The organism is Daejeonella sp. (assembly GCF_037719425.1).
In the GTDB taxonomy this organism is placed as follows: Bacteria; Bacteroidota; Bacteroidia; order Sphingobacteriales; family Sphingobacteriaceae; genus Daejeonella.
Window position 1 is genome coordinate 1 of the sequence record NZ_JBBJNI010000017.1, and the last position, 40,429, is coordinate 40,429.

General features: G+C 43.1%; 28 protein-coding genes and 1 other RNA gene. 14 read left to right on the forward strand and 15 right to left on the reverse strand.

Going from position 1 to position 40,429, the window contains the following annotated elements:
* A partial coding sequence (locus WKF69_RS03905; RefSeq protein WP_340379625.1) for a KpsF/GutQ family sugar-phosphate isomerase occupies positions 1-929 on the reverse strand: 929 nt, incomplete at its 3' end.
* A 95-nt stretch (positions 930-1,024) separates the two neighbouring features.
* On the opposite strand from WKF69_RS03905, the gene recQ reads away from it, so the two are divergent.
* Positions 1,025-3,211: a DNA helicase RecQ gene (recQ, locus tag WKF69_RS03910; RefSeq protein WP_340379627.1), complete on the forward strand. Its 2,187-nt coding sequence runs from the start codon at positions 1,025-1,027 to the stop codon at positions 3,209-3,211.
* Complete coding sequence (kdsA, locus tag WKF69_RS03915; protein WP_340379629.1) at positions 3,211-4,023, forward strand: 3-deoxy-8-phosphooctulonate synthase; 813 nt, start codon at positions 3,211-3,213, stop codon at positions 4,021-4,023. Before recQ ends, kdsA begins: the two co-directional genes overlap by 1 nt.
* A gap of 157 nt (positions 4,024-4,180) precedes the next feature.
* Here the strand turns inward: kdsA and WKF69_RS03920 are convergent, their stop codons facing one another.
* From WKF69_RS03920 to WKF69_RS03935, 4 genes are all read right to left on the reverse strand, one after another.
* Positions 4,181-5,140 (reverse strand): hypothetical protein, encoded by a 960-nt coding sequence (locus tag WKF69_RS03920; protein WP_340379631.1) that lies wholly within the window; start codon positions 5,138-5,140, stop codon positions 4,181-4,183.
* A gap of 218 nt (positions 5,141-5,358) precedes the next feature.
* Positions 5,359-5,787: a DUF6526 family protein gene (locus tag WKF69_RS03925; protein WP_340379633.1), complete on the reverse strand. Its 429-nt coding sequence runs from the start codon at positions 5,785-5,787 to the stop codon at positions 5,359-5,361.
* A 1-nt stretch (position 5,788) separates the two neighbouring features.
* A complete protein-coding gene (locus tag WKF69_RS03930) occupies positions 5,789-7,699 on the reverse strand; it encodes an OmpA family protein (RefSeq protein WP_340379635.1) in 1,911 nt (636 codons plus the stop codon).
* 337 nt (positions 7,700-8,036) lie between these two features.
* Positions 8,037-8,660, reverse strand: a complete 624-nt coding sequence (locus WKF69_RS03935; RefSeq protein ID WP_340379638.1) for a 7-carboxy-7-deazaguanine synthase QueE — start codon at positions 8,658-8,660, stop codon at positions 8,037-8,039.
* 86 nt (positions 8,661-8,746) lie between these two features.
* Here WKF69_RS03935 and WKF69_RS03940 point away from each other — a divergent pair, with 86 nt between their 5' ends.
* Positions 8,747-9,076 (forward strand): Rieske 2Fe-2S domain-containing protein, encoded by a 330-nt coding sequence (locus tag WKF69_RS03940; protein WP_340379640.1) that lies wholly within the window; start codon positions 8,747-8,749, stop codon positions 9,074-9,076.
* Between the two features lies 1 nt (position 9,077).
* Here the strand turns inward: WKF69_RS03940 and WKF69_RS03945 are convergent, their stop codons facing one another.
* Positions 9,078-9,956, reverse strand: a complete 879-nt coding sequence (locus WKF69_RS03945) for a tetrahydrofolate dehydrogenase/cyclohydrolase catalytic domain-containing protein (protein WP_340379642.1) — start codon at positions 9,954-9,956, stop codon at positions 9,078-9,080.
* Positions 9,957-10,039: 83 nt separating this feature from the next.
* Positions 10,040-11,827: a translation elongation factor 4 gene (gene lepA, locus WKF69_RS03950; protein ID WP_340379644.1), complete on the reverse strand. Its 1,788-nt coding sequence runs from the start codon at positions 11,825-11,827 to the stop codon at positions 10,040-10,042.
* Positions 11,828-12,088: 261 nt separating this feature from the next.
* On the opposite strand from lepA, the gene WKF69_RS03955 reads away from it, so the two are divergent.
* From WKF69_RS03955 to WKF69_RS03965, 3 genes are all read left to right on the forward strand, one after another.
* Complete coding sequence (locus tag WKF69_RS03955; protein WP_340379645.1) at positions 12,089-13,216, forward strand: NAD(P) transhydrogenase subunit alpha; 1,128 nt, start codon at positions 12,089-12,091, stop codon at positions 13,214-13,216.
* Positions 13,217-13,285: 69 nt separating this feature from the next.
* The gene (locus WKF69_RS03960) at positions 13,286-13,594 is read left to right on the forward strand and encodes an NAD(P) transhydrogenase subunit alpha (protein WP_340379646.1); all 309 of its coding nucleotides are present in this window, start codon (positions 13,286-13,288) and stop codon (positions 13,592-13,594) included.
* Positions 13,595-13,688: 94 nt separating this feature from the next.
* Complete coding sequence (locus tag WKF69_RS03965; protein WP_340379647.1) at positions 13,689-15,098, forward strand: NAD(P)(+) transhydrogenase (Re/Si-specific) subunit beta; 1,410 nt, start codon at positions 13,689-13,691, stop codon at positions 15,096-15,098.
* 85 nt (positions 15,099-15,183) lie between these two features.
* On the opposite strand, the gene WKF69_RS03970 is transcribed toward WKF69_RS03965, so the two are convergent.
* The 4 genes from WKF69_RS03970 to smc all read right to left on the reverse strand — a co-directional run bounded on the left by WKF69_RS03970 (position 15,184) and on the right by smc (position 21,831).
* Positions 15,184-16,563 (reverse strand): sigma-54 dependent transcriptional regulator, encoded by a 1,380-nt coding sequence (locus WKF69_RS03970; RefSeq protein WP_340379649.1) that lies wholly within the window; start codon positions 16,561-16,563, stop codon positions 15,184-15,186.
* A gap of 116 nt (positions 16,564-16,679) precedes the next feature.
* Positions 16,680-17,071, reverse strand: an RNA gene (rnpB, locus tag WKF69_RS03975) — RNase P RNA component class A.
* A gap of 198 nt (positions 17,072-17,269) precedes the next feature.
* A complete protein-coding gene (locus tag WKF69_RS03980; protein WP_340379651.1) occupies positions 17,270-18,163 on the reverse strand; it encodes a M28 family peptidase in 894 nt (297 codons plus the stop codon).
* A 116-nt stretch (positions 18,164-18,279) separates the two neighbouring features.
* Positions 18,280-21,831, reverse strand: coding sequence for a chromosome segregation protein SMC (smc, locus tag WKF69_RS03985; protein WP_340379653.1), 3,552 nt, complete (start codon positions 21,829-21,831; stop codon positions 18,280-18,282).
* A gap of 168 nt (positions 21,832-21,999) precedes the next feature.
* On the opposite strand from smc, the gene WKF69_RS03990 reads away from it, so the two are divergent.
* Positions 22,000-22,983, forward strand: a complete 984-nt coding sequence (locus WKF69_RS03990; protein WP_340379655.1) for an aldo/keto reductase — start codon at positions 22,000-22,002, stop codon at positions 22,981-22,983.
* Positions 22,984-23,473: 490 nt separating this feature from the next.
* Here the strand turns inward: WKF69_RS03990 and WKF69_RS03995 are convergent, their stop codons facing one another.
* Both WKF69_RS03995 and lpdA read right to left on the reverse strand, forming a co-directional pair.
* Complete coding sequence (locus tag WKF69_RS03995; protein WP_340379657.1) at positions 23,474-24,319, reverse strand: MBL fold metallo-hydrolase; 846 nt, start codon at positions 24,317-24,319, stop codon at positions 23,474-23,476.
* An 82-nt stretch (positions 24,320-24,401) separates the two neighbouring features.
* Entirely contained in the window at positions 24,402-25,790 is a 1,389-nt protein-coding gene (lpdA, locus tag WKF69_RS04000) for a dihydrolipoyl dehydrogenase (protein WP_340379660.1), read from the reverse strand.
* A 277-nt stretch (positions 25,791-26,067) separates the two neighbouring features.
* Here lpdA and WKF69_RS04005 point away from each other — a divergent pair, with 277 nt between their 5' ends.
* On the forward strand, positions 26,068-29,175 hold the full coding sequence (locus WKF69_RS04005) for a carboxypeptidase regulatory-like domain-containing protein (RefSeq protein WP_340379662.1): 3,108 nt from the start codon (positions 26,068-26,070) through the stop codon (positions 29,173-29,175).
* A gap of 192 nt (positions 29,176-29,367) precedes the next feature.
* The gene (locus tag WKF69_RS04010; RefSeq protein WP_340379663.1) at positions 29,368-31,581 is read left to right on the forward strand and encodes a S46 family peptidase; all 2,214 of its coding nucleotides are present in this window, start codon (positions 29,368-29,370) and stop codon (positions 31,579-31,581) included.
* Positions 31,582-31,772: 191 nt separating this feature from the next.
* Here WKF69_RS04010 and WKF69_RS04015 read toward each other — a convergent pair whose 3' ends face one another.
* Positions 31,773-32,951, reverse strand: coding sequence for an AIR synthase related protein (locus tag WKF69_RS04015; protein WP_340379665.1), 1,179 nt, complete (start codon positions 32,949-32,951; stop codon positions 31,773-31,775).
* 272 nt (positions 32,952-33,223) lie between these two features.
* Positions 33,224-35,398, reverse strand: coding sequence for a glutamine synthetase III (locus tag WKF69_RS04020; RefSeq protein WP_340379667.1), 2,175 nt, complete (start codon positions 35,396-35,398; stop codon positions 33,224-33,226).
* 401 nt (positions 35,399-35,799) lie between these two features.
* Here WKF69_RS04020 and purL point away from each other — a divergent pair, with 401 nt between their 5' ends.
* From purL to WKF69_RS04045, 5 genes are all read left to right on the forward strand, one after another.
* Positions 35,800-38,022 (forward strand): phosphoribosylformylglycinamidine synthase subunit PurL, encoded by a 2,223-nt coding sequence (gene purL, locus WKF69_RS04025; protein ID WP_340379669.1) that lies wholly within the window; start codon positions 35,800-35,802, stop codon positions 38,020-38,022.
* A 1-nt stretch (position 38,023) separates the two neighbouring features.
* The gene (locus WKF69_RS04030) at positions 38,024-38,413 is read left to right on the forward strand and encodes a VOC family protein (RefSeq protein ID WP_340379671.1); all 390 of its coding nucleotides are present in this window, start codon (positions 38,024-38,026) and stop codon (positions 38,411-38,413) included.
* Entirely contained in the window at positions 38,413-39,342 is a 930-nt protein-coding gene (locus WKF69_RS04035) for a methyltransferase (protein ID WP_340379673.1), read from the forward strand. The genes WKF69_RS04030 and WKF69_RS04035 overlap by 1 nt, the downstream gene beginning before the upstream one ends.
* A 9-nt stretch (positions 39,343-39,351) precedes the next feature.
* On the forward strand, positions 39,352-39,846 hold the full coding sequence (locus WKF69_RS04040) for a metallophosphoesterase family protein (RefSeq protein ID WP_340379675.1): 495 nt from the start codon (positions 39,352-39,354) through the stop codon (positions 39,844-39,846).
* 19 nt (positions 39,847-39,865) lie between these two features.
* The coding region (locus tag WKF69_RS04045) for a class 1 fructose-bisphosphatase (protein WP_340379677.1) at positions 39,866-40,429 on the forward strand (564 nt) is incomplete at its 3' end.

Consider the following 40,429-nt stretch of genomic DNA (forward strand, 5'->3'; position numbering starts at 1 on the left):
ATAAAACCTTCATATTTGGTGTTGGTACCAACAAGGATCTGAGTGATGTTATTATGTCTCAAAACGTCCAGCGCATTGACAGCAAGTTCGTCTTTGTCAATAAATTTGGGAGATGTGCTCATAATGTCTTTTGCCCGGAGGCCGTCAATGCTGTTGTTCTTTTCAAGCATTCTCCTGATATCACCATCAGTAATAATGCCAGTAAGCTTTCCATTATCCACAACAGCTACTGCTCCTAACCTGTTTTTAGTAATTTCAATAATGACGTTTTTTACAGATGTATCTGATGAAACCTCCGGCTTTTCGTTCTGGGCAGCCAAATCACCCACTTTTAAATATAATCGTTTGCCAAGAGACCCCCCGGGGTGGTACTTGGCAAAATCTTCTTTAGTAAATTCCCTGCACTCAAGTAAACAGACTGCCAATGCGTCACCCATCGCCAATTGGGCAGTTGTGCTGGTAGTAGGAGCCAGGTTGTTTGGACACGCCTCGACTTCTACTGATGTATCAAGAATCCAGTCTGCCTGGGTAGCTAAGTAAGAATTAGTGTCTCCAACCATCGCAACAAGCTTATTATCAGATTGTTTTAACAAAGGAACCAATACTTTTATTTCAGGAGTGTTGCCACTTTTAGAGATACAAATAACTAGATCATTGGTTTGTATCATCCCGAGATCACCATGTATGGCGTCTGCAGCATGCATAAAAATGGCAGGTGTACCGGTAGAATTAAACGTTGCAACAATCTTTTGTGCAATAATTGCGCTTTTTCCGATGCCAGTAACTATTACACGGGCTTTTAGGTATAAGATTTGATGTACTATCTCCGGAAAATCCTCGTTTAACTGAGCAGAAAGTCGCATAATTCCTTCAGCCTCTATCTGCAGTGTTTTTTTTGCTATTTCTAGTATTTCCTGTGGATTTTTCAACCAGATTTATTTTTTAGTTAAAAAGATAATCTATCGCAAAAATATGTTATTTTGAATATTATTATGACCCATTTTCAATTTTTTCCAGTTAGGCAATGGAAATAAACAAATCGTTATTCGATAATCTACAGAACTTTTTCGGGTTTGATAACTTTAAGGGTGACCAGGAAGCGATTATCACAAGCATACTTCAAAAAAAGGATACATTCGTTATAATGCCTACGGGCGGTGGAAAATCAATTTGTTACCAACTGCCTGCTTTAATGAGCGATGGGACAGCAATTGTGATCTCGCCGCTCATCGCCCTGATGAAAAATCAGGTTGATCAGCTAAGGGCTTTTGGCGGAACTGACAGTATTGCACATTTTCTTAACTCTTCCTTAAATAAATCGGAAATAACAAAGGTAAAGGAAGATGTTACCAGCGGGGCGACGAAATTACTATATGTAGCGCCGGAATCCTTAACCAAGGCCGAAAATATTGACTTCTTACGGGGGATATCCATTTCATTCGTCGCCGTTGATGAGGCCCACTGTATTTCGGAATGGGGGCATGATTTCCGCCCTGAGTACAGGAAAATTCGTCAGGTTATTGATAACATCGGTGAAAATATTCCAATCATCGCTCTTACTGCGACTGCAACCCCGAAAGTTCAGCAGGATATTCAGAAGAACCTGCAGATGAGTAATTCGTCGCTTTTTAAATCATCTTTCAACAGGCCAAACCTTTTTTATGAAGTACGGGCCAAGCGGGATGTTATTAAGGAAATTGTACGATATGCAAAGATGAATTCGGGAAAGTCCGGGATAGTCTATTGCCTTAGCCGAAAGAAGGTTGAGGAAGTTGCTGAAGCACTTAAACTGAATGGTATCAAGGCCCTTCCATACCACGCAGGCCTCGATCCAAAAACCAGAGCTGAAACACAGGATAACTTCCTTATGGAAGATGTTGATGTGATTGTGGCTACAATAGCTTTCGGGATGGGCATTGACAAGCCAGACGTTCGTTATGTTATCCATCATGATATCCCTAAGAGCATGGAAGGCTACTATCAGGAAACGGGCAGGTCGGGACGGGATGGCGGCGAAGGCATTTGCGTAGCTTTTTACTCTCAAAAGGATATTGATAAGCTTACTAAATTCATGAAGGATAAGCCTGTTGCGGAAAGAGAAATAGGAACACAAATATTGAAAGAGGTAATTGATTACGCTGAATCATCAGTTTGCAGACGTAAGCAGATACTTCATTATTTTGGCGAAAACTTTAACGAAGCCGGATGCAGTAACATGTGTGATAATTGCCGGCATCCGAAGAAGTATTTTGATGCTGAGGCACCTTTGTCAAGAGCATTAACTGTTATTCGCGACTTTGGGGAGAAATTTGACGATCAATATATCATTAATTTCATGCTGGGACTTGATAATGCTCAGATCTCGTCATACGAACATGATAAGCTGCCTTTATTCGGGTCGGGTAAAGGCGAAGGAGAAGTCCTCTGGAAGTCGTTAATGCGCCAGGCTGTATTGAATAATTTCGTTCTAAAGGATATTGATAATTACGGGCTGCTAAAGCTTACGAAATCAGGAAGGGCTTTTATTGAAAATCCGCATTCTATAAAATTTATCCTTAATTATCTGATGGAGACAGCTGAGGATGAAGTTGAAGAAGCTCAGTACCAGGGCGGCGCTTTGGACGCTCAGCTATTGCAAATGGTGAAGGACCTTCGTAAGAAGATTGCCAAACAAAAAAGCCTTCCGCCATTTGTAATATTCCAGGATCCCTCACTCGATGAGATGTGTACCCACTATCCGGTTTCATTGGATGAGTTAAAGCAGATCCAGGGGGTAGGTTCAGGTAAAGCCATGAAATTTGGTCAGCCATTTATCGATCTAATAAAGAAATATGTAGACGAGAATGATATTGACCGCCCGATTGATCTTGTTATTAAAAGCGCCGCCAATAAATCGGCGTTGAAAGTTTCTATAATTCAGAATATTGACAGGCAGATCGCTTTAGAAGATATAGCTTCTGCTAAAGGTATTTCATACGATGAGATCCTAAAGGAACTTGAGACGATCGTTAACTCGGGAACAAAGCTGAATCTAAATTATTATATCGACGAAATAATTGAAGAGGACAGGCAAGATGAAGTATTTGATTATTTCCGGGGCTCAGAAGTCGATTCGATCGATAATGCCCTGGCGGAGCTGGGAGATGATGACTACACCCGTGAAGAGGTTCAATTAATGCGTATTAAATTTTTATCGGAGCTAGGAAATTGATGATAAGTAATATTCCCAGGATCAAACATTCACAAACGAATAATTTTTTCCTGATGGCAGGGCCATGTGTAATAGAGGGTGAAGAAATTGCCCTTAGAATAGCAGAACGTATAGTTTCTATCACAGATAAACTTCAAATCCCTTTAATATTCAAAGGGTCTTATCGTAAAGCCAATCGCTCAAGACTGGATTCGTTTACAGGAATTGGAGATGAAACAGCACTAAAGATCCTGGCTAAGGTCGGACGTGAATTCGATATTCCATGTGTTACAGATATCCACGAAAGTGATGAGGCTGCCATGGCTGCAGAATTTGTCGATGTACTACAGATACCTGCCTTTTTATGCCGCCAGACTGATCTTCTTATCGCAGCAGCGAAAACCGGGAAAACAGTGAACGTGAAGAAGGGACAGTTTCTTTCGGCTGGTTCAATGAAGTTCGCGGTAGACAAAATAACTGATTCGGGTAATTCCAATGTAATCCTAACCGATCGCGGTAATACATTTGGCTACCAGGATATCATCGTCGACTATCGCGGTATACCAGAAATGAAAACCTTCGGTGTTCCCGTCGTGATGGACTGTACCCATTCTTTGCAACAGCCGAATCAGGGCAGCGGAGTAACAGGAGGGAAGCCAGCGCTTATCGAAACCATCTCAAAAGCTGCGATTGCGGTAGGCGCAGATGGCCTTTTTATTGAAACACATCCGGATCCAGCCAACGCTAAGTCAGACGGTGCGAATATGCTTAATCTGGACCTCCTTGAGGGATTAATGACTAAGCTTATCCGTGTGAGGGAAGCGATACTGTAGGAAGCGAGCCCTAAGAGCTACCAGCTTCCCACATCCAGAAAATTTTAAAGACCGGGCATGGCCTTCCAATAGTTTTATCCAGATCCTATTGCGGCAGTACACCGCCAACGGCAATTACACCTGAGGCTTTTAAAAATGATCTTCTGTCTGACATATATTAATCTTTACTTTTAAACTCGTATTTGATATTCCACTTAAATTTTTCGCCGGGTAATGCTTTGAGCTTAATATAGGGTTCGGGGCTAAGTGTTGTAGGTACCGACCAGTACATGAAATTTGATAATGCTTTGTCTGATGTAATTCTTACACTTGCCCCGGTCTTGGAATTTGCAACAACAAAATCGTAATCCTCCGCTCTGTCACCCGTAAAGCCCTTTGGATATTCCATAGTGCTTTCGCCTTTTGTGAGCAGTTTGAGATAGTTCATCTGCTTATTCTCAAACTTGATCAGGTTTTTCCCGGCAGACTGGTTATTGATTTCAAATGGCAGAGTGACGGTGAAATCCGGTCCGGTTGGCTGATTGTCTATAACAAAGAAGTTGTGATTAAAAGTACTGGTCTCTATCACATTTTTCCCGATATTCTTGAGACTATGTTCCAGCACAAGTTCTGGCCTATTTTTAACCAACCGTAAGGTCTTCTTATAAATATATGCGTAGCCACTGGCATCACTCAGTTCATGAATAAAGGTCACGCGTTTTTTTTTCTTTTTCACTTTCCACTCTCCACCATTTACTATTTCGAACTGGCTTGAAAAACGATAAGGATTGGCATTTAATCTTTTCAGAGTTCCAATGCCGATCTTTATGAAAGTCTCACCTGGTTTTGCTGCATCGTATCCGATAGGGTCGAAAACTTCAACAGGCCCCTGGATTGCATCATGCACTTTGGGATCATGCTTGACGTACCATTGGCCAAAGAATTCATGATCCTTATATCTCAAGCTCGACACTATGCCTGCCCAATCGAATCGGGTAGCCCGATAAAAGCCGTTGTTTGCATCTGGTAAATAAAGTTTGGCCTCGATAAGTCCGTTAGATATTGAGGCCTCAGGATATTGAGCGAAGATATTGAGAGCAAATAATATCAGCAGGCCCAGGAGGACTATCTTTTTCATCCGTTTATTTATTGTTTTTTCAATTGTGATGAACCTGCCTGACGGTAGGCAGGGCGATCATGATTTGATAATCATATCCCTGCGGGTTTTGGCAAAATCATGATGGTTTCATGATAATAAATTTAATAAAAGACAAGATGCAAAAGCCAACGGACACTCATAAGTGCGTCAATTTCAGGTCTTCAGTGTAATATTTTTGCTAAAAAGGAATTGAAGACTTATACCCTGTGATGATCAGCTTTCCATTTTTGAATGGCCTGCTTAATTTCCTTTGGTTTGAGTTTTTCTTTTAGCGCTCTTATCGTTAGGTCAGGAAATTCCTCATCTGGGGCGAAGCGCAGTGCAATTATCTGACTTATCCTCAATTCCGAAGGCAGTGGTTTTCCTGTCAGAATGTAGTATCTGAAATTTTCTTCCGCACGGATTGAACGATCTTGTGCTCTTAATGGAAATAATCTGACGTAGGCGTACATTATAGCGCTGCAGACAAATAGTAAAACAATAAGACTTGCAGAGTAAAGATTACTGCTGTAAATGGATTCGTAAAGATTAACACCTGAACCGATAAGCCCGGCAAGCAATAGCACCAGTAACACCCCGTGAAATCCGACAACTAAACGGGCATGATTTTGAAAGTTTTGTTCCATATTATTTTTTTATGATTTTAAATTCAGTTCGCCTGTTATTCTTGCGATTTATTTCAGTGGTATTGTCATTAACCGGCATGCTTTCTCCGTAGCCTTTGAAGTTAAGTTTAGATGCAGGGACTTTATTGACTACAAGGTAATCATAAACTGTCTTAGCGCGGCTTTCTGATAATGCCTGATTTGATTTATCATCGCCAACATTGTCGGTATGGCCAGCAATCTCAATAGAGACGGCAGGATTTTCTCTGAGAAAGGTAATCAGCTGCCCCAGTTCAGTCTTTGATTCAGGCAGCAGATCAAATTTATTTGTTTCGAAAAATATGTTGTTCAGCACCACCAATCCACCAATCTCGATCTTTTGAAGCGGCACTTCAATCATATAAGGCTTGATAGCTTCTTTGAGGTCAGGAGTGAAATTCTGCGAATAGAATAGGTAACCTGGTTTCGACACATTAAGTGCGAACGAATTGCCGGGAGTAAGCGTAGCCAGAAATTCACCTGCAACTGCATCAGTAAAATCATCAAAAGCAAAACTGCCGGTTTTTAGATTGATAATCTGGATCTTCGCATCTAAACGCTGTTTGCTAGTTTTATCGAATACGACACCTTTAACATAAGTAACGGGTTTGGGCCGCAGGTTTTCCGGCATCTCAAATGAGTATATATCGAAACCTCCTAAGCCTCCCTGCTTATCAGATGCAAAAAATGCCAGTCGGCCGCTGCTGCTAATACTCAGGCCACTTTCCTCACCAAATGTGTTTATCGGATAGCCCAGATTCTGTGGCTTCTCCCATAAAATTTTCTGTTCGCTGGGATTCTTTTTATGAGTTATGAAAAGGTCTTTATTACCCAAACCAGGCCATCCATTCGAGGAAAAATAAAGGGTTTGATCATCCGGGTGAATGAACGGAGAGTGCTCATCGTAAGGAGTGTTTATTTCAGGTCCCAGGTTTACAGGGACGCTCCATGAGCCTCCAGCCATCAGATCGGACTTCCAGAGATCGTAACCCCCTCTGCCGCCATTCCGGGTGCTCACAAAATATAAAGTTCTTCCATCGGCGCTTATGGAGGGCTGCGACTCCCATCCGGGGGTATTAACCGGAGCACCAATGTTAAAAGGCCGGCTCCATTCGGATCCTTCCCACTTGGAGATATAAATATCACATCGCCCGAGGCCATCAGGACGATTACACCCAGTGAAGAACAAATAATTGCCATCCGGAGAGATGCATTGAGCACCTTCATTAAACTCAAACGTATTGATATTGGCGCTTAATGCTTTCGCCGCCGACCATTTCTCTTGACTTTTAACACTCGCATAGAAGTCCTCATTGTTACTTGACTTTCGGGTAAATATAATTTTACTTTCATCAGCAGTAATAACCGGGAGGTATTCATCCTGAGTCGAATTGATGCCTGATCCCATATTAACAGGTTTGAAGCTAACCGGCTTTTTTATCGCTTCCAGGCTAAAAATACCATCTGCTATATATTTAGCTGTCCTTATTTTGCTCTCATCACTTAATCCCGTGGAGGATGCGTATTTTTTGAAATGAACAAGCGCGTTTGCATAGTCGCCGGTGTTTAATTCACTTTCACCGAGACCGAAATAGGTAAGATGATGGAACGCAGGGTCGATCTCCAGAACCTTTTTATAGTTGATAACTGCATTAGGATAATCACCAAGGCGGCGATAAAGATCGCCCAGCTGCTGATACGCCGCAGTAAACTGATTGTCCTCAGAAACAGCTTTCTTGAGTTCCGTAATCGCCATATTATAGGCTTTATCTCCGATATATTTATTAGCCTGCAGGTAGGATTTTTGAGCAAGCTTGTTTTGGGATGAGGTTACTTTTTGTCCAAAAGACACGATGGAGCAGAAGCATAGTAACAGCAGCAGGATTTTTCTCATTATATAAGTCAGTATGTGAAGTTAGAAAATATACCTTATAGATGATTTTTCTAATTGTCTTATAAACGATAAGATAATGTGTTTTGATATAAAATGTGTTTGATATAAGATAGGATTCTGTCGACTGATCGAGATCTGGATTCGCGGACGAGATTGAAGTTTTTCTTTTTATAATTACAATGGCGTTGCCCGCTTGGGCGGGCCCGGGCTTTTCGTTCCAATCTTTTTTTGGCAGGCCAAAAAAAGCCTGCCTGCCGGACAGGCAGGGATTTTCACATCAATCCCTAACGCACTAAACGCCGTACCATCAACGGACAATCTAGATCAGAAATAGTTATTAAGGAATATTCAGATATTTGTGTGTTTGCAATGAAATCTCCCATTTGGGATTCTGCATTACATAATCAATGATCAGCGGTGTCATCTCAGCAGATTTGGACCACTCAGGCTGTAAGTATAGCTTGCAATTTTCGGAAACATGCTGAGAATGCTCTTCCGCCCAGGCGAAATCACTTTTATTGAAAACGATCACTTTCAATTCGCCTGCAACGAGACTGAAGTCTGGTCTTGGAGATTTGAACTTTTTGGGAGAGAGGCAGATCCAGTCCCAGTTCCCGGAGAGGGGATACGCACCGGACGTTTCAATAAAGGTTTTAATACCTCTTGCCTGAAGCTCTGCAGTAAGATAATCGAGATTGTAGATCAGGGGTTCGCCCCCGGTAACAACAACAGCCTTCCCGGGAAATTTTTCTGCATTCTGAACGATTTGATCTGTGCTTGTAAGCGGATGCAGTTCGGCATCCCAGCTTTCCTTCACATCACACCAATGGCACCCGACATCACATCCGCCAAGACGGATAAAATAAGCAGCCTTACCCGAATGAAAACCTTCACCCTGAATGGTGTAGAACTCTTCCATTAATGGTAATAAGGTGCCGTCAGCTGGTATTTGGTGTGCCATTTTGTAATTTAGGATGCAAATATACTTAGTTTAGCGTATTAGGCTGTGATTAATACGTATTGCGACACAGCAGTGACACATATTATATGAATTGGATTAAACTGTTTCCTGAGAATGTCCTTAAGGGGGAGGATTTTATAAAGCGCATCGATGTTTCCGGAAAAAGACTTTGTGCGGTCAAAGCGCAGGATAAAATATTTGTGATCCAAAATAAGTGTCCGCATGCCGGCGCTGATCTCAGCCTGGGCTGGTGCAGCAATGGAAATATAGTCTGCCCTTATCATCGCCACGAATTTGACCTCACCACCGGCCGCGGAAAGGCTGGGCAGGGCAATTATGTATATACATATCCCACCGAGATACGGGAGGATGGAATATACGTTGGTCTGAAAGAGAGCTGGTGGAAGTTCTGGTGACTTAGTAAATCTCCTTTTTTGCCGAGGCCAGTGTGTTTTTAAGGAGACCCACAATTGTCATCAATCCAACTCCACCCGGTACAGGCGTTATCCACGATGATTTTGGAGCTACATTCTCGAAGTCAACATCCCCGTATAATTTATAACCTGATTTAGTTTCAGTTGATGTTTCGCGGTTCATACCTACGTCAATAACAACCGCACCATCCTTAACCATATCTGCGGTTATGAAATTCTTCTTCCCAATGGCAACGACGAGTATATCGGCGTCGAGGGTAAACTTTTTTATATCCGGGGTCCTGCTGTGGCATATCGTAACAGTGCAGTTCCCAGGGTTTGTATTGCGTGCCATCAGGATGCTCATAGGTGAGCCAACGATATTGCTCCGTCCAACTACAACACAATGTTTACCAGCGGTTTCGATATTATATTCAGCAAGCATTAGTAAAATCCCGTAAGGAGTAGCAGGTAAAAAGGAGGGAAGGTTGCGCTGCATGCGTCCCAGATTTACCGGATGAAATCCGTCAACGTCCTTCTCCGGCGAGATGCGTTCAGTTACCTTATCCGCAGAAATATGTTTTGGCAAAGGAAGCTGAACCAGGATGCCATCTGGTTTAGGATCCAGATTTATTTCTTCGATCTTTTTTAACAGTTCGCCTTCGGTAATGTCACTCTCATAACGGTAAAGCGTGGAGTCAAATCCAACCTTCTCGCAATTCTTTATTTTGCTTGCAACATAGGTTTCGGAACCACCATCATGGCCAACAAGAATGGCAACGAGGTGAGGTTTGCGGCCGGTACTTTGAAGTACTTCAGCGGCTTCCTCCGCGATTTGTGATTTTAGTTTTTCAGAGACAAACTTTCCGTCAAGTAACTGCATTCGTATTTAAATATTAGGTTATCCACATTTAATGGCTTTTCCACATTTATTTTTCGCTAATCGCGAACAGAGATAATCTAGCCTTAATCCAGCTTTAAGACTGCCATAAATGCTGTTTGAGGTATTTCGACGTTGCCTACCTGGCGCATACGCTTTTTACCTTTCTTCTGTTTTTCTAGAAGCTTCCTTTTACGGGAAATGTCTCCCCCGTAACATTTGGCAGTCACATCTTTACGAAGAGCTTTAACGGTTTCACGCGCAATGATCTTAGCGCCGATCGATGCCTGGATAACAATTTCAAATTGCTGACGCGGGATAAGCTCTCTTAGTTTTTCACAGATCTTTTTACCAAAGTTATAGGAGTTAGTCCTGTGAATAAGTGACGACAAGGCATCGACCGGTTCGGCGTTCAGAAGGATATCTAATCGCACGAGATCTGATTGGCGGTATCCAATTTGATGGTAGTCAAAAGACGCATAGCCTTTGGAAATGGTTTTTAACCTGTCATAAAAATCAAATACGATTTCCCCCATCGGCATCTCAAATATAAGCTCGACACGGTCAGAAGTTAAGTACGACTGATTGACGATCGTACCGCGCTTCTGAATACAAAGCGACATGATCGGCCCAACGAACTCTGATTTCGTAATGATATTTGCTTTGATATAAGGTTCCTCGACGTGTTCAAGCTTACTTGGATCGGGCAAGTCAGAAGGGTTGTGTACGTCGATTTCAACACCTTTTGAGGTAAATGCTTTATATGATACGTTGGGAACAGTTGTAATAACTGTCATGTCGAACTCACGCTCTAACCTTTCCTGGATGATCTCCATGTGAAGCATTCCAAGGAACCCGCAACGGAATCCAAAACCTAAGGCGGCGGACGATTCAGGTTCAAATACAATGGAAGCATCATTCAGCTGAAGTTTGTGCATGGCTTCACGGAGTTCTTCATACTCATCGGTGTCAACAGGATAGATCCCCGCAAATACCATGGGTTTTACTTCCTCAAACCCCTTGATTGGCTCGCTGCTTGGCTTTTCTTTATGGGTAATCGTATCTCCGACCTTTACCTCACGGGCTTCTTTTATTCCCGATATTATGTAGCCTACATCCCCGGTTTTAATTACATCTTTCGGTTTCCGGGTTAGTTTTAAAGTGCCCACTTCTTCAGCGATATAGTCTTTCTCAGTGGCTACGAACTTAACTTTATCGCCTTTACGGATCTCACCATTCAATACTTTGTAATATGCGATGATACCGCGGAAAGAATTAAAAACTGAATCGAAGATCAGTGCCTGCAACTCACCATCGGGATTTCCCTTCGGAGACGGAACGCGCTCAACGATAGCTCTCAGAATGTCGTGAACTCCCAGGCCCGTTTTGCCGGATGCTGGTATAATTTCCTCACGTTTACAACCTATCAGTTCAATGATCTGATCTTTAACTTCTTCCGGCATGGCGCCAGGTAAGTCCATCTTATTAAGAATAGGGATGATCTCCAGATCATGATCAAGAGCAAGGTAAAGATTAGAGATGGTTTGAGCCTGGATACCTTGTGAAGCATCAACGATCAGTAGTGCACCTTCACATGCCGCAATCGATCTGGAAACTTCATAAGAAAAATCCACGTGCCCCGGAGTATCTATCAGGTTTAGCACATAGGGCTGTCCGTCCTGGACGTAATCCATTTGGATTGCATGACTTTTTATGGTGATGCCGCGCTCACGTTCAAGGTCCATGTCATCCAGTAATTGAGCCTGAGACTCGCGGTGTGTGATGGTGTTGGTATATTCGAGAAGACGATCAGCTAAAGTGCTTTTACCGTGATCAATATGTGCTATTATGCAAAAATTACGTATGTACTTCATTGAGGCGCAAAGATAGCTTTTTGAGTTGTAAGTTGTACGTTATACGTTGTACGTTTTTGCCCCTATTTTAGAACGTTTGACGGTATAAAGTGATTTCCCGAAGTCAACCCTGTTCCAAATTGAATCAACGATTCTTATCCATCCAGACTTACAACTTAAAACGTACAACGTATAACTCCTTGTGTATTTTTTTCGATGCGCTACCAACCAATACCTCCTTTTTGCTATTTTAGGCAATAACCACTTAACAGCAGAACATTCATGACAATTGGTATTTTGTGCGAGCCTTCACCAGAGACACGCGTTTCTTTACTTCCTGAGCATATTTCTCTTCTTAAAAAATATAAGATTGATGTGCTGGCCCAAACTAATGCAGGTTCCAAAGCTTTTGCTCAGGATTCATCATATGAGCAGGAAGGGGCAGAGATCGCGTCAAGGGAGAATGTTCTTAAATCGTCTGATGTATTACTAACAATTCACCCGTTAACAACCGGCGACCTTAAGAAACTAAAAAGCTCTGTTGTGATTTTGGGGATGTATAGTCCGCTCTCACAAGTTCCAATAATTAAAAGCTGGGCTGAGATGGGCTTAACAACCTTTAGTATGGACATGCTGCCGCGAACGACGCGCGCACAAAGCATGGATGTTCTTAGCTCACAGGCTAATATTGCCGGATACAAAGCGGTGCTTCTTGCGGCGATGACATTGCCTAAATATTTCCCAATGCTCATGACGGCCGCAGGCAGTATCGCCCCGGCAAAGGTGATGATCCTTGGTGCAGGAGTAGCCGGACTTCAGGCGATCGCTACAGCGAAAAGATTGGGTGCGGTGGTTGAAGTGTTCGATACGCGGCTCGCAGTAAAGGAAGAAGTGATGAGCTTAGGCGCTAAATTCATTGAAGTGGAGGGAGCTAAAGACGCTTCCGGTGCTGGCGGATATGCCGTAGAGCAAACCGAGGAATATAAACAAAAACAGAAGCAAAGAATCGCTGAGGTAGCAGCCAAAGCCGATGTGATAATAACTACGGCACAGATTCCCGGGAAAAAAGCTCCGATCCTTTTACCGGATAGCGTACTCGATTCGATGAAAACAGGCTCACTCATCATTGATCTTGCTTCGGTGACGGGAGGCAATACGGAACAAACGAAGGATCAGGAAACTGTGGTTTATAAGAACGTAACGATCATCGGCAATTCGAACCTTCAGGGAACGATGCCTGCCGATGCGAGTAAGCTTTACGGAAAAAACATCCTGAATTTCCTGCAGCTGATCATAGGCAAAGAGGGCGAGCTTAATCTCAACTTTGAAGACGATCTGGTTAAGGGTGCATGTATCACCCATAAAGGTGAGATATGCAACGACCGGATTAACGGAATCTCTGGTAATTAACTAACAATCGTCGCTGTCATTGCGAGCCTGCCTACCGCAGGCAGGCGCAGCGCGGCAAAACAACTAATAATGGAAACAGCACTGGATTGGATCACATTTAATCAGGAAATGATATACATCGTTGTATTGAGTATTTTTCTGGGAATTGAAGTCATTGGCAGAGTGCCAAGTGTATTACATACGCCGTTAATGAGTGGAGCAAACGCCATCCACGGGGTAGTGATAATCGGGGCTATTATAGTGATGGGGAAAGCAGAAGCGGGTAATTATACAGCACTTATTCTGGGATTTCTCGCTGTTATTCTGGGCACCCTGAACGTGGTCGGCGGCTTTGTGGTTACCGACCGGATGCTCGAAATGTTTAAGAAGAAAAAGTGAAAATAGATAATTAACCAATAAACCATCGATGTCATTGCGAGCCTGCCTACCGCAGGCACGCGCAGCGCGGCAAAACAACGAACAACAACAAACTATGGAATTAAATATCCTCACAATCTGTTATCTTATAGGATCCATAACTTTTATCGTCGGATTAAAGATGCTAAGCCATCCCGAAAGTGCACGTAAGGGTAACCTGATTGCTGCTGGCGGTATGCTTATTGCAATATTCGGGACGATTTTTCTGTATGAAGAGCATGGAGTTAAACTCGGGAACTACATCTGGATATTTGCGGCTTTATTGATTGGAACTGTGCTGGGCACAATGGCTGCCAGGAAAGTTAAAATGACAGCCATGCCTGAAATGGTAAGCTTATTTAACGGTATGGGAGGGGCCTGCGCGGCGCTGATATCTATTGTCGAATTTGATCATCTGATGCACCAGGTCAGTGCGGGACAGGCTGCAGATAGAGGTTCACTTCTTATAATTTTTGCCGGACTGATCATTGGTACGGTTTCATTTGCAGGCAGTATGGTCGCCTGGAGTAAGCTAAACGGTAATATCAAAGACTTTTCTTTTACGGGACAGCATATCGTCAACCTTTTAATCTTCGCTGTTATTATAGGCTTATCGGCGTATCTGATAATTTCTGGTGATCCGGCAGCAAGCACTTTATTCTACGTAATATTTGTCTTATCCATTATCTACGGTTTGTTCTTCGTTTTGCCTATCGGCGGAGCTGATATGCCCGTTGTTATCTCATTGCTGAATTCATTTACAGGCGTTGCAGCTGCTTTTGGTGGCTTTTTATACAATAACCCTGTTATGCTTACGGGCGGTATACTGGTAGGTTCCGCAGGTACCATACTTACCATTTTGATGTGCAAAGCCATGAACCGGCCATTGACCAATGTTCTAATAGGTTCATTCGGCGGCGGAGCTTCCGGTGCGGCGGGCAGTAAGGAGCAAGGCGCATACAAAGAGATCAGCATCAGTGATTCGGCGGTTGTAATGAGCTATGCAAAAAAGGTGATGATCGTTCCTGGCTATGGCCTGGCTGTTGCACAAGCGCAGCATGTATGCCATGAACTGGAGAAGCTATTGTTAGAAAAAGGAGTGGAAGTTAGTTATGCTATTCACCCGGTTGCGGGTCGTATGCCCGGACACATGAATGTTCTTCTCGCAGAAGCGGATGTAGATTACGAGAGCCTTTTGGAAATGGAACAGGCGAACCAGGAGTTTCCTTCTACCGATGTTGTTCTGATCCTTGGTGCAAATGACGTAGTGAATCCTGCAGCAAAAACAGACCCTTCATCCCCGATTTATGGAATGCCGGTACTTGATGTAGAGCTATCTAAACTTGTGATAATCAACAAGCGAAGCATGAACCCGGGTTACGCAGGAATTGAAAACGAGCTTTTTTTCCAACCAAAATCTTCAATGCTGTTTGGTGATGCGAAATCGGTGTTGCAGCAGTTGGTTACGGAGATAAAAACTTTATAGTTATACGTTGTACGTAATACGTTTTACGTCTGGTGCGTTATGTTATCCGACTAGCACGTATAACGTAAAACGTATTACGTATAACTCATTCTGCTCGTTTAAGGCTATATTTCTCGATCTTACTGTACAAATGGCTTCTCTGAATATCGATGTCGTCAGCAGTCTTTGATACGTTCCAGTTGTTTTTCTCAAGCTTATACTTGATATAATCTCGCTCAGCGAAGTCTTTATACTCCTGGAAGTTAGTGAACTGATCAAAGTTAGTTGTTGATCCATTTGAAGCACTTTCACTCATCGGAACTGCAGCCGAAGGATTAGCAAATGTTTTAACATCCTTATCCGTGATAGTCTTATCGCTAAGGATGATCAACCGTTCGATCATATTACGAAGCTCTCTGATATTTCCTGTCCATGGCATAGCCTGCAAAGCTTCCATAGCGGCCTCATTGATCTTTTTAACAGGCATTCCATAATCCTGGCAGATCTCGTCACAGAAATTTTGTGCGATCAGAGGTATATCGTCTTTACGTTCAGTCAAATGAGGAACGTGAATGAGAATAACACTTAAGCGATGGTAAAGATCCATACGGAAACTACCAGCCTCTATCTCTTTCTGAAGATCTTTATTAGTTGCAGCTATTACCCGTACATCAACATCGATCTCTTTCTCTCCACCAACACGGGTAACTTTATTTTCCTGAAGTGCGCGCAACACCTTTGCTTGTGCTGAAAGGCTCATATCACCAATCTCATCAAGGAACAAGGTGCCGCCGCTTGCCTGCTCGAATTTACCTATCCGTTGTTTAATTGCTGATGTAAACGAGCCTTTTTCATGACCGAACAATTCACTCTCAATTAGTTCTGAAGGTATGGCGGCACAGTTAACTTCAATCAGCTGGGAGTGGGAGCGATTTGACTTCTCATGCAGCCATCTTGCAACTAATTCCTTACCGCTACCATTGGCACCGGTGATCAGAACCCTTGCATCTGTTGGAGCAACACGTTCAATGGTATCTTTTATGCGGTCTATAGCGGCAGAATTACCCAGCATTTCACGAACCTTACTTGCCTTGCGCTTTAAAACTTTAGTTTCGGTAACAAGGTTCTTGCGCTCAAGGGCATTCCTAACAGTGATAAGTAGGCGATTAAGATCCGGTGGTTTTGAGATGAAATCAAAAGCCCCTTTTTTACTGGCCTCAACAGCAGTCTCAACTGTACCGTGCCCGGATATCATAATAAACGGCAGATCTGGCTGGATAGCAAGTCCTTCTGTGAGAACCTCCATACCGTCCATTTTATTCATTTTAATATCACAGAGGATCAGGTCATATTCATTCTTTTTAATAAGCTCCAGAGCGTCAGGACCATTGTCTACATCTTCAACCAGGTAGTCTTCGTATTCAAGAATTTCCCGCAGTGTATTACGGATTGCCCTCTCATCATCAATTATCAAAATTTTTGCCATATGATTTTTATGATCCTCTTTTAGTCTGCGAACATAACCCGCGAATATAAGGATTGTTTCAACATTAGAACATGTTTGAAAAAAAGTCCTTCCCAAAGGAAGGACTCAAATTCATTAAAAAAAGCAAGCCTGTAAGCCGGGTTCTGTTCCACGCGTAAGCGTGACTTCTATCATTTATCCCGCCACGCAATCACTCACGCAGTCTAACGACCTACCCATTCCGGATATCCCGTAAACGGGATTGTAAGCGGGCCGCCTCACTTCCGGAACCTATTTGGTCTTTCAACTTCTGGGGTTTACCGTAATCCCGGTCACCCGGGAAGACCGTGAGCTCTTACCTCACGTTTTCACCTTTTCCCCCAACCCGAGGGCCGGGGGTAGTTTATTTTCTGTAGCACTTTCCGTCTTCGCCTAAGCGAATCCTTCCTGTTAGGAAGCAGAATGCCCTGTGTTGCCCGGACTTTCCTCTCTTCCGCAAATGCGGAACAGCGATAGAACAGCTTGCCCTGCAAAGATAATTATTAAGTTGAGAGTGGAGAGTTGAAAGTGGAGAGTTTCGGGCTGCCGGCCATTTACGAACAACCAACAACCAACAACGAACAACCAAACTACATCTTTGTCATTGTGAGCGTAGGGTGGCAAAACAACCAAACTACACCTTTGTCATTGCGAGCCCGCTTGCCGGCAGGCATGCGGAGCGTGGCAATTATTTCGCCCATTTCTTATCAATTTTGATAATACTCTTCAGGATAGCCGTTGACGCTCCGTAGTAGAAATCCTGGTTGATGTTTGCAAAAGTGTCGGTTGGCTTGTGATAGTCCTTATGGTCTTCAACGCCGAAATATATGAAGGGAATGTTTTCTTTGGCAAAGGGGCCCTGATCGCTTTGCATGGTCCAGTCTTCTTTGCCGGAGTCCGGCAGATCATGTCCAAAAAGGATCTTTATGCCCGTATTCTTGTCTTCGCCCTCGATAATACTTTTCAAGCCCGGGTTCTTATATGTACCCGATGCGTAGAGTTCGCCCTTGTCATTATGCGCAATCATATCCATATTGATATTCAAAGCAATTTTGTCTTTGGCAACGGTAGGCTCCTTAACAAATGATACCGCTCCCCTCAATCCAGATTCCTCAGCGTCAAAGGCGATGAATAAAAGCGTGTGCCGGGGTTTGTGCTTAGTAAAGTATTCCGCAAAGGCCAGCATCGCGCCCACACCAGAAGCATTGTCATCAGCACCATAATAAATATCGGTTCCGCTGACACCCACATGATCATAGTGTGCCGAAACAACAATTACTTTATCACGCTTGCCTTTTATAAAGCCGATCAGGTTCGTGCCCTGTTTTTCCTCATTCGCACGAGTCTTAAAGTTAAACGGATGCTTAAAACCTTTCGGATATGAGCTCAAGCCTATCTCAGCGAACCTTTTAATAATAAACTCTGCAGCTAATTTATTCCCAGGTGTACCGGTTTTCCTGCCTTCATACTTTCCTGAAGAAAGAGTTTGTATATCGGCCAAAAGCTTAGTCCGGTCGATGATCTGGGAGTAGGCTGTTGCCGTACTAAGAGCGAGAAGGATTAATAAGTACGTTTTTCTCATTTTTTGTTGTGTTTGGATGTCGGAGGTCGGATGTTTGAAGTCTGACCTTTTCTAGTCGGTCAAACTCGATGTCTGACGTCCGACATCAGATATCTGACCTCCGACCTCGAATCTCGTTATGCAACTTCCCGTATATCCACCGCCACAACCCGCGAAACTCCCTGCTCCGCCATGGTCACACCGTAGATAATGTCGGTACTTGCAATGGTCCTTTTGTTATGAGATACGATAATAAACTGTGATTGTCCCGAGAACTCCCGGATTATATTGTTGAATTTATCAATATTGGTATCGTCAAGCGGAGCATCAACCTCGTCGAAAATACAGAACGGTGCTGGTTTTAAAAGGTATAATGAGAACAATAAAGCGGTAGCCGTAAGAGTTTTTTCTCCTCCCGACAATTGATTGATCGAAAGGGGGCGTTTGCCTTTAGGCCTTGCCAGAATATCGATATCAGATTCAAGCGGATTTTCCGGATCAATTAACACCAGATCACAGCTATCTTCCTCGTTGAAAAGCGAACGGAAAACCACTATGAAATGTTCTCTCACCTTTACAAAAGCTTCCATGAACTTTTCCTTTGCCGTATCATCAATTTCCTTGATGGTCTGCAGGAGCGAAACTTTTGCCTCTGCGAGGTCTTTTTTCTGGGTTTGGATAAACGTGTATCGCTCATCCATTTCCTGATATGCCTCCATTGCCATAGGATTGACTGCGCCAAATTCATCAAGCTGACGTTTTACGCGCTCGGTTTTTTCACGCAGGTCCTGTTCGCTATCCGACTGATGCTCCGGAGCGCTTTCTTCATCCAGTAAGTTTGCGATGTCGATAGAAAACTCGACAGCTAATCGCTCTTTAAGCGCATTCAGCTCAAGCTTTATATTAGTCTTCTGATCTTTTATCTCATTTGTGATAACATCTGATTGTTCCTTGTTGCGCCGGAGACAAGCAATATTATTTTCCGACTCGGTGATCATCCCTCTTGAGGCATAATAAGTTTGTTCTGCTTCCTGAACAGCCTTTTCAAACTCTTCTTTCTGAGAATACAAGGCAATCAGGTCATCATCAGAATGATCTGAATGCTGCAGGGTTTCCAGAATGCTTATCTGGGTAGTTTCAAGCTCTGCGTTGTTTGCCGAGATCCGTGTTTCCAGACTGGTTTGCTGGCTTTCACGATATTCCAGGTCTTTGACTATACCTGAGACCTTATTCTGCTGCTGATGAAACTTAATGTTCTCCTGGTTATATGCTGAGGATCTGGTACTGAACTGCTCTGACAGCTCATTGTATTTTTGCTGATCGGCGACAAGCCGTTCCTGCTTGATCTGTCTATTCGTCTTTAATTCAAGAAGCTGAGGTTCTGAAGCTAAAAGCTCATTACTAATGCTGTTGATCTTTAATTCAATATCCTGCTTCCTGTTCTGGCTATTTTCGATAAAGGCGAGATACTGTTCCTGTTTCGTTTTAACAGAAGTAAATTCATTGTTCAGCCGGTTGATATCAAACTGAAGCTGCTGGATCTGTTCATTTTGTGAAGAACCCTTCAGGCTATTTAACCGGAGGGTCTGTTCATCAATTGAATTCTTCAGTTTTGCCATTGTGTTTTCTCCTGTGCTGATCTCCTTAGATAGCTTCTCAAGATTTTTAGCCCGGCCAATACGTTTACCTTCAAATAAACCCACCGAGCCTCCCGACATTCCGGTCCGTGTTTTCGAAAACATGCCCGATTTACTAAGAAGTACAACCTGCTCGGATGGAAGGGGGGACTTAAGCTCTTCTTCCTCGCCTGACTTGATGAGAAAGACGTTGTATAAAAGCATCTCACACAGCGGCCTGTATTTAGCATCAGTATCAATGATATCCATTGCCGGTATCACTTCACTGCTGCTTGAATTTATAGAAGGCCTTTGCGGGATGGATTTAAGGGCATTGAGGATAAAGAAATTAGCCCGGCCACGTGATGCTTCACTCAACAAACGGATAGCCTGGACAGCATCCGTCTGAGTTTCTACTACGTAATGGTTCATCACCGGCTCGAGGTAGTTTTCTATCGCAATTCTATACTCTTCTTTACAGAACAGAATGTCTGAGAAAAGTGGTGCCTGTTTAGTCCAGCCGGCATTTTTCTTCAGAAAGCGAATAGACTCAGGGAAACCTTCCAGATTATCCACCATTGACTTGGTCAGGTTATACTCGTTCTGTTTTGAATCAACTTTCCGGCTTTCCTGGTTCAACAACTCCTTTTCGTGGCTTAGCTGTTCGCTGATGTTCGTTAGTTGCTGCTGAAGCTCTTCCTCTTGTTCTTTTACAAGGGTGAATTCCGATTGCTTGCTGTCAACCTTAATCTGAAGCTCTGTTATTACTTTATTAAATTCACTTAGCTCGCCTTCCTTCGCCTGAGCATCGGCTACATTTCGATTGATTTCCTGATGAAGGGCATCCCGCTGGATATTTAATATGGCGATATCTTTTTCCAGTTTATAAACCTGATTCTGAAGCTCATTATTTTCCCGGCTCAGAATGTCAAGATCGGCTTTAGCTTTCTGCTGTGTTACGCGAAGTTCTTCAACATCAGCATGCTGAGACTTAACAGAGTTTTGAAGCATTTCGAGCGTTTCGGATTCCTGTAAGTGTTCCTCGTTTAACCTTTTTTGATTGTAGAAGACATGATTAAGCTGATTTTTGTCCTTTTCAAGCTCCTCATTCAGGCGTCTCTTTTTATCCTCCAGAAACTTAAGCTGCTCATTTTTTAGCTTCTTGTCGCTTTCATAAGCACGGATCTTTGAGATAAACTCATTTGTAGCCTTTTGCTGAATGGAAAGGTTCTTTTCAAGGTTAAGGCTGTCGAGTTTTTGCTGCTGTAAAAGGGCCTCCAGTTTAGTAATGGCGGCATTGATCCCGCTATTATCAACCAATTGCTGCTGCTCACGGTCTTCAAGCCTGGCTAATCCATCTCTGAATCCAATGATCCGGAATGAGGCGAGAGCAATGCTAAGATTTTTATACTGATCCTTTAGCCGGTAATATCGCTCGGCTTTTTTCGCCTGATTCTCCAGGGTCTTAAGATTATTTTCAATCTCAAACAAAAGGTCATCAACACGACTCAGATCAGATTCTGTATCCTTTAACTTATTGAAGGTTTGCTTTTTCCTGAGTTTATATTTAGAAATACCCGAGGCTTCTTCAAAAAGCTGACGGCGGGAATTATCCTTATTTGTAATGATTTCATCGATCATCTTCAATTCAATGATAGAGTAGGAGTCGGAACCGATGCCGGTATCAAGGAATAGATCAGTAATATCTTTCAGCCTGCACTGTACATCGTTCAAACGGTACTCGCTATCGCCCGAACGATATAATTTCCGTGTGATGGTAACCTTAGAGAAATCAGTAGGAAGAATATTCCTGGTGTTGTCGAATGTCAGTGATACTTCCGCAAGATTCGATGGCTTGCGTGTTTTGGTTCCATTGAAAATGATGTTCTCCATTTTTTCGGAACGGAGCATCCGTGTGCTTTGCTCCCCGAGAACCCATCGGATCGCATCCACAACATTTGATTTCCCGCAGCCATTAGGCCCAACAATAGCAGTAACACCATCATTAAAATTGATAGTGATCTTATCGCCAAAGCTCTTGAAACCTTTGATTTCCAGTTGGGTAAGCTGCATAGTTATGATTTCCGTGCTGTACGGATAGATATAATTTAATGGGCTTAATTTATAAAATTATACAGACCTATGTAAAGTTTTTAACGGATAGGTGAATAAAATTATTTTTCCGGATACAAATACTAATTTTAATGAATTTAGAACCTCAAATCAAATATATACAACACTATGGAATACAGACGTTTAGGTAAATCTGGTTTAAAGGTAAGTGCGCTTTCACTCGGAAGCTGGCTTACATTCGGGAACCAGATCGAAGATAAAGTAGCTGAAGAACTTATGGACCTCGCTTACGATAGCGGCGTGAATTTCTTCGATAATGCAGAAGGCTACGCTGGTGGAAAGTCAGAGTTGGTCATGGGAAAGATACTGAAGAAGAAGAACTGGGACCGCAGTTCATACATTGTGTCAAGCAAGATATATTTTGGCGCCGAAGAGAAGAAGCCAAACATGATCGGCTTGTCAAAAAAGCACATTTTTGAGGGTACTCATAACGCCATGAAACGTTTGCAGGTTGACCATCTGGATCTGCTGTTCTGCCATCGCCCGGACCCTGAGACACCAATCGAAGAAACAGTTTGGGCCATGCATCAACTTGTACAGCAGGGGAAAACCTTGTATTGGGGAACCTCTGAGTGGAGTGCCTCAGAGATTATGGAAGCGCACTATTTCGCAGAAAAGAATCACCTTGTTGCCCCGGTTATGGAACAGCCGCAGTACAGTATGCTGTGGAGGGACAAGCTTGAAAAAGAGTTTCTGATGCTCTTCCGCAACTTTGGAATGGGTACTACGATATGGAGCCCGCTTGCATCTGGTTTATTGTCGGGAAAATACAACAATGCTGATCCAAAGGACACGCGTTTTGGTATGGAGAGCCTTGGGTGGTTGAAAGACAGATGGCTTGTGGAAGAGAATCTCAAAAAGATCAACCAGTTGAAAGAACTCGCGGATAAGCTTAATACATCTATGCCGAAACTTGCTATTGCCTGGTGTTTGAAAAACCCAAATGTGAGTACTGTAATTCTTGGAGCATCGAAAACTGCACAGTTGAAGGAGACTTTGACCTCCCTTGAAGTGGTTCCGTTATTAACGGACAAAATTATGGCAGATATTAATGGTATTGTTGGAACTAAGCCGGAGACGGTTGTTGTTTAGGTGTTGGTTAGTTGCATACGTTTGCAATTAACAATTTATTAAAGTCCGGTAAATTAAAACATGAGGTTCTGGCTTTCGCCAGAATGACATTAAGTTAAGCATATATTACGGTAATTACACGCCAGTATGTAGGTTCCAGCTTTCGCTGGAATGACAAAATTTTTAGGGTATTAGGGAGATTCCAGCCTCCGCTGGAATCGCAGCACGAGATTGTATCATAAAATGACCCCCGGCAGGAGACACAATAAAACATTGAAATGATCTGGTAAAAATCACTCAGATTCCAGCGGAGGCTGGAATCCCCCCATATCCCCCCACTGCGTTGTCATTCCAGCGGACGCTGGAACCTCCGAAAATGTCTGCACAGCCAGTCCAGACCACTGGAACGTACAAATCTTAACTTAATGTCATTCTGGCGAAAGCCAGAACCCACATGCGTATTCATTGTTCATATCCCGTTGGGTACGTTAGCCTAACAACTAACAACTAATTACTTGATTTCCGATAAACGGAACGTATCCTTAACCCTAACACCCTTCTCCGTATTTTCGAGCGTACAGCACTCATTCACAGGATCGTGTTCGAGGTAAAGAATGTATTCCTTTGCAACCGCTTCTTCGAGGAACCTTTTCTTTTCATCCAGGGTCTTCATCGGAAACATATCGTACGCCATAACATAGGGGAGAGGTATGTGGCCGACAGACGGGAGCAAGTCCGCCATGTATAAAATCGTTTTCCCTTTATAACTAATCTGCGGAAGCATCATGGCATCGGTGTGCCCGAATGCAAATCTAATTTTGATATTGTCTGTAAATGGAACACCATCCTCATTGTCTATAAACTTTAATCGACCACTTTCCTGGATCGGAAGAATGTTATCCTTCAGAAAAGAAGCTTTTTCACGTTCATTAGGTATTACAGCCCATTCCCAATGCGCGCGGTTGCTCCAGAATGTGGCATTTTTAAACGCAGGCACCAGGCTACCCTCCGAATTTCTTTCTATAGATCCGCCGCAATGATCAAAATGCAGGTGTGTTAGAAATACATCAGTAATATCATCTTTTTTAAAGCCATGGCTGGACAGTGATTTTTCCAGGGTATCCTCACCATGCAGATAGTAGTGTTTCAAAAACTTCTCATCCTGCTTATCGCCTATGCCATTATCAACAAGGATCAAACGATCGCCATCCTGGATAAGGAGGCACCGCATCGCCCAGGAACACAGATTATTTTCATCAGCAGGATTGGTCCTTTGCCAGATCGACTTTGGTACGACACCGAACATAGCACCGCCGTCGAGTTTAAAATAGCCTGCGTTGACTGTGTATAACTTCATAGAGTTGAAAACTGAAAACTGAAAACTGAAGGCGTGAAGGTTATGGTCCCATTTCAGCTTTCAGTTTTCAACTTTCAGCTATTTATAGATGAATAACCTCCCCATAAGCATCCGCTGCAGCTTCCATAATAGCTTCGCTCATTGTAGGGTGAGGATGTACGGTTTTAACGATATCCATGCCGGTAGTTTCCAGCTTACGAGCTACGACCACTTCAGCGATCATTTCAGTAACATTTGCACCGATCATATGCGCGCCAAGGAATTCACCGTATTTAGCATCAAAGATCACTTTAACGAAACCATCTTTTGCGCCTGCAGCGCTTGCTTTACCCGAAGCTGAGAATGGGAATTTACCCACTTTGACTTCGTAACCAGCTTCTTTTGCAGCTTTCTCGGTGTATCCTACAGAAGCTATTTCCGGTGAGCAATAAGTACACCCCGGGATATTATTATAATTCAGTGGCTCCGGATGGTGGCCTGCAATTTTCTCTACGCAAATTATTCCTTCTGCAGAAGCGACATGGGCGAGAGCCTGGCCTTTTACGATATCACCAATAGCATAAACGCCGTCTATGTTGGTTTTGTAGAAATCGTCGACAGTAACACGGCCTTTATCGACCTTAACACCAATTTCTTCAAGTCCGAGGTTTTCTATATTAGGAGTAACCCCAACTGCCGATAAAACTATATCACATTCCAATGTTTCCGTACCTGCAGCAGATTTAACCTGAACCTTGCACGATTTGCCGCTGGCATCAACAGATTCCACGTTTGCCCCTGTCATAATAGAGATACCTGATTTCTTCAGGCTGCGAAGCAATTGCTTTGACACATCTTCATCTTCAACAGGCACAATATTATCAAGGTATTCAACGATAGTCACTTTGGTTCCGATCGTATTGTAGAAGTAAGCGAATTCTACTCCGATAGCGCCAGATCCTACTACGACCATCGATTTTGGCTGCTCCGGTAAAGACATCGCCTGACGATATCCGATGATTTTCTTGCCATCTTGCTTTAGATTTGGCAATTCTCTTGAACGCCCGCCTGTAGCAATGATGATATTTTTTGCTGAATACTCGTTAGAAGCACCGTCTGCACCTTTAACTTCAACTTTGTTGCCCTTCTTTAATTTTCCGGTTCCCATGATCACATCGATCTTGTTCTTTTTCATAAGGAACTGGACACCTTTGCTCATCCCATCGGCTACACCGCGGCTTCTTTTAATAATAGAATCAAAATCAGCTTCCGAACCCTGAACCTTTATGCCATAATCAGCAGCATGAGTTATATATTCAAATACGTTCGCACTTTTCAACAATGCTTTCGTTGGGATACAGCCCCAGTTTAGACAAATTCCACCCAACGATTCACGTTCCACAATGGCTACTTTCAAGCCTAATTGCGAAGCGCGAATAGCCGCTACATATCCACCCGGACCGCTTCCTATAACTATAATGTCGTAATTCATATTTCTAATTTGTAGTACAATGAGAATTCATCGCAAACTTAGATAATTTGTTTTATATGAGCAATGGAGCTTTGAGCTTTAAGCTTATAGCTCAAAGCTCCATTGCCTAAAGGTAAATGTGGATAAAAAAATGCCCGCTTTCCATATATGCTGGAGCAAATACCATGAGATTTAATATTATCTTAACATCGAAATTGTCACACTGTGAAAAAGGTGATTATCTTTGCCGCAATTTCAAACAACCAATTATATTCAATCTCACATTAAAGGAAAATTTATGAAGAAGTTTTTACTCTTAACATTTGTTGTTTTACTTGGTGCATTAGGCGCAATGGCACAGGTAACGACAAGTAGTTTGTCCGGTACGATCAGTGATTCCCAGGAATCACTGATAGGAGCAACCGTGAAGGCAACGCATCAGCCAACCGGAACAGTTTATGGTGCTTCTACAAATGAAGTAGGAAGATTTACGATACCCAATATGCGTCCGGGTGGACCCTATGTTATCACTGTCACATATTTAGGATATCAAAAAGCAGATTACCCCAACGTCATGCTTAAGCTTGGAGAGCCTTTTATTCTGAACGCTGTCCTAAGAAGAGATGGACTAAATTTAGATGAGGTAATTGTAGTAGGTGCGAAAGATAACACCTTCAATAGTAAAAGAACAGGAGCCTCCACAAATATCAGTAAAGAACAGATCGAAGAACTTCCCTCTTTAAATCGTTCCTTATCTGATTACTGGAGATTAACACCCCAGGCCAATGGAAACTCTTTTGGCGGACAGAACAGCCGCTATAATAATATCACTATAGATGGAGCTGTAAATAATGATGTATTTGCTGCGTCCAGTTCTGCTATTACGCCAGGAAGTAACTCTAATACTCAGCCTATTTCTTTGGATGCGATCCAGGAGATACAAGTGGTTCTTGCTCCCTATGATATTTCATATGGAAACTTTACCGGAGCCGGCGTGAATGCCATTACACGTTCTGGCACGAATAATTTCGAAGGGTCAGCCTATTTCTATGGCCGTAATCAAAATACCGTAGGAACGAGGCCAGACGGTATAAAGTCAGCTACTTTCCTGAATAATCAATATGGGTTACGTATTGGCGGACCAATAGTAAAGGATAAATTATTCTTATTTGTAAATGGTGAATTAGGGAGGATAGAATCTCCAAGTGTCCTAAACGCCGGGGATCCGGGTTCAGTGCTCACAACTGCTCAAGCCCAGGATCTCGCCAACTTTGTTAAAACAACCTATGCATATGATGTAGGCAGTATTGGCGAAATACCTACTCAAACGCAAAGTGATAAATTGTTTGCCAGGTTAGATTGGAACATAAATCAAAAACATCAGTTAATGTTGCGCCACAATTATATCAAAGCTTTTGACGATGTTTTTTCACGTTCACCTACAGTGTTTAGATTTGGAAATCAAGGAGGCAGAAATAATAATAAACAGAATATCAGTGTTTTAGAACTGAGAAGCTCTTTGTCAAAGTCCTTGTCAAATAATTTAATAATGGGCTACTCAACGGTGAGGGATGCCCGTTCAATTTCGGGAACATTGTTTCCGCATGTTCAGATTAACAATGCAAATGGTAAAGCTACGGATCAAATAGTTTTTGGCTCTGAACGAAGCAGCACTACCAATCAGCTGGATCAGGATATATTTGAGTTAACTGATAATTTAAAGGTATTTTCAGGTAATCATACATTTACTGTTGGTACTCATAATGAATTCTTTAAGTTCAGAAATCTATTTATAAACAACAGGTTTGGTTATTGGCAGTTTAGCAGCCTGGCAGATTTTCAAGCGAACAAACCATTCCGTGTCGAGGCTACCTATCCGATAACGGCGAATCCTGGAGAAGCTCGTTTTTCAGCAGCTCAGCTCGGGTTTTATTTTCAGGACGAAATTCAGGCATCAGATAATTTGAGGCTAACTGCCGGTATGCGTGTTGACGTTCCTGTTTTTTTTGACACACCAGAACGAAATGTATTGTCGGAAACGGCTTTCGGTTACCGAACAGACATCACTCCCAAAAGCCGTCCTTTGGTTTCTCCGAGGTTAGGATTTAACTATGATGTATTTGGCAACAGAAGTCTTCAAATACGGGGCGGGGCCGGGATTTTTACTGGACGCGTGCCTTTTGTATGGCTGTCTAATCAATTCACCAATAACGGGGTATTGTTTGGTACAGTATTTCAGAATAGTCCTGCGACTTTCCAGCCAGATCCAAATAAGCAGTCGACAGCGGGCGGATCTGTCACTACTTATGAGTTAAACCTAATCAATGAAAATTTCAGGCTGCCACAGTCTTTCAGGTCTAATCTTGCAACTGATTTCCGATTACCAGGTGGAATTGTGGCGACCCTCGAAGCTATTTACAATAAAACGGTAAATAATATCAGCTATCAGGACATTAACATTAAAGGAAGAACAGGTTCTTTAAATCCGGCTTTATCCGGAGGAAATGATCTGAGACCAACTTATGGTGGCAAGGTTAACTCTTCGGTGACGAATGCGATATTGCTTAAGAACAGTGGTGAGGGTTCTTCTTACAACCTGACAGCCCAGCTTCAAAAATTATTCAATTTTGGCTTTAGTACATCGATTGCATACACTTACGGTGATGCGAGGGATGTTAATAGCGGCACGAGCTCAACTGCGCGTTCTAACTGGCAATTTAACCAGATTGTTGAGGATGCTAATAATCCTAATCTGTCGTATTCCAGGTTTGATCTTAAACACCGCATAGTAGGCAGCGCCAATTACGGTATTAACTACGGAAAGAATAAATTATTTGGAACCACATTGTCGGTATTTTATGCGGGCAGATCCGGAGAACCTATTTCATACTTGTATTTCGGAGATTTAAACGGTGATGGTGCTAATCAAAATGATTTACTTTATGTGCCAAGAAGCGCAAGTGAAATTAAATTGAATAATCTCTCTGCATCAGGTTTATTGCCAGCTTTAACTCCTGCTGAGCAATGGACACAATTAGATGCATTTATAAATAACGAACCCTATCTTAGAGAAAGAAGAGGGCAGTACGTTGAACGTTTTGGTGGCCGGATGCCATGGGAGCATGCAGTTGACATTAGATTGTTACAGGATTTCGGTGGTTTGATAAAAGGAACCAAGAACCGCTTACAATTATCTGCTGATATTTTTAACTTCGGCAACATGATTAATAAATCATGGGGCAGGGCTTATTCATTAGGGAACAATGCAAGTACGCTTATTTCCTATTCATCAAGTGCCGGAGGCGGCTTTACGTTCCGGGCTCCAACCAGTGGAACAGCATATCAGATTGATCAGATTCGTTCAAGATGGGCTGCACAATTCGGAGCGAGATACCTGTTTAATTAACAGAGCTAATCCAGGACGGACATGGGTCCCGGTTACATATGTATCCGGGACCTTTTTTTTCGATCATTTTATAATGTGATTTGCATTTTTGAATTACTGATCCGCCTTGCTTCTAAGAAAATGAAATCAGCTTGAAACAATTAAGCTCGTTTAGCATTATATTAGTTGCAACCAATTAATAACTCAAATTTTATGAACAGACTTAAATACGCAGTAGCATCGCTATTAGTATTTGCTATGGGTTTAAGCAACCTGGCAAAGGCTGATGAAGGGATGTGGCTGCCCATGCTCATTGGTAAAAACTACGAGCAAATGAAAAGGCAGGGATTTAAGCTTACCCCTGAAGATCTTTACAGTGTGAATAAAGCGAGCATTAAAGATGCGATCGTATCTTTTGGCGGCTTTTGTACAGGAGAGATCGTTTCAAAAAACGGATTAATCTTTACTAACCACCACTGTGGATACGATGCAGCAGCGTCTAATTCAACTCCAGAAAATAATATTCTGGATAACGGGTTTTATGCTAAATCTTACCAGGAAGAAAAACCTATTCAGGGATTATTTGTACGTTTCCTGGTTCGCATGGAAGACGTAACTCCTAAGGTAATGGCAGCTCTTGCCGGTGTGCGGGACAAGGACAGGGCAGCTAAGATTGCAGAGATAAGCAAGCAGATAAGCTCTGATGTTACAGCTGGTACAGCTATGGAAGCCGATGTGCGTGACGTTTACAAAACGAATCAGTTTCTTCTTTTTATCTACGAGCGGTTCAGTGACGTCCGTTTAGTGGGAATTCCACCGCAGTCAATAGGAAAATTTGGTGGCGATACGGATAACTGGGAATGGCCGCGTCATACGGGTGACTTTTCTGTATTCCGCGTTTATGCGGACGCCAACAATAAAGCAGCTGCATACTCAGCATCAAACAAGCCCTATACCCCTAAGAAATCTTTGCCGGTTTCTATTAAAGGCGTAAAGAACGGTGATTTTGCCATGGTCTATGGTTTCCCCGGGCGTACAGACAGATACCTGACCTCTTATGGTGTTCAGACCGCTACCGAGCGATCTAATCCAACCACAGTTAAGCTTCGGGATATCCGCCTGAAAGCGTGGAAAGAGGAGATGGATAAGAATGTAGATGTGCGTTTAAAAATGTCATCCCAGTACGCAAATATTGCCAATTACTGGAAGTATTATATCGGCCAGACCGAACAGTTAAAGAGGCTGAAAATCAACGAAGCCAAACAAAAGGAGGAAGCGACTTTTACAACATGGTCGGCTTCTAACCCTGAAATGACCAACTTGATGGGCCAGTACAAAACTGCTTACGACCTATATGACCCTTATGTTGTGCATTATACCTATATCAACGAAGGCTTACTAGCGTCTCCCTGGGTACGGAATGCATCCCAATTTGGGGCTGCAATTGATGCAATGATGGCCCGTAAGGATGATGCTGCCTATGTTAAACAGGTTAATACCAATCTTAATAACATGGTGAACACATATGAGAAAACCTATCTGGAAAATGCAGATAAGAAGATCTTTGCTCAGATCCTGACAGGTTTCTATACTGATGTTCCAAAAAGCCAGCATCCCAAGTTTATCACTCTGATCTCAGAGAAGTATTGGAAAGGATCGCCGCAGGCAACATTCGAAAACTATGCTGATTATCTATGGAAAAACAGCAACCTGATCGATCCTGCCAAGCTAAGAGCATTTTTAGCCAGCCCGAATAAGGAATCCCTTGAAAAGGACCCAGGTTATATGTATGCTGTTAACCTGATCCCTGCGGATTATGTTAAGAATAACTTTGGAACAGTTCTGAGTGATTTCCAGGCGACTAAATCGCGTTTGGACAACCTGTATCTTAAAGCCCTTCTTGAAAAGAATAAAGGTGCTTTAATATATCCTGATGCTAACTCTACTATGCGTATAAGTTACGGTCAGGTTCAGAACTATAGCCCTAAAGATGGTGTAACCTATGATGTTAAAACAACGATTGATGGAATGGTGGCCAAGTATCAGCCGGGTGACGATGAGTTCGATCTCCCGCAATCATTGCTTGATGCCTATGCAAAACGTGATTTCAGGGAGTATGGTGAGAACGGAACACTTGCCGTAGGATTCATCAGTAATAACGACATTACCGGTGGTAATTCCGGATCACCTGTTCTGAACGGCGATGGTGAGCTGATCGGATTAGCTTTCGATGGTAACTGGGAAGCAATGAGCGGAGATATTGCATTTGATAAGCAATACAAGCGTACCATTTCAGTCGACGCCCGCTTTGTGCTTTGGTGTATCGATGTTCTGGGTGGTGCAAAGAACATCATCGATGAACTTGATATTAGAAGAAATAAGTTGCCGTTTCCGAAGGATAAGTTGATAATGAGGAAGACTGAGTAGAGTTTGCAGCGCTGCGCCTGCCTGCGGTAGGCAGGCTCGCAATGACAGCATTTAGTAACGGTTGTCGTTGCGAGGAGGAACGACGAAGCAATCTTCCCTAAAAAAGCCTTTCTGAATCCAGAGAGGCTTTTTTGTTATTACTTATAAAGCGTCTAGGCCACCCAGCCTAACAACTAACTACCAACAACCAACTAATTATAAACAAACTCCCCATACGGCGACTTTATCGTCACCTGCTTTTTGTCGGCTGCTTCAACCCGTCCAACTATCTGCGCATCAACATTAAACTCCTGTGAGATATCAATAATGTACTGGGCGATCTTTTCGGGAACGTAAAACTCCATCCGGTGCCCCATATTGAACACTTTGTACATTTCCTTCCACTCTGTTCCTGATTGGTCCTGGATCAGCTTAAACAGGGGAGGGATTTCCAATAAATTATCTTTTATGATATGCAGATTGTCTATGAAATGCAGGATCTTGGTTTGCGCGCCCCCGCTGCAATGAACCATGCCATGTATGTCTGAACGGTATTTATCAAAGATCTTTTTTACAATAGGAGCATAGGTTCGTGTGGGTGATAGTACCAGCTTTCCAGCCGTTACCGGATCTGAGCCATTTATGCTGATCTTATCAGTTAACTTTTTACCGCCCGAGAAGATAAGCTCGTACGGAACTGCCGGATCGCAGCTCTCCGGGTATTTCTCCGCTACATATTTGTGAAACACATCATGACGGGCAGAAGTCAGGCCATTTGAGCCCATGCCTCCATTGTATTCCTTTTCGTAAGTGGCTTGGCCATAAGAGGACAGGCCAACGATCACGTCGCCGGGCTGGATCCTGTCATTGGAGATAATGTCTGCACGCTCCATGCGGCAGGTGACGGTGGAATCAACTATGATCGTCCGTACTATATCACCCACATCCGCTGTTTCGCCGCCGGTTGAATAAATGCCTATACCAAGGTCACGGAGCTCCTGCAGGATCTCTTCAGTACCGTTGATGATCTCGGCTATTACTTCGCCGGGAATAAGATTTTTATTTCTGCCGATGGTAGATGACAACAGAATGTTATCCATTGCACCAACGCAAAGCAGGTCATCCAAGTTCATTATTATTGCGTCCTGCGCAATACCCCGCCATACGGATAGGTCTCCTGTTTCTTTCCAGTAAACGTATGCGAGTGATGATTTGGTTCCTGCTCCATCAGCATGCATAATATTGCAATACGCATCGTCCTTGCCCAGTATATCAGGGATGATCTTGCAGAAAGCTTTCGGGAAAATTCCTTTGTCTATATTCTTGATGGCATTGTGCACATCTTCTTTATCAGCGGAAACGCCGCGCTGGTTGTATTTGAGATTTGACATGGGCCGTAAAGTTAACGATTTGTTGTTGGTTTGCCACGCTTCGCTCGCAATGACAAAGGGCAATTGGGTTAGTTGTTGGTTTGCCGCGCTTCGCTCGCAATGACAACGGCCGGAGGTATGAGGTATGAGGTAATCTAGTCAAGTTAACGATATTTTCTATAGGTACGTATTCCACTCTCCACTTTCCATTCTCCACTCTCAACTAAAAAGAAAAGCCCCACTTAAAGCAGGGCTTCTCTTATAATGCTGTCATTGCGAGTGCAACGCGGCAACTACTTAATAAAAAGCAACTCTCTAAACTTCGGCAACGGCCATTTAGTATCGTCAACTAACTGCTCCAGTTTGTCGACATGGGCACGGATTGGATCGAAGTAAGATTTTACTTTTTCATCGTAAGCAATAGACTTGTCTCTGATATCATCGATCTTGTTTGCTTTCTTACGTTCATCGATCATCATGGTATTGTTGGTTTTGATGAAGTTTACGTGCTCAGAGATCTTCTTGATGATGTCCATCTGTGCTTCGTAAGTATCAGGACCTAAGCCAATATCTTTTAAGCCTTTAACGTTCTCGATCAGGGTAGTCTGGTAGCTGATAGCAGTCGGGATTATCACATTATCTACAAGCTCGCCCATAACCCTTGCTTCGATCTGAAGTTTCTTGAAATAGCTTTCAAGAAGGATCTCGTGACGGGCGTGAGACTCGCGTTTACTGAATACACCGGTGTCTTCAAATAGTTTATCCGTTTTAGGATCAAGAAGAACGTCAAGTGCCTTTGGAGTAGTTTTGATATTGCTTAATCCTCTCTTTTCAGCTTCCAGAGCCCACTCATCACTGTAACCATTACCTTCGAAACGGATCGCCTTGGATTCTTTAATATAACGTTTGATAACCGTCATCAGGGCTACGTCTTTTTTCTCGCCTTTCTTGATCAATTTATCAACTTCTGTTTTGAATTTGTTCAGCTGATCAGCAACGATAAGGTTTAAGACCGTCATTGGGTTTGCTGAGTTAGCAGATGATCCAACCGCTCGCAACTCAAACTTATTACCGGTAAAGGCAAGAGGAGAAGTACGGTTACGATCTGTGTTATCCAAAAGAATTTGCGGAACCTTTGGAATGCTTGTCCACAAAGAAGGCTCCTGCTTCATTTTAGAAGTAACCCTTGAAGTTTCGATCTCGTCAAGAAGGTCGTTCAACTGGCTTCCAAGGAACATGGATATGATTGCCGGTGGTGCTTCATTAGCTCCAAGGCGGTGATCGTTATTCACAGAAGCAATTGATGCCCTTAAAAGGTCTGAATATTCGAATACCGCTCTGATTGTATTTACAAAGAACGTAAGGAACATCAGGTTGTTCTTAGGCGTTTTGCCGGGAGCAAGCAGATTTTTTCCTGTGTTTGTTATAAGCGACCAGTTGTTATGTTTTCCGGATCCGTTGATTCCTGCGTATGGTTTTTCGTGCAGTAAAACTTTAAAGTTATGCCTGCGGGCAACCTTATCCATAAGATCCATTAATAATGAATTATGGTCAATTGCAAGGTTGATCTCTTCATAAATAGGAGCACACTCGAACTGAGATGGTGCAACTTCATTATGGCGGGTTTTTAAAGGAATACCAAGCTTGATGGATTCGATCTCTAATTCCTGCATGAAAGCAAGAACCCGGTCAGGAATAGAACCGAAGTAATGATCATCCAGCTGCTGGTTCTTTGCAGACATATGACCGAACAAAGTTCTTCCAGTCAGATAAAGATCCGGGCGTGCATTAAATAAAGCCAGATCAACGAGGAAATACTCCTGTTCGATACCTAATGATGCGTTTACTTTCTCGATGCCTTTATCAAAATACTGAGCTACAGCAACTGCTGCTTTGTCCATTACTCCTAAAGCTTTCAATAATGGTGCTTTGTAATCCAGCGCTTCTCCTGTGTAGGAAACGAACACGGTTGGGATACAAAGGGTGTTACCCATAATGAATGCAGGAGATGAAGGATCCCATGCAGTGTAACCGCGTGCTTCAAACGTACTGCGGATACCGCCATTTGGAAAGCTTGATGCATCCGGCTCCTGTTGTGATAAGGATTCACCAGAAAATTTATCTAATCCCTGTCCGTCAGAACCAGGCTCGAAAAATGAATCATGCTTTTCTGCTGTTGATCCTGTAAGCGGCTGAAACCAGTGAGTATAATGAGTAGCTCCCTTGCCAATAGCCCAGGCCTTCATCGCTGAAGCAACCTGCTCTGAAATTGCACGATCGATCGGTGTTCCCGAATCAATTGAATGTACAATACTATTAAAAGCTTCCTTTGATAAACTGTCTTTCATCTTCTTTTGATTGAAGACATTTATGTTAAAATATTCAGAAGGCTTGGCTGAAGGGGCTTTCACTTCAGTAGTTGTTCTGGAAAGAACGGCATTTAATGCTTGAAATCTTAAAGATGACATCGTTTTGCTCAGTTTTTAAATAAATTTTGGCTAAAAATAGTGTTTTGTCTTAGAAAACGATACGAATTTGGAAAATTGTTGATAAAAATAGTGATTGATGGTAAAAATGATTGGCGATGAGTTGTACGTTATACGTTTTACGTTATAAGTTTTGGACTCCAGGGTTAGTTTTAATATTTTTTATTAAGAATTGAATCCGTCGGTATGCATTCCCTCAAAGACGCTGGGTGCGTAAGACGTTTTTGGAACCCGGATTATATTTGGGATTTTCATTCTATGAATGAAATTTGCGGTTATGCGTTCTTTTATACGGTAAGGTACGTAAGACGTAAAACGTATAACTTATAACGTATAACGTAATTTTTCCTACTTTTGACCATCCCAACAAAAACCCCGATACATTGGAAAATACGCAACTTACCACCTTAGAAACCGCTAAAGACTTAGGCCTTCTTCCTGAAGAATTTGATAGAATAAAAGAAATACTGGGGCGCACTCCAAATTTTACAGAGTTGTCTATATTCTCTGTGATGTGGAGCGAGCACTGTTCTTATAAAAATTCAATTACCTGGCTGAAGACCTTACCTAAGGATGGGCCGCGAATGCTCGCAAAGGCTGGTGAAGAGAATGCGGGTATGGTTGATCTGGGTGATGATATTGCCTGTGTCTTTAAAATTGAATCTCATAACCACCCTTCGGCGCTTGAGCCTTATCAGGGGGCTGCTACGGGTGTGGGTGGTATTAACCGCGATATATTTACAATGGGGGCCCGCCCGATCGCTCAGCTGAATTCCCTCCGTTTTGGTGATCCGGAACAGGAACGCACAAAATGGCTTATCAAAGGGGTGGTAAAAGGTATCGGGCATTACGGGAATGCATTTGGTATCCCGACTGTTGGCGGGGAATTATTCTTTGATGAGTGTTATACCGTTAACCCGCTGGTTAATGCCATGTCGGCCGGGATAGTTAAACCAGGTGAGACTGTTTCTGCAACATCGTATGGAGTAGGCAACCCGGTATACATCGTTGGTTCAGCTACCGGAAAAGACGGAATACACGGTGCAGCCTTTGCATCTAAAAATATAACAGAAGACTCGATCAATGACCTTCCGGCTGTTCAGGTAGGTGATCCTTTCCAGGAGAAGTTATTGCTTGAAGCTACGCTGGAGGTGATCAAAACCGGCGCTGTTGTAGGAATGCAGGACATGGGTGCTGCCGGTATCATCTGTTCAAATTCTGAAATGTCTGCCAAAGGCGAGCATGGAATGAAGATCAATCTTGATCTTGTTCCGGTACGCCAGGAGAATATGAAGCCTTTTGAGATCCTGCTTTCTGAATCTCAGGAGCGTATGCTTATCGTGGTAGAAAAAGGCCGCGAGAAAGATGTGGAAGCTGTTTTTGACAAGTGGGATCTGAACTGCGCTATTATAGGTGAAGTTACTGATACCAAACGCCTGCATTATTATATGAATGATGAGCTTGTAGCTGACGTACCCGCAGACGACCTGGTTCTGGGCGGCGGAGCTCCGGTTTATAAGAGAGAATTCAAAGAGCCTGCTTATTTTAAGGAGAACCAGAAGTTCAGGATAAAGGACGTTAAAGAACCATCAGACCTAAAAGCTATCGCTGATCATCTGATATCTCATCCGAACATTGCTTCCAAAAGATGGGTTACCGATCAGTATGACTCCATGGTAGGAACAGCTACAATGACGACTAACCGCCCTAGCGATGCTGCCGTAGTAAGCGTAAAGGGTACAGACAAAGCAATTGCCTTGTCCGTTGATTGTAACTCAAGATATGTTTATGCCGATCCTGAAACCGGTTGTGCTATTGCTGTGGCAGAAGCTGCTCGTAATATAACCTGCGCGGGCGGTGAGCCTGTAGCAATTACCAATTGCCTGAACTTTGGTAACCCCTATGTTCCGGAAGTTTACTGGCAGTTTGTTGGCGCTATTAAAGGTATGAGCGCGGCCTGTACTAAATTTGAAACCCCTGTAACTGGCGGAAACGTGAGTTTTTATAATCAGTCCTCTGATGAAGGCCCCGTTTTCCCAACACCAACCATTGGTATGTTGGGGGTGCTTGACGATCTGAGCACATTTATGACTTCAGATTTTAAACAAGCCGGTGACCTTATATATATGATAGGAGAGAGCGTGAATGATATTTCATCTTCACAATACCTTGCTTCCTACCATAAAATAACTGCCTGCCCGGCGCCGCATTTCGATCTTGAAAAAGAATATGCGATGCACCAGGTGATCAAGCAGCTTATCAGACAAGGCCTGATTCAGTCTGCCCATGATATTTCTGACGGGGGGCTTTACATTACTCTGCTGGAATCCTCAATGCCGAACGAACTTGGTTTCGAAATTGAAACCGATTCAAGTATCCGTAAGGATGCGTTCCTTTTCGGCGAGGCACAGGGAAGGGTAGTTGTATCGGTTAAAGCGGAACAGCAGGAAGAGTTCATCGAACTTCTGGCCACTTCTGAAACGGAATTCAGCTTTCTGGGCAAGGTTTCTGGAGGAGATCTGACTGTTGATGAAACGAGCTTTGGATCTGTAGATAAATCGCAATCCGTCTACAATAACGTGCTGCATAACATCCTCGGAGAATAACATGCTAAAACTTAACCGCGTACATCACATTGCACTGATTTGCACTGATTATGCGGCTTCAAAAGCCTTTTACACAGAGATACTTGGGCTGGAGATCGTGCAGGAAGTTTATCGGAAGGAACGCGATTCCTATAAACTCGACCTTGCTGTAAACGGAAACTACCAGCTGGAACTGTTTTCCTTTCCTGATCCGCCGGCGCGCCCATCCAGGCCGGAGGCACGGGGGTTAAGGCACCTTGCATTCGAAGTGGACGACCTCTATGCTTCCGTAGCTCATTTAAACCAGCACAAGGTTTCTACAGAAGAAATCCGGATGGACGAGTATACCGGTAAGCGCTTTGTATTTTTTTCAGATCCCGATGGCCTTCCCATTGAGCTTTACGAATTATAATGAGTAAGGTCTTCCAGTTTAAGCAGTTCAGCGTTGATCAGACCAATTGCGGGATGAAAGTAAACACCGATGCCGCTTTGCTCGGTTCTATTGCTCATAATGATGATATCGAACGGATACTGGAAATAGGGACCGGCACGGGTGTTATTGCGCTGATGCTTGCCCAGCGGTATGCCTCAGCACTGATTGATGCTGTTGAGATAGATGACATGGCGGCTGAAACAGCTGAGTTGAATTTCAGGAATTCTCCTTTTGCACCTAAAATCAGCCTGGTGAGGTCTTCGTTCGAAGAGCATTTCAGCAATACTGCCGCTAAGTACGACCTTATCGTATCGAATCCCCCTTACTTTATCAACTCCCTGCGTTCTGATGATCCTTCCAGGCGTCTGGCAAGGCATGCCAATGAGGACTTTTTTAAAAACCTGGTATCCGGAGTTGCTGCGCATTTAAGCTCAAAAGGGCTGCTCTATTTAATCCTGCCGCTGGATACTGCCGAGCTTGTTAAAACTCTACTTGCACAAAGCGGAGTAAGATATAGGGCAAGCCCTATGTTGTATCAGGAAAGAGCAGGCAAGACGCCTACTTTAACGCAGAGAGCTCAGAGTGGTCCGCAGAGATCGCAGCGAAAGAATCGAACCAAACGACTTCAACAAGCACTTTGTGAAAAACTTTGCGCTCTCTGCGCCGGTCCCCTGCGCCCTCTGCGGTTAAACTTCGGTGGGTACGTATCAAGTAGTTCTATAGAGTTGGCTGTCCGGAAAACGATCTTTATCCATTCCTTTCCTGAATCCAAACCCTATCGCTGTATTTTGGTTATTGGAATAGGGGCGCGGAATACCGATACGCAGAAATTCGTCATTTATGAAGCACAGAATGCGTATACCGAGGAGTATCGTATGTTGCTGAAAGACTATCTCACCATATTCTAGCTCCTGTTTATGACAAGAATAGGTTTGATCTCGGATACTCATAGTTACCTCGATGATGCCGTGTTTAAGCATTTCGAAAATTGTGATGAGATCTGGCATGCCGGCGACTTTGGGGATAGCAAGGTTGCAGATGCTTTAGCTGAGTTCAAACCGCTGAAAGGAGTTTACGGAAACATCGATGGCCGGGATATCCGGTCGGTGTACCCGGAAGATTTGCAATTTAACTGTGAAGGCGTAAAAGTATGGATGACACATATCGGAGGTTACCCCGGTAAATATGATCGTCGGATCAGGTCTGAGATCCAGAATGAAGAGCCAGATCTGTTCATCTGCGGGCACTCGCATATACTGAAAGTGATGTACGATAAAAATATTACTTGTTTACACTTAAATCCAGGCGCGGCCGGTAAGTATGGATGGCATAAAGTTCGTACATTGCTTCGATTTTGCATTTCTGAGAAAAAAATCCTTAATTTGGAGGTCATTGAATTAGCAGGAAGATAACGTATAAAGTACACTAAGTATGTCGGGAATATTAACTTTAGGCCAGTTTATTATTGAAAAACAGAGTGATTTTCCATATGCAAAAGGAGAATTGTCCCGCTTGCTCAGGGATATTGGGATCGCCTCAAAAATTGTCAACCGCGAGGTAAATAAAGCGGGCCTGATGGATATCCTCGGTGAGGTCGGTACGGTCAATGTTCAGGGGGAAAGCCAGAAAAAATTAGATGTATTTGCTAATGAGCAATTCATCTCCGCTTTAACCAGCGGGGGCGAATGCTGTATCGTCGCTTCAGAGGAAAACGATGAGTTTGTGCCTATCGATGCAGAAGTGTCAAAAAATGCCCGCTATATCGTTGCAATTGATCCTTTGGATGGCTCATCCAATATTGATGTAAACGTAGCTGTAGGGACGATCTTTTCGATCTACCGCAGAAAGTCAACAGACGGCAAGGCTACCCTGGAAGATGTTCTCCAGCAGGGTACAGAACAGGTTGCAGCAGGTTATGTGATTTACGGTTCATCAACGATGCTCGTTTATACTACAGGAAAAGGGGTGAACGGTTTTACATTAGATCCGTCGATA

What these genes read in the sequence shown, in the direction of transcription:
- recQ (WP_340379627.1), top strand. Translation starts at nt 1,025, where the DNA reads ATGGAAATAAACAAATCGTTATTCGATAATCTACAGAACTTTTTCGGG.
- kdsA (WP_340379629.1), top strand. Translation starts at nt 3,211, where the DNA reads ATGATAAGTAATATTCCCAGGATCAAACATTCACAAACGAATAATTTT.
- WKF69_RS03920 (WP_340379631.1), bottom strand. Translation starts at nt 5,140, where the DNA reads ATGAAAAAGATAGTCCTCCTGGGCCTGCTGATATTATTTGCTCTCAAT.
- WKF69_RS03925 (WP_340379633.1), bottom strand. Translation starts at nt 5,787, where the DNA reads ATGGAACAAAACTTTCAAAATCATGCCCGTTTAGTTGTCGGATTTCAC.
- WKF69_RS03930 (WP_340379635.1), bottom strand. Translation starts at nt 7,699, where the DNA reads ATGAGAAAAATCCTGCTGCTGTTACTATGCTTCTGCTCCATCGTGTCT.
- WKF69_RS03935 (WP_340379638.1), bottom strand. Translation starts at nt 8,660, where the DNA reads ATGGCACACCAAATACCAGCTGACGGCACCTTATTACCATTAATGGAA.
- WKF69_RS03940 (WP_340379640.1), top strand. Translation starts at nt 8,747, where the DNA reads ATGAATTGGATTAAACTGTTTCCTGAGAATGTCCTTAAGGGGGAGGAT.
- WKF69_RS03945 (WP_340379642.1), bottom strand. Translation starts at nt 9,956, where the DNA reads ATGCAGTTACTTGACGGAAAGTTTGTCTCTGAAAAACTAAAATCACAA.
- lepA (WP_340379644.1), bottom strand. Translation starts at nt 11,827, where the DNA reads ATGAAGTACATACGTAATTTTTGCATAATAGCACATATTGATCACGGT.
- WKF69_RS03955 (WP_340379645.1), top strand. Translation starts at nt 12,089, where the DNA reads ATGACAATTGGTATTTTGTGCGAGCCTTCACCAGAGACACGCGTTTCT.
- WKF69_RS03960 (WP_340379646.1), top strand. Translation starts at nt 13,286, where the DNA reads ATGGAAACAGCACTGGATTGGATCACATTTAATCAGGAAATGATATAC.
- WKF69_RS03965 (WP_340379647.1), top strand. Translation starts at nt 13,689, where the DNA reads ATGGAATTAAATATCCTCACAATCTGTTATCTTATAGGATCCATAACT.
- WKF69_RS03970 (WP_340379649.1), bottom strand. Translation starts at nt 16,563, where the DNA reads ATGGCAAAAATTTTGATAATTGATGATGAGAGGGCAATCCGTAATACA.
- WKF69_RS03980 (WP_340379651.1), bottom strand. Translation starts at nt 18,163, where the DNA reads ATGAGAAAAACGTACTTATTAATCCTTCTCGCTCTTAGTACGGCAACA.
- smc (WP_340379653.1), bottom strand. Translation starts at nt 21,831, where the DNA reads ATGCAGCTTACCCAACTGGAAATCAAAGGTTTCAAGAGCTTTGGCGAT.
- WKF69_RS03990 (WP_340379655.1), top strand. Translation starts at nt 22,000, where the DNA reads ATGGAATACAGACGTTTAGGTAAATCTGGTTTAAAGGTAAGTGCGCTT.
- WKF69_RS03995 (WP_340379657.1), bottom strand. Translation starts at nt 24,319, where the DNA reads ATGAAGTTATACACAGTCAACGCAGGCTATTTTAAACTCGACGGCGGT.
- lpdA (WP_340379660.1), bottom strand. Translation starts at nt 25,790, where the DNA reads ATGAATTACGACATTATAGTTATAGGAAGCGGTCCGGGTGGATATGTA.
- WKF69_RS04005 (WP_340379662.1), top strand. Translation starts at nt 26,068, where the DNA reads ATGAAGAAGTTTTTACTCTTAACATTTGTTGTTTTACTTGGTGCATTA.
- WKF69_RS04010 (WP_340379663.1), top strand. Translation starts at nt 29,368, where the DNA reads ATGAACAGACTTAAATACGCAGTAGCATCGCTATTAGTATTTGCTATG.
- WKF69_RS04015 (WP_340379665.1), bottom strand. Translation starts at nt 32,951, where the DNA reads ATGTCAAATCTCAAATACAACCAGCGCGGCGTTTCCGCTGATAAAGAA.
- WKF69_RS04020 (WP_340379667.1), bottom strand. Translation starts at nt 35,398, where the DNA reads ATGTCATCTTTAAGATTTCAAGCATTAAATGCCGTTCTTTCCAGAACA.
- WKF69_RS04030 (WP_340379671.1), top strand. Translation starts at nt 38,024, where the DNA reads ATGCTAAAACTTAACCGCGTACATCACATTGCACTGATTTGCACTGAT.
- WKF69_RS04035 (WP_340379673.1), top strand. Translation starts at nt 38,413, where the DNA reads ATGAGTAAGGTCTTCCAGTTTAAGCAGTTCAGCGTTGATCAGACCAAT.
- WKF69_RS04040 (WP_340379675.1), top strand. Translation starts at nt 39,352, where the DNA reads ATGACAAGAATAGGTTTGATCTCGGATACTCATAGTTACCTCGATGAT.